Genomic DNA, 41,493 nt, shown 5'->3' with positions numbered 1-41,493 from the left:
CATCGCCGGCCGCGCCGCCGCCACATACTCCTGCAGCACCACGTGGGCGTTGGCGCCGCCGGCGCCGAACGAGGAAACGCCGGCGATGCGCGGATACTCGCGCAGCACGCCGTCGATGCTCACGCTCGGACGCGTCCAGTCGGCCAGCTCCTGCTGCACCACGAACGGCGTCGCCGAAAAATCGATATTCGGATTGAGCGCGCGCGCATGCAGCGACGGCGCCAGCTGGCCATGGCGCATTTGCAGCAGCACCTTGGTCAGGCCGGCGATGCCGGCCGCGCTTTCGCAATGGCCGATGTTCGACTTGGCCGAGCCGATCGCGCAAAACTGGCGCTCCTGCGTATCCCGTCCAAACGCCTGCGCCAGCCCGCGGATCTCGATCGGATCGCCCAGCGCGGTGCCGGTGCCGTGCGCCTCGATATAGCTGACGCTGCGCGCATGCACGCCGGCGCGCCGCAACGCGTCGCCGATAAGCTGGGTCTGCGCCAGCGGATTGGGCACCGTGTAGCCATTGGTCTTGCCGCCGGCGTTGAGCATGCTACCCTTGATGACGCCGTAGATCTGGTCGCCGGCGGCGATCGCCGCCTGCAAAGGCTTGAGCACCACCGCGCCCACGCCTTCGCCGTCGACGAAGCCGTCGGCGTCGGCGCCGAACGATTTGCAGGCGTCGCCGGACGACAGCATCGCCATCGCGGACAGGCCGACGTAATGGCCGGGATCGAGTATCAGGTTGACGCCGCCGGCGATCGCGCAGGCGCAACTACCGCTGCGCAGACTCTCCAGCGCCAGGTGCAGCGCCGTCAGCGACGACGAGCAAGCGGTGTCGACCGCGATGCTGGGGCCGTGGAAGTCGAGCAGGTAGGAGACCCGGTTGGCGACCGACCAATAGCGCGCGCCGCCCACGTAGTTTTCGTTCATCACGCCGACAAAGACGCCCACGGCGCCATCCTCGGCCAGGCTGGCCGGCGTATAGCCGGCGTCCTCGATGCTGCGGTAGGCTTCTTCCAGGAACAGCCGCTCCTGCGGACTCATTTTTTCCGCCTCGTACGGGGAAATATTGAAGAACAGCGGGTCGAAACAATCGGCGCTGTCGATGAAGCCGCCCCATTTGCTATAGGTTTTGCCGGACTTTCCCTTGTCGGCGTCAAAGTACAGGGCCGAGTCCCAGCGCGCGGCGGGCACCTCGGTGATGCAGTTGGTCCCCGCCTTCAGGTGCGCCCAGAATTGCTCGACGTTTTCCGCGCCGGCATAACGGCCGGCCAGGCCAACGATGGCGACCTCCTGCGTCCCGGCCGGGAGCGCAACCGGCGCGGGCGCCGGCGCGGCGGCGCCGGGCGGCGGCGGCGGCGCGCGCGGCGTCTCGGCGCGCGCCGGCACGGCCGCCTGGTCCAATCCCAGCCATGTCGCCAAGGCCACCGGCTGGTGTTCGATAAAATGGGCGACCAGCGCATCGATGGTCAGGCATTCGAAAAACAGCGTGCTGCCGACATCGGCGAAGACCTGGCGCAGGGCGTTGGTCAGTTGCACGATGAGAATCGAATCGATGCCGTACTGCGCCAGTTGCGCGCCGGCGTCGATCTTGTGCAGCGGCACGCGCAAGGTATCGCTGATCAGTTTCTTGAAGCGCGCCACGGCGCCTGCCGCGAGGCGCGCGTCGGCGCCGGCCGCCAACGGGGCGCCGGCGGCGGCCGGCGCGGCGCAGGCGGCCGGCGCCGGTGCCGGCGCGGCGCTGGCGCCCACCTGGGCCCGCACCTGCCGCACCACGCCGTCGCTGGCGGCGGCAATCACCTGCTGGCCCAGGCCGTGGCCGCGCCGCGCCGGGAAGGCGACATCGCGAAAGCCTTCCTGCTCCAGCACCGTTTGCCAACTTTGCGCCGACAGGGCCGGGCATCCCGGCACGCGCAAGGCGGCGTCCTCGTACAACCACCAGCCTTCGAGCAGGCCGAACGTCAAGTGGGTGAACAAATCGGCGCCGTTGATCTCGTTTAACAACAACACCCCGCCGCTGCGCAGCGCCGCCTTGGCGTTGCGCAGGCTGGTGCGGATATTGCTGGTGGCGTGCAGCACGTTGGTCGCCACCACCACGTCGTAGGCGCCCGCCGCGATGCCCTGTCCGGCGAGCGGCAAGCCGGCGTCGAAGATCTGGTAGGTCAGGTAAGGGTGGGCCGCGCCGTACTCCTTTTCGGCGTGGAACAGGAAGGCCTTCGACACATCCGTATAGCAGTACTCGGCCACCTGGTCCCGATACGGGCGCAGGCGCGCGAACAGCTGCGCGCTGGTACCGCCGGTACCGGCGCCGATTTCCAGGATGCGGATGCCGCCTTCGCCGCCCTGGCCCTGGCGCCGCTCGACGATGCCGACCAGGGTGTCGGCCAGCGCGGCGTTGAAATAGTCGGCCACCGCGTTGCCCTTGTAAATGCCCTCGACCAGGGCGAGCGACGAATTGGGGAACATGACCTCGGTGGCCGGCACGCCGCCGCGCAAAATCGCCGGCAGCGCGCGCAAGGTCGCCTCGCTCAGCGCCACCCTGGCCCGCAGGTCGGCGCAATCGAGCCAGGCGGCGCTGTCGCGCGACCACGCGCGCCAGGCCTCGGCCGGCGCGCGCGGCTTGGCGTCGCGCGCGCTATAGCCGTCGGCGCCGCTGTGCAGGTAGCCCAGCGCGGCCAGCATGCGCAGGCTTTGTTCCAGCCAGCGCTCGTAGAGCGGACTGATGCCCAGCAACTGGCGCGCCTGGGCGACGCTGGCCTGTTCCAGCCACGCCAGTCCCATCGCGCCCAGTTCGCTCCATAGCAGCTCCGCGAGCGCCGCCTCGTAATCGTCCATCAAGGGCGCACGCCGCGGCGCGCGCGTGGCCGCGCCCTCGAAAACGTCCTTGTGCTGCTCAACCAGATACCGCGCCATGCGCAGTAATTTATTATTTTCAGGCAACATTTTTCACTTATCCGCTAGGTGGGGTGGGAATGGCTGACGGCATCGTCCGGCGCCAGCAGGCGCGCCATCACGGCCGGATCGAGGTCCAGGGCGTAGTCTTGCAGCAGGCGCGCGCTGAGGGCGTCGAGCAAGGCGGGAGCAAGGCCGGCCTCGTCGTTCACGCCGGAGAATTCCGCCCGCTCGCGCAATTCGGCCGTGAGCCTGGCCAGCATCGCGTGCACCTGGTCGAGCAGGGCCGGTTCGGCGCCGGCGGCCAGCGCGCTCGCCGGCGGATACACGCTAACCATCTCGGCGGGCGCGGGCGCCGCCGCGGCGGTCTTGACGAAGGCCATCTGCGGCGGCGATCCCTGCAACAGGGCGTCGAGGGCCAGCATGCCGTCCTGCGCTTCGATCGACGCAAAGCCCATCTGCGCCATCCGCTCGCGGTAGGCCGGCGCCGCGACGACGCCGACGCTGCCCCAGTAGCCCCAGTTGATCACCCTGACCGGGTAGGCTTGGCTGCGTCCCAGCTGCAGCCCGAAGGCGTCCTTGAAGGTGCAGCCGGCCGCGTAGTTGCTCTGCCCGGCCGCCTTGGAGAAGCTTTGCAGGGACGAGAAAAACAGCATGAAATCGAGTTCCTCCCGTCCGAAGACCTGCGCCAGCCGCACGCTGACGTCGACCTTGGCGGCCAGCCCGGCGCGAAAGCGCGCCTCGTCCATATTGCCCAGGCTCTTGTCGGCCAGGACAATGGCCGCGTTGACCACGCCATGCACGCGCCCGTGGCGCTGGCGGATCCGCTGGTAGGCGCCTTCCAGCGCGTCGGCATCGGCGGCGTCGGCGGCGATATACTCGGGCGCCGGGCCGAACGCCGCCAGCGCCTCGATTTTCCCCTGTATCTGCGCGTCGAGCGGGCGCCGGCCGATCCAAACGATGGCCGCCGCATGGGTGCGTATCATGTGCTCGCTCCATGCCGCGCCGATGCCGCCGGCGCCGCCAATCACCACGTATACGCCACCCTGGCGATAACGGCTTGGCCCGGCCGCCGGCATGTCGCCCGGCAGCAGGCGCTGCCGGTAGCACAGGCCGCCGCGCCAGACCAGCGCGTCGCCGTCCGGGTCGCAGGGCCAATCCATCATCTGCGCCAGCGCGGGCGCGCCGTCGGCCGGCAGGTCGACCAGGCGCACCGCCCAGTTCGGATATTCCTTGGCCATCGAGCCCACCAGGCCATGCACGCTGGCGTGCGCCGGACGCAGTTCCTCGCCCGCGTGCAGCGCCTGCGTCTGGGTCGTCAGCACCGTCCATTCCAGCGCGCGCGCGCCATAACCCAGTTCCAGCAAGGCCTTGATCAGGTGGAAGCCGCCCACCACGCCCTCCTGCTGCGCGGCGATCAACTCCTCGTCGTGCGGTCCGCATGGCCGCTGCGCCGGGACGCGCCAGACGATATGCTCAAACTCGCCCAGCTGTGCCAGTTGCGCCAGTTGCGGCGAGAGCGCGCCGGCGCCGGCCGCCGCGGTCCAGGCCTGCGCGTGCCGGTGGCGCAGGCGCAGCGTCTCCAGCTCGCCCGGCTCGGCATTGACCAGCAGCACGCGCTGCGGCGCCGACGGCAGCGTGGCGCTGGCGCCAACCGCGTCCCACACCGGATACAGCGCCTGCCTGCCGTCGTGGACGGCGGCGGGCGCCGCCGCGCTGGCGGCGCGCATGGCCAGGCCGCGCAAGCGCACCGCCACCCGCCCCTGCGCATCGCAGAGATCGACGTCGAACTTGCCCGCCCCGGCGCCGCCGGCGTGGCGCAACGCCGACCACATCAGCGCATCGCAGGGCGCGACGATTTCCAGGCTGTCCAGCGCAAACGGCAGCGCGGGAGCGGAACCGGCCGGCACGCCCCGCATCAGGCCCAGCGAGGCGTGCAGCGCCGCGTCGAGCAGGCTTGGATGCAGGCGGTAGCGGCCCGATCCGCCGACGCACGCCGGCAGTTCGAGCCCGGCCAGCGCCTGTCCGTCGCCGCAGTCGATAGCGCGCACGGCGCGCAAGGCCGGACCGTACTCGATGCCCATGCCGGCGTACGCCGCGTAGCACTGTTCGGCCGACCACTGCGCCGCGCCGCATCGCCGGCGCCAGTCGTCCAGGTCGAGCGGCGCCGGCACGGCGCACTGGCCGAGCCGCGCCGCGCCCTGGCTGTGCAGCACTTCCCGCCCCTGCGGGTCGAGGCTGCAGATGCGGAAATCGATGGCGCCGTCGCCGCGCCGCGCCAGCAGGACCTGCACTTCCAGCGGCGTATCGCCCACCACCACCGGGCGCAGCCAGGCGACGTCGGCCAGGCGCACGCCGTCGGCGGCGTCGGCGCCCGACGCCAGCAAGGCCGCCGCGCAGGCCATTTCCAGCTGCGCCACGCCCGGCAGGACGCGCTTGCCGCCCACCACATGGTCGGCCAGGAAAAATTCGTCGCCGCTGAAAACGGAACTGAAGCGCTGCTGGCCCAGGTCCGAGGTATTGCGCTGTAACAGCGGATGCAGCCACGCCGCGCCATCGGCCGGCGCCGCCGCCGGCGGCCGCGCCGCTTCGATCCAGTAGCGGTCGGGCGCGAACGGGTAGGTCGGCAAGGCGACGCGGCGCGGCGCCGGCGTGCCATGCAGGCTGGCCCAGTCGACGTCGGCGCCGTCGAGCCAGGCGGCCATCAGGCGCTGCGCCGCGGCGTCGGGCGGCGGCGCCGCTCCCTGCGCATACACGCCCGCCACCGCGGCGCCGGCCAGCCAGCCGCGCAGCTGCGCGCGCAAGCCGTCGATGGAGACGGCCAGCACCGCTAGTCGCCGGGCCATCGCCGCGCGCCCCACCTGCAGGGTATAGGCGATGTCGGCCAGGCCGGCGCCGCCTTCCCGCCCGCCGTCCAGCGCCTCCAGCAATTGCCGCGCCTGGCGCCGCAGCGCGTCGTCGTCGCGCGCCGACAGCGGCACCGCGAACGGGCCCTGCGCGCCCTGCTGCGCCGCGGGCGCCGGCGGCAGATGCTCTTCCAGCACCACATGCGCATTGACGCCGCCAAAACCGAAGGAACTGACGCCGGCCAGGCGCGGCAGGGCGACACCGTCGAGCGTCACCGGGATCCACGGCTGCGTCTGCCCGCCCAGGCGGAAGGGACTGCCGTCCAGGTCGATGAATGGATTGCGTTCGGTGAAATGCAGCATGCCCGGCAGGACCCCGTGCTGCATCGCCAGCAGCACCTTGATCATGCCGGCCATGCCGGCCGCCGATTCGCAATGGCCGATATTCGTTTTGGCCGTGCCGATCACGCAGGAAGCGGCCGCGGCAGGGGCGCCGGGGTCCGCTTCGAGCTGCTGGAAAGCCTCCCGCAGCGCCTGCACCTCGATCGGGTCGCCCAACGGCGTGCCGGTGCCGTGCGCCTCGATGTAGCCAACGCTGCGCGGCGCCACGCCGGCCTGGCGCCAGGCGTCGCGGATCAGGCGCCTCTGCGCGTTCAGGTTGGGGGCGCGCAGCGAATTGGACTGGCCGTCGTGGTTGACGCAGGCCGCGCGGACGACGCCATAAATCCGGTCGCCGTCGCGCAGCGCATCCTGGTACGGCTTGAGCAGGACCGCGCCATAGCCTTCGGCGCGCACGAAGCCGTTGGCCCGCGCGTCGAAGGATTTGCAGCGGCCGTCGGGCGCCAGCATGCCGGCGCTGTGGCTGGCGCAGTAAATGCGCGGCGACAGGATCAGGTTGATGCCGGCCGCCACCGCCACGCTACAATCGCCCCGCTCCAGGCTCTCGACGGCATGGTGCAGCGCGACCAGCGAACTGGAACAGGCGGTATTGACCACCTGGCTGGGACCGTTGAAGTCGAACCAGCGCGAGACCCGGTTGGCGATCAGGCTCATATGCATGCCGGAATCGAGATAGGCGCCGTACAGGTCGCGCAAGGCGGCGCGGTTGCTGGCCAGGTCGAGGTAGTCGACGCTGTGGGCGCCGACGAACAGGCCGACGTCGCGGCCCTTGAAGTGGCGCGGATTGTAGCCGGCATGCTCGAACACGCTCCAGCTCAGTTCCAGCAGCTTGCGCTGCTGCGGGTCGAGGCATTCCGCCTCCAGCGGGGCGATGCCGAAGAAGTCGGCGTCGAAGGTGTCGACGCCGTCGATGAAGCCGCCCCATTGCGGGAAGGCGCCCGAGGCGTGCCAGTCGGCGGCGCCGTCGGCCTGGGCGAACCAGGCCGCGCGTTCGGCCGGCAGCGGCGCGATGCCGTCCCTGCCCTGCAGCAGATTGTCCCAAAAGCGCTGCGGGTCGCTGGCCCCGCCCGGGAAATGGCAACTCATGCCGATGACGGCCACCTCGGAAGGCCCGGCGGCGCGGCGCGTGCGCCCGGCCGGCGCGGCGTCGGCGTCGGCCGGCGCGGCGCCGCCCGCCAGGCGCGCCTGCAGGTAACGCGCCAATTCGTCGAAGCGACGGTACTTGAACAGCAACGTGGGTTCGAAACGTATGCCGAAGACGATTTCGATCTGCCGCGCGATCTGGATATACTCGATCGAATTGAGGCCCAGTTCGGCCAGCGCGCCGACCTGGTCGAGCTTGTCGCCATCGATGTCCAGGCAGGCCAGCAAAACTTGATCGCGCAACGCCGCCGGCACATCGGCCGGCGCGCTGCGCGGCGCCGCCGCCTCGGCGGCCGGGGCCGGCTGCGCGCGCCGGCGCGCGCAATGGCGGTGCCGCACACGCAGCGCCTGCTCCAAATAGGCCTGGCGGCACTGGCCGCGCTGCAGTTTGCCGCTGGCGGTGGCGGCGATCTCGCCGACCGCCACCAGGCATACCTCGTGGACCTCGACGCCGTGCGCTTCCGAGAGCGCCGCGACGATGCGCCGGCACAGCGCCTCGAATTCGGCGACGCCAAGCGCTTCGCCCACCTCCTGCACGATCACCAGTCTTTCCTGCTCGTCGACCTCGACCGAAAAGGCGGCCACCGGCAGCGCCAATTCCGGCACGGCTGCGCTGGCGCTGGCCTCGATGTCGGCCGGATAGTGGTTCTTGCCGCGCATGATCATCAGTTCCTTGATGCGGCCCACCACGTACAACTGGCGCCCCTCGACAAAGCCCAGGTCGCCCGAGCGCAAAAAGCCCTGCCCGCCGCCCGCCGGGACGACGCCGAAGGTCTGCGCGGTGTCGGCGTCGCGCCGCAGGTAGCCGGTGGCGACGCCGGCCGAACGAATCCAGACCTCGCCGATGCGTCCGCCCGCGCAGGGCGTCAGCGTGTCGGGATCGACGATGCAGACCTGGGCGCCGGTTGCGCCCGGCTCGCCGCAACTGGCGGCGAAGCGCACGGCGCCGCCGTCGGCGGCCGGGCGGACCTCGCGCCGCTGCACGGCGGCCAGGTCGAGCGCCAGGAAGCGCGCACCGGCGCGTCCGGCGCCGCGCGTGCTCACGGCGCCGGCCTCGGACATGCCGTAATGGGGGCACAGGACGGCGGCGTCGAAGCCCAGCGCGCCGAAGCGCTCGGCAAAGCGGTCGCAGGTGTCTTTCCTGACCGGCTCGCCGCCGCAAACGAGCGCTTGCAGCGAGTCGAGCAGGACGCCCTCCACTTCCTCGGCGCGTATCCTGGCGTGGCAGACGTCGAGGGCGAAATTGGGCGCGCCGGTATGGGTGGCGCGGTACTGGTCGATGGCCCTGAACCAGGCGGCCGGCGACTCGACGAACCGCGCCGGCGCCATCAGCACACTGCTGGCGCCTTGCGACAGCGGCGCCAGGATGCCCAGGTGCAGGCCGAAGTTATGCTGCAGCGGCATCCAGGACAGCACCCGGCTGTCGGCGCCCAGGCGCCATTGCGCGGCGCCGGCCGAGGCTTGCGCCCACAGGTTGCGGTGGCTCAGCACGATGCCTTTCGGCTCCCCGGTCGAGCCCGAGGTGTACAGGAGCACGGCGGCGTCGTCCTCGGCGCGCTGGCGCGGCGGCGCCGGCGCGCCGTCCTGCGCGGCCAGGTGCGCGAGGTCGAGCACGGGGAGCGCCAACGCGTCGCCGAGCAGTTCCTTGGTGGCGGCGTCGGTCAGCACGCAGATCGCTCCGGCATTGCCGCCGATGCGGACGATGGCGGCGGCGAGCCTGGCGGGATCGGCATGGTGCGGCAGCGGGACCGCCGCCAGATTGGCGTGCAGGCAGCCCAGCAGGGCTTCGATGTAGGCCTGTCCCTGCGGCAGTACCAGCAGCACGCGTTGCTGCGCCGCGCCGACGGCCTGCAGCGCGCTGCCGACCCGCCGCAGGCGCGCGGCCAGGTCCGCGCCGCGCAAGCCGCCGACGGCGTGCGGCTGACTGCCGTCCTCGAAGAAAAAAAGGTCTTTATCGGCGAACTGTTCGGGCAGATCCATGAAGTATCGGGTGGGAGCGACCAAAATACATCTCCAGGCTATCGCGCGGTGAAAGGGAAAGGTGGCGGCATCGCTGCCGGCTTATTGAAAACTGTCGAGTGGAAATTTTTCGGTGATGATGCCCATGGGGCGCGACTGCTGATGCAGCAGGTACGTGCGCGACAACAACGGCGCGCCGGGCGGCAGGCCGAAATGGGCGGCGGCGTCGGGACACTGTTCCAGCCGGGTGTCGATGATTTCGCGGTACATCTCGCACTTCTCTTCGCGCCACAACAGACCGATCGGCGCCTCCGTTTCCAGCAACCGGCGCTGGATGGAGGGCGACAGCCGCTCGAACACGAAGGCCGATTCGGCGTACACATAGCTGGCGCGTTCGTCGACCAGCATGACCTTACGGTGCAGCAAGGGCGTGTCCGGGTCGCAAGCGAGCTCGGCTGGCGCGGCGCCACGGCGCAGCGCCTGCTCGATTTTGCGCGCGCGGATCGGCCGGCCCGCGTACAGCACGAGTAATTCGGTGACCGAGCCGTCGGTGCTCAGCAGAATTTTTTGAAACAGGCTCAGCGAGGGATTGCCGCCCAGTATCGGCGAGCGTTCCTTGGGGCTCCATTGCGTCGTCATTTCCATGTCGTCATGTCCTGTCGGGGTGGGAAAAACACGCCGGGCCGCGCACGCCGCCCGGCACGGCCATTCAATGCGCCGCCTGTACGATTTCCTTGACCATCTTGCCGAGGAAGGTGGCGCCGATTTCCTGGTACTCGGTGACGCCCTGGCGCCGCAGGTAGCGGATGCTGTCGCTCCACAACACCGAGTTGGCGATCTGGTCGCACAACAGCTGGGCCACGTCGCCGCTCTGATAGGGCCGCGCGGTGGCGTTGGCGATGACCGGCAGACGCGGCGCCTGGAAGGTGAACTGCCCCAGGTGGCGCGCGTACTGGCGCTGCACGTCCTTCATGTAGCGCGAATGGAAGGGCGCGCTCACGTTCAGCGGCAGGCACTGCACCCCTTCGCGCCCGAACAATGCGCTGGCGCGCGCGATGTCGGCCGTGGGTCCGGCGATCACGAATTGCGTCGGCGTGTTGAAGTTGGCCAGGTCGATGCTGTCGATCTGGTGTTCGCGCAGCAGCTGCGTGACCTTGCAGGCCGGCATGCCCAGCACGGCGGCCATGCCGCCGCCGGCCGCGCCGCCCATCAGTTCGCCGCGCTTTTTGACCAGCTTGACGCCGGTGGCGAAGTCGAAGGCGCCGGCCGCCAGCAGCGCGTTGTACTCGCCCAGGCTGTGGCCCGCCACGTAGTCGACCCGCAGCGGCGCGGCGGCGTCGTCCCTGAGCGCGTAATACGCCAGCGCGTTGACGACGAACAGCGCCGGCTGCGTATAGGCGGTCTGGCGCAGGCGGTTGTCGCTGTCGTGCAGGCACAAGGCGTCGACCGGGTAGCCGAGGATCTCCGAGGCCAGCGCCGTTTCTTGCGGATAAGCCTCGAACAAGCCCTTGCCCATGCCCTTGAACTGGGCCCCCTGGCCGGGGAAAAGTATCGCTTTCATGCGGTTATCCAGGTGACGGGCGCGCCGACGCGGCGGCAGCCCGGGTTGCGTGACGGCGGGCCGGCGGCCCGCCGGCCTCATTTCTCGATCAACACGTCGTCGATGAACATCGCATCGAGGCCGCTGGTGTAGAACACGGCCAGCGCGTCTTCCACCGAATGCGCGATCGGCTTGCCCATCACATTGAAACTGGTATTGAGCACCAGCGGGATATCGGTCAAGCGGTGGAACTCGCTGATCAGCGCGTGATAGCGCGGATTCCATTCGCGCTTGACGCTCTGCAGGCGGCCGGTGCGGTCCTCGTGCACCACGCCGGGCACGCGCTCGACGACCCTGTCGCGAAACGTCAGGGTGCGCTCCATGTAGGGCGACTCCTGGTAGTCCTCGAAATAGGCCGGGCCGTGTTCATGCAGGATGGACGGCGCGAAGGGACGGAATTCCTCGCGGAACTTGACGCGCGCATTGATGGTTTCCTTGACCGCGGCGCGGCGCGGATCGGCCAGGATCGAGCGGTTGCCCAGCGCGCGCGGACCGAACTCGGCGCGCCCCTGCACCCAGCCGATGATTTTGCCCGCGGCCAGCAGCTGGGCCGCGCGGCGCGGCGCGTCGCCGTTGCACTGCACCAGCTTGCCGATGCCGCCGAAACGCACCACATTGGCGAGGATTTCCGGATCCATGCTGGAGCCGAGGTAGGGCGAGAGGAAGGCCGAGCCCGGCCGTACCTGCGGGTGGTCCTCGTAATACGCCAGCAGGGCCGCGCCGACCGCGTTGCCGTCGTCGCCAGGCGCCGAGAACACGTGCAGCCGCTTGAACGGCGTATTCGCCAGCACCTTGCCGTTGGCCGAGGAATTGAGGGCGCAACCGCCGCCCAGCACCAGTTGGTCCGACAAGCCGGTGCCGTGCAAATTGGTGAGGAACTCGAACAGCACTTCGCTGAACACCTTCTGCCCCGCGTGGGCCAGGTCGGCGTAGTCGATCACCGCCTGCTTCGGCTGGCGCCGCAGCGCATACAGTTGCTGCTGCAGCTGCGCCATGCGCGCGGCCGGCGCGAATTCAATCTGCAAGCCTTTGACGCTGATCATTTCCCGCAACAGCGCGTACAGTTCCGGGTTGTGCTTGCCGTAGGGCGCCAGGCCCATCACCTTCCACTCTTCGCCCGACATATTGCCGAAGCCGCAAGCCTCGCACACCATGCCGTAAAACAAGCCGAGACTGGCCCAACCGCCATGGCGCTCCTGCTTGATCTCGGTGATCCGCCCGCCGCTGTACTGGAAGCAGGCGAACGAACCGCGTTCGCCGAAGCCGTCGAGCACCGCGCACAGCGCGCCGTCGAAGCCGCTGCTGTAGCAGCCCGCCGCGGCGTGGGTCAAATGATGGTCGAAGTGGCGCCGCCGCACGGTGTGGCCGGCCCAGGCCTCGTTCTGGCTCAGCTCGTATTCGAGCAAATTGCCGGGCTGCGCCGTCATGGCCAGCTGGGAGCCGAAAAAGAAACTCTGGCCCGCCAGTTGGCGCCGCAACAGAGGGGGCAACTCGCCGAAGCCGCTCGCGTACTGCTCGGCGCTGCCGGCGGTAGCGGCCAGTCCCTGCTGCATCAATCCGGGCGTTTGATCGCTCCAGCTGAAGGCAAACACGATTTCCGCCTCGGGGTCGCAATACTGCTTGACCAGATCGGCGGCGCGCTTGAACAGGTCGGGCGCGACGCCGATCGAGCGTTTGCACTGCAAATAACGTTCGGTGGCCTCGGCGAACAGCACCTCGCCGTTCTGGTCGACGATGGCAATGGCCGAATCATGGAAGGAATTCGCAAAACCAATGTAGTTTCTTTTCATATGCAAGCTCTCATAAAAGACTTGGTGGCACCCGGCGCGGGCGCGCCCCAGGCGCGCCCGCGGCGGGACTCAAGACAAGGAACGGGTATCCGAAATCGAACGCATTGGCGAAAACACCAGCGCCAGCAAAGCCACGCCGATCAGCATCGCGCCGCTGGCGGCGAAGACCTGGGGCAGGCTGATGCCGCGCATGGCCCAGCCGGTAATGGCCGCCGAGATGGGTGCGATGCCCATGAAGATGAACATGAACAGGCTCATGGCGCGGCCCATCAGGGCTGGCGGGACGCGGCGCTGGGTCCAGGTGAACACGGCGATTTGCACGAAGCCGCCCAGCATCCCGATCAACAGCAGCAGGAGCGCGCCCTGCCAACTGGCGTGGATCAGGCCCATCGGCATGAACAGCGCGCCGACCAGGCAATCGGTGAGCACAATGGTCATGCCCAGGCTGCCGAGGCGCACGTTCGGATTGACGCCGGAGATAATCATGCCCGCCAGGGTACCGGCGCCATGCGCGCCCATCAGCCAGCCGAAGGCCGCCGCGCCGTGGTCCATCTGGTTGGCGATCACCGGCAGGGCCACCTGCATGGGGCCGCCAATGAAGAAGGCGATCGCCGCGAAATACAGGAAGCTGGTGCGCAGGCTGACGTCGTTCCAGCAGAAACGCAAGCCCTCGCCCACCAACTTGAAGACGTTCGGATGGCCGTTCGGGCCGGCCGGCTGCGGCTGCCAGCGCACCTGCACGCGCGCCAGGGTCCAGGCCGACAACAGGAAGCTCAGGGCGTCGCAGACAAACGCCAGCGCCATGCCGCGCGCGTCGCCGGTATGGCTGGCCTTGGCGTCGCCCATCTGCGCAATCAACACGCCCGCCAGGATGGGGCCGACCAGCATCGTCAGTTGACGCAGACTCATCAAAATGCTGTTGGCAATCTGCAATTGTTCGCGTTTGACAATGTGCGGAAAGATCGCCGTCGCGGCGGGAATGCTGAACGCGGTGGCGATGCCGATGGCGACGGCAAACACGTACACCATCGGCAAGGTCAGGCCGCCGTTGTACAGCAAGCCGGCCAGCGCCAGCAACAACAGCATATTGATGTACTTGGTCCACATCAGCACGCGCTTGGGCGAATAGCGGTCGGTCAGCGCGCCGCCGATCAGCATGAAAATCGCGCGCGGCAAGGCGGTCAGCGCCAGCACGGTGCCGACGGCGAACGGATCGCCCGTCATCTTCAGCACCAGCCACGGCAAGGCGATCAGCGAAAACTGGTCGCCCAGCATGGAGAGCGCCGCGCCGCTGAGAAACCAGCGGAACGGCTGATCCCGAAACAGTACGGCGCGCGGATTGTCATTTTTTTTGTCGGTCATGGAAAGCTTTCAGTAAAAACGTCGGGGTAGATTGGTCTTGCGGAGCGGCACAACTGGCTCCAACAGGCCCGGTACTCTGCTGTCTAGCGAGTGTCCCGCGAACCATTCAGTTGCATAACTACCTATCTTTGTAGGGTCGGCATGGCGATGGCGCCCCTCCCTGTAGCGTTGGCAAAAATATATTTTACGCATGACACTGTCGCCAATCCGAGCCACGGCAGCGCAACTTGCGCGGGCCCCGAAATACCGCCGCGCGCGGCGCAAGGCCGGCGAGCGCCGCCGTGCCGGCATGGTGCCGCGCAACAGGTTTTTCGAGGTCCCCTTAACGGCGCGCGGCTGCGCGCCGTCGATGCGAAACGTGGAAAGGCGCGCGCGCGGGTATGATGGCCGCACTCTCCCCTTCCTAGGCATGCGCATGAAAAAATCGACAAGGGCGGCGCTATTGTCCGCATTGGTGTTTCCCGGAACCGGACAGTTTCTGCTGGGCCGCGCCGCGCGCGGCTGCCTGTTCTTGCTGCCGGCGGCCGCGGCCGCGGCCTATATCGGCGCCCAGGTGCTGGAGCGCGCCAACGCCATCGTCGCGCAACTCGACAGCGGCGCCCTGCCGCTGGACCCGCTGCTCATCGCCGAACGGTTGTCCGCCGCGCCCGGCACCGAAGGACCATTGATGACGCTCGCGGTGGTGGTGGCGCTGCTGTGCTGGGCCGGCAGCATCATCGACGCGCTGCTGACCGGCGACCGGTGTGACGCGCCGGTTGCCTGATCAAGCGGTGTCAGGGCATCGGCCGCCAGGCAGCGCCGCGCACCCGCTTGAACGTGGGGCGCGGCGCGCGCCGAGCCGGCGGCTCGGCTGGCCGCCGCTGGCGGGGGTTGCCGTTGACACGATATGACGAGAACACTGCGCGTTCAAACCGCCTTGCCGGCGCTCGCGCTAAGGCTGCTCGCCGGCGCCGCGCGCCGGCAGCCAACGCACGGTGATCGAGAAGGCCGGCCGCTGGGCGGCCCGGCCAAGTGAGCGCGCGGCGAAAAAACCACAAACCCTGTACTTTCCCGCTCTGTAATGACAAGATGTTGCCGTGACTAACTATTACGTTGCGAGTTCCGGCTCACATCGGATTTCCCAGACTGGAACGAATGGCATGGCTGCGCAGGGTGGTTCAAAAAATGGCGCCGGAAACCGGCGCGCAAGGCCGCCAGGCGGCGCGCCGCGTTGGGGCTGCGCCGCCATGCTGTTGCTGCTGCAATTGCCGCGCGCCGCGCTGGCGCAGGCGCCGGCCGGCCCGCTGGACCTGACCGCCCTGCCCTTCGAACAACTGCTGTCGCTGGAAGTATACAGCGCCTCCAAATTCCTGCAGCCGGCCAGCGAGGCGCCGTCGAGCGTCTCGGTGATCAGCGCGGCCGAGATCCGCGACTTCGGCTGGCGCACGCTGGCCGACGTGCTGCGCAGCGTGCGCGGCCTGTACCTCAGCTACGACCGCAACTATAGCTACCTCGGCGCGCGCGGCTTTTTGCGCCCGGGCGACTACAATTCGCGCTTCCTGCTACAAATCGACGGCAACCGCATCAACGACGCGGTCTACGACCAGGCTCCGGTGGGCGGCGAGTTCCCGCTCGAGCTGGACTTGATCGAGCGCATCGAGTACGCGCCCGGCCCGGGCTCGTCGATCTACGGCGCCAACGCCTTTTTCGGCGTGATCAACGTCATCACCAAACGCCCGCGCGAGCTGGGCGGCGCCCGCGCCAGCGTCGAGGCAGGGCAATTCGGCGCGCGCAAGGGCGCCGCCAGCTACGGCTGGAGCGACCAGCCCGGCGGCGAACTGCTGCTGGCGGCCAGCAGCTACAAGAGCGACGGGCGCGACCTGTACTTCGCCGAGTTCGACCAGCCGCAACACCGCCACGGCGTGGCCCGCGGACTCGACTACGAAAGCGGCCAGCGCTTCTTCGCCAAGGGCGCCGCCGGCCCGTTCAGCCTGTCCATGCAGCACGCCGAGCGCCGCAAGGGCGTGCCCACCGCGTCGTTCGAGCAAGCCTTCGGCGACCCGCGCTCGCGCACCGTCGACGCCCAGTCCTACCTGGACCTGGGCTACCGGCGCGCGCTGGGCGCCGACGCCGAACTGAGCGCCCGGCTGTTCTTCGGCCGCTTCGACTCCGCCGGCGACTATGTCTACAACGCGTCGGCGGACAGCGTCAACCACGACGGCAGCGCCAGCCGCTGGTGGGGCGTCGACCTGAAATCGGTCAGCGCGCCGCTGGCCGGCCACAAGCTGGTGGCCGGCGCCGAATATCAGCGCAACTACCGGCTGGCGCAGTACAGTTACGACGTCGCGCCGCGCCGCGACTATCTGAACGACCGGCGCGACAACCAGCGCCTCGGCCTGTACCTGCAGGACGAGCTGGCCCTGGGCCAGACGCTGCTGCTGAACGCCGGCCTGCGCTACGACCGCCATTCGCGCAGCGGCGCCGCGTTCAGCCCGCGCCTGGCGCTGATCTGGCAAGCCGGCCCCGGCACCACGCTGAAGGCGCTGTACGGCACCGCGTATCGCGAGCCGAACAACTTCGAGCTGTACTACGCCTATCCCGGACCCGGCGGCCAGACCGCCAACACGCTGCAGCAGCGCGAACGCATCCGCAGCGCCGAACTGGCGCTGGAGCGGCAACTGCGGCCGAACGAGCGCGTCACCGTCAGCGTCTTCGAAAACAAGGTCAGCGGCCTGATTTCGCAAAGCACCGACGCGGCCAGCGCGCTGACGTCGTACGACAACGGTCCCGGCGCCAAGGCGCGCGGCGTCGAAGTCGAGTACCAGCGCCAGTGGGCCGCGGCCACCCTGCGCAGCAGCTACAGCTGGCAGCGGCTGCGCCAGGACGGCGCCGGCGCCGGCAACGTCAACGCGCCGGCCCACCTGGCCAAATTCAACCTGGCCGCGCCGCTGGGGCGCTCGCCCTGGCGCGCCGGCGCCGAAGCCCACTACGTCGGCCCGCGCGACACCCTGCTGGCGCGCACCGGCGGCTACTGGCTGGCCAACCTGAACCTGCTCTCGAGCGGCCTGACGCGCCACGCCGACGTCGCCGTCGGCGTCTACAACCTGTTCAACCGCCGCTATGCCGACCCGGCCCCGGGCGCGCACCGGCAGGACAGCATCGCCCAGGACGGGCGCAGCGCGCGCGTGACGGTCAGGTATGCGTTTTAAGGGCGCCCCGGGGCGCGCCGCCTGCGCGCTGCTGGGCGCGCTGTGCCTGCAATGGCAGGCGCCGGCGCGCGCCCAGGCGGTGCCGGAATACGACTTGAAGGCGGCCTTCGTGTTCAACTTCGCCGTGTTTACCGACTGGCCCGGCGAAGCCCTGCCCGGCGGTGCCGCGATGACCATCTGCGCCTACGCCGGCAACAAGCTGCTGCCGGCGCTGGGGGCGCTGAACGACAAGCTGGTCAAGGGCCACCAGGTCAGCGTGCGCACGCTGGGCGGGCGCGACGGCGCGCGCGGCTGCCAGATCCTGATACTCGACGGCCAGGACCGCGAGCGCTGGACCCAGTTGCGCAAGGACCTGGCCGGCGCCAGCGTGCTGACCGTCGCCGACGAGCGCGGCGCCGGCGACGACGGCGTGGCGATCGCGCTCAGCGTCGAGAACCGGCGCATCGGCTTCGACGTCGACCTGACGGCGCTGCGCCTGGCGCGCCTGACGCTGAGTTCAAAGCTGCTGCGCCTGGCCAGGAGCGTGCAATGATCGAGCCACCCAAGCTGGCCCGCCCGGCGCGTCTGCTCGGCAGCAAAATGGCGCGCCTGAACCTGATCATCTCGGGCGCCATCATGCTGCTGGCCAGCGTGGTGCTGGTCCTGTTCCAGTTCGCCGCGCTGCGCAGCGCCATGGTGGAGGACTTGCGGATCCAGGCGCGCATGGTCGGCAACAACAGCGGCGCCGCCCTGCTGTTCGCCGACCAGCGCGCCGGCGAGGAGCTGCTGGCCGGCCTGGCGGCCTCGCCGAGCGTGCGCAACGCCGGCATCTTCGGCGCCGACGGCCTGCTGTTCGCGCACTACCGGCGCGCCGACGCCGACGCGCTGGGGCCGCCGTCGGCGCAGTTGCTGGGCGCCCGCTTCCGCTACCGCGCCAGCTTCGTCGAGGTGCTCGAACCGATCGAGGCCAACGGCGGGGCGATCGGCTCGGTGATGATACGCGCCAGCATGGCGCAGTTGTACCAGCGCCTGCTGGCCTACGCCGGCTTCACGCTGGCCGTCGCGCTGTGCTCGTTCGTGCTGGCCTACCTGATGGTCGCGCGCACGCGCCAGGCGACGCGCGACGCCGAGGCCCACCTGCACTACCTGGCCCACGTCGACCCGGTCACGGAGCTGCCGAACCGGCACGAGTTCAACGAACGCCTGGCGTTCGCGCTGACCCGCGCCGACCGCCAGGACACCAGCGTCGGCCTGCTGCTGCTGGACCTGGACAATTTCAAGGTGGTCAACGACACGCTCGGCCACAACTGCGGCGACGTCCTGCTGAAGATGGTGGCGCAGCGCCTGATCGCCATCCTGCGCGGCGGCGACATCATCTGCCGCATCGGCGGCGACGAATTCGTCGTGCTGGTCGAGCCGGCGGACGCCGTCACGGAGCTGGAAAGCGTCGCGCGCAAGATCCTGGCGGCGCTGGCGGCGCCGTTCGCGCTCGACAGCCACGAGCTGTACGTCAGCGCCAGCATCGGCATGAGCCTGTACCCGGTCGACGCGCGCGACGCCCAAACGCTCACGCGCAGCGCCGACACGGCGATGTACCACGCCAAGAACCAGGGCAAGAACTGCTACGCCGTGTTCCAGGCGGAGATGGAGCTGCGCGCGCAAAAGCGCCTGGCGATGGAGGCGAACCTGCGCAAGGCGCTCGACAACGGCGAGCTGTACCTGCACTACCAGCCGCAGATCGACCTGCGCAGCGGCCGCATCATCGGCGTCGAGGCGCTGACGCGCTGGACCTGCCAGGAACTGGGCCAGGTCAGCCCGGCCGAGTTCATCCCGGTGGCCGAGGAAAGCGGCATCATCGTCGGACTCGGGCGCTGGGTGCTGCAGACGGCCTGCCGCCAGGCGGCGGCGTGGCGCGCCGCCGGCCTGCTTGAAACGATCGAGCACGTGGCGGTGAACCTGTCGTCCTGCCAAACCCGCGACGGCGCCCTGATGGACGACATCCTGGCGATCCTGGCCGAAACGGCGCTGCCGGCCGGCCTGCTGGAGCTGGAAATCACCGAGGGCGTGCTGATGGAGAACGTGCACGCCAACGTCGAGCTGATGCAGCGTTTCCAAGACGCCGGCATCCACCTGTCGATCGACGACTTCGGCACCGGCTACTCGTCGATGTCCTATTTGAAGCGCTTCCCCATCGACCAGTTGAAGATCGACCGCAGCTTCGTGCACGACCTGCCCGGCGACGGCGAGCCGATCGCCACCGCCATCATCGCCATGGCGCACAGCCTGAACCTGACGGTGGTGGCCGAGGGCGTCGAGACGGCGCAGCAGGCGGCCTTCCTGCGCCGCGCCGGCTGCGACATCGTGCAGGGCTACTACTACGCCCGGCCGATGGCGGCCGAGCAGTTGACGGCGCTGCTGCGCGAGCGCCAGGACTGGCGCCCGGCGCAGTCGCTGGCGCTGTAGCGCGGCGCGCCGGGCCCGTTCCAAGCACAGGCAACAAGCCGGGATCGCGCCCGCGGTTTACAAGCCGGCCGCCGAGGCCATCCAAAACGCAAAAAAGCCGTCCGCCCCACCACGGGCCGGACGGCTTTTCAGCGCCGCGAACGCCGGCCTAGGCCAGCTTGACCGCGTGCTCGCGGGTGGCGTGGAAGGTCAGCTTCGGCCAGCGCTCCTCGGTCAGGCGCAAATTCACGCCCGAGGTGGCCAGGTAGGCCATGTTGCCGGCCGCGTCGTAGGCGACGTTGTGGCCCAGCGCCGCCTCGAAGTCCTGCAGCACGCGCTTGTCGTCGCAGCTGACCCAACGCGCGCTGCTGATGCTGGTGCCCTCGAACACGGCGTCGACGCCGTACTCGTTGAGCAGGCGGCTGGCGACCACTTCGAACTGCAACACGCCGACCGCGCCCAGCACCAGCTCGCCGCCCTGGACCGGCTTGAAGACCTGCACCGCGCCCTCCTCGCCGAGCTGCTGCAAACCCTTGTGCAACTGCTTGATCTTCAAGGGGTTGCGGATGCGCACCGAGCGGAAGAAATCCGGCGCGAAGTAGGGGATGCCGGTGAACTGCAGCATCTCGCCCTCGGAGAAGCTGTCGCCGATCTGCATGTTGCCATGGTTCGGCAGGCCGATGATATCGCCGGCGTAGGCCTCCTCGACCTGCTCGCGCGACGAAGCCATGAAGGTGACGACGTTGGACACCTTGATCTCGCGGCCCAGGCGTAGATGCTTGACCTTCATGCCGCGTTCGAAGCGACCCGAGCACACGCGCAGGAAGGCGATGCGGTCGCGGTGGGCCGGGTCCATATTCGCCTGGATCTTGAAGACGAAGCCGGAGAACGGCACCTCGGCCGGCGCCACCACGCGCACGGTGGCGTCGCGCTGGCGCGGCGCCGGGGCCCAGTCGACCAGCGCCGATAGGATCTCGCGCACGCCGAAGTTGTTGATGGCCGATCCGAAGAACACCGGCGTCTGCACGCCGGCGAGGAACTGCTCGAGGTCGAACGGATGCGAGGCGCCGTGGACCAGCTCGACCTCCATCTTCAGCTGCTCGATCTCCAGCGGGAACATCTCCGACAGGCGCGGATTGTCGATACCCTTGATGACCTCGAAAGTCTGGTCGGCCTTCTCGTCGCCGGCCTTGAACAGCATGATCTCGTCGCGCAGCAGGTGGTACACGCCGCGGAAGTTCTTGCCCATGCCGATGGGCCAGGTAACGGGGGCGCACTGGATTTTCAGCACCGACTCGAGTTCGTCGAGCAGGTCGAGCGGATCGCGCGTTTCGCGGTCCATCTTGTTCATGAACGTGACGATCGGCGTATTGCGCATGCGGCACACCGCCAGCAGCTTGATGGTCTGCGCCTCGACGCCCTTGGCCGCGTCGATCACCATCAGGGCCGAGTCGACCGCCGTCAGCACGCGGTAGGTGTCTTCCGAGAAGTCCTGGTGGCCGGGGGTGTCGAGCAGGTTGATGACGTGGCCGCGGTGCTCGAACTGCATCACCGAGCTGGCCACCGAAATGCCGCGCTGCTTCTCGATCTCCATCCAGTCGGAGGTGGCGTGGCGGCCGCTTTTGCGCGCCTTGACGGTGCCGGCCAGCTGGATCGCGCCCGAGAACAGCAGCAGTTTCTCGGTCAGCGTGGTCTTGCCGGCGTCGGGATGGGAAATGATGCCGAAGGTGCGGCGCCGCTGCACCTCGCGGGCGATCGCGGCGGGCGCCTTCGACGTCGGCGCCGGGGCGGCGGAGTCGGAATTGTCGGGGGTGTTCAAAACGGTATCGTTGGCCATAGTCGTGGCCATATTATGGCCCTTGCGCAAAACCCTCAATTTTACAGACACTTGCCTGTTTCGTGTGAACTGATATGCCGCCGGCGCCGGCCGCGGCGCGCGCGGGCGGTCGGGTATACTGCGGCGATGCCCACCACCACCCTCGCCGCCCTGCTTGCCTTGCTGGCCCTCGCCCTTACCGCGCCGACGCTGCTCGTGCTGCTGCGCCGCAAGCGCCGGCTGCAACGCCTGCGCTTCCGCGCCCGCTTCGAGCCGGCCAGCGCCTTCGTCGGCAAAGACCCGCGCTTCGCCATCGCCCGGGCGGGCAACTGGACCTTCTACGGCGCAATGGACCACGGCAACGACATCGCCCAGTGGCGCGGCTGCGGCCTGGTCGCCGAAATGCACTTCAAGGACGGCGTCTGCACCGGCGTCCGCGTATCCGAGCCCGCTGAGCGCGGCGCAATCCCGACGCCGGGCCACTGACTACGCCGGTCGGCTGGCGCCCTGACGGGCTCGGCCGACCTACGGCGCCAGACTCAGGCCGGGAAGCGCACCGACAACAGCATGCCGCCGGCGCCGGGCGCGGCGTCGATGGCGATGGCGGCGCCGTGGGCCAGCGCGATGTCGCGCACGATCGCCAGGCCCAGGCCGCTGCCGGTGCTCTTGTCGTCGAGCCGGACGAAGCGGCTGAACACCAGTTCGCGCTTGTCGGGCGCGATGCCGGGGCCGGAGTCCTCGACCGTCAACAGGCCGCCGGCGCCGTCCGGGCGGCAGCCGACGGTGACGACGCCGCCCGCCGGCGTGTAGCGGATGGCGTTGTCGACCAGGTTGTCGATCAGGTCGCGCAGCAGGAAGCGGTCGCCGCGCACCGTGGTGGCGCGCAGGTCGAAGCCGAGGTCGATGGCCTTCTTGGCCGCCTCCTCGACGAAATACTGGATCGACTCCTCCACCAGGCGCTCCAGCGCGAGCGGCTCCAGGCGGGTCTTTTCAAAATGGCTCGGCTCGGCCCGCGCCAGCGCCAGCAACTGGTTGGTCTGGCGGATCATGCGCTCGGTCGACAGCAGCATCAGGCGGATCGAGTTGGCCGTGTCCGGCTCGGCGCCGGGGCGCTTTTCCAGCCATTCAAGCTGGCTGCGCAGGCCGGCCAGCGGGGTGCGCAACTGGTGCGCCACGTTGGCCAGGAAATCGTGCTGGGCCCTGGCGCCGTCGCGCATCCGTTCGAGCAGGCCGTTGAAGGCGCGCAGCACCGGCGCCAGCTCGCCCGGCAACTGCCCGGCCTCGAGCGGTGCCAGGTCGTCGCCGCCGCGGCCGTTCAAGTCGGCGCGCATGCGGTTCAGCGGCCGCAGGCCGTTGGTCACCGAAAACCAGATCAGGCCGACCGAGGCCAGCGTGAACAGCGCCTCCAGCAGCACCAGCGCGCGCACGGTGGCGGCGCGCGCTTGCAGGCGCTTGCGCAAGGTCTTGGCGACGCCGATGCCGACCTCGTGGCCGCCGACGCGGGCGAGCGCGGCGACGATGCGCACCGGCTCGCCGCGCACCGCGCCGTCGTAGACCGGCGCGGCGGCGCCGGCCGCGCCGCCGCGGCGCAGCGGCGGAAAGTCGGCGTCGCCGGCGATGGCGCGCCCGTCGCCGCCGCGCACGACGAAATACACGGCGTCGACGGCGTCGCCGCGCAGCACCTGCTCGGCCTGGCGCGGCAGGTCGATGCGCACGCCGGCCGCGTCCGCGCCCAGGCGCGCGCCGAGGGCGCCGGCGGCGTCCTGCAAGCCCTGGTCGAAGGCGCTCTGGGCCGGCATCCAGGCCAGCGCGTAGATCAGCGCGCCGCCGGCCAGGTTGAGCAGCAGGATCGGGCCGATCAACCACTTCAGCAGACGCATGCGGATGCTGGTCGTTGCCATCAGCGGGGAGGGCGCGGCGGCTTGCTCGGGCGTGCCATCAGGCGGGCGCCGTTTCCAGCATGTAGCCAAAGCCGCGGATGGTGCGGATGTTGACGCCGGCGTCGCCCAGCTTCAGGCGCAGGCGCGAGACGTAGACCTCGACCGCGTTCAGCGTCACGTCCTCGCCCCAGGGCAGGATGGCGTCGATGATCTGCTGCTTCGACACCACCCGGGTGCCGTGTTGCAGCAGGTATTCCAGCACCGCCCATTCGCGCACCGACAGGTCGACGACGCGCTCGCCGACGCGGGCGCGCTTGCTGTTGCTGTCGAGCGTGAGCCGGCCCAACGCCAGCACCGCCGGCTGCGGCGCGGTGCGCCGCGCCAGCGCCTTCAGGCGCGCCACCAGTTCCGCGGTGGCGAAGGGTTTGACCAGGTAGTCGTCGGCGCCCAGTTCGAGGCCGCGGACGCGGTCCTCGATGGCGTCGCGCGCCGTCAGCAACAGCACCGGCACGCTACTGCCGCGCGCGCGCAGGCGCCGCACCACTTCGAAGCCGTCGATGCCTGGCAAGCCGATGTCGAGCACCAGCACCGCCACTTCGACGCGCTGCAGCATCGCGTCGGCCTGGCTGCCGTTGTTGACAACGTCGACCGCCATGCCGTGCGCGCTCAGCACCCGCGCCAAACCGTCGGCCAGCACCGCGTCGTCTTCCACCAATAGTACGTGCATGCGCGAACCATTTCTTCAAGGGGGGGGGTGGCGCCATTATGCGGCATTTCGCGCCGCCCGGACACGCCGCGCCGCAGCCGGTTCATCAAGCCGTCACAATTCCCGCGCATTATTGCGTAAAAGAAATATTGAATACCCCCACAACAAGCAAACCACATTGGACACCGCATGCACATCCTCCTCAAGCCGGCAATCGCCCTGATGCAGCGCCTGCGCCTGCTGCCGAAATTCATCCTGGTCTGCCTGGCGTTCCTGCTGCCGCTGCTGCTGGTGACAGCGCTACTGATGGCGGAACTGGACAAATCGATCGCCTTCGCGCAGGCCGAGCGGCGCGGCCTGGCCTACCTCGGGCAATTGCACGAGCTGAGCCGCCTGGCCCAGCAGCGCCGCGGCCTCGAGCACCTGCGACTGAACGGCCAGGCGCAACCCGGCGGCGCCGCGCTGGCCAGACAGATCGACGCCGGCGTCGCCCGCATCGAGCTGGTCCAGCGCGGCGCCGGCAACCTGGCGGCGCTGCCGCAATGGGCCGAGGTCGGCGCGCGCTGGCAGGCGCTGGGCGCGCGCGGCGCCACACTGGGCGCCAGGGAAAGCTTCGCCCTGCACAGCGCGCTGATCGCGCAGCTCGGCAAGCTGGCAGTGCTGGTGGCGGACCGCTCGAACCTGAGTCTGGACCCGGACGTCGCCGCCAACCACCTCGGCGCCACCCTGCTCTCCACCCTGCCCCAGCTGGCCGAAAACCTGTCGGAAATCGCCGGCCGCGGCGCCGCCTTCATCGACACCGGCCTGTTCGAAGCCAATGAAGACCAGTTGGTGAACGCCACCACGCTGATCGCCCGCCACGACCTCGACCGCGCGCCGGCGCAGTTCGAGGCGCTGTTCGCCGGCCGCCCGGCCATCCGCGCCGCGCTGCAGCCGCACCTGGCGGCGCTGCCGGCCGCGCAAGCCTTCCTCGAACGCAGCAAGAACGAGGTCGGCAACTCCTACCTGCAAACCTCGGGCCGGCAATTTTACGCCGCCGGCGCCGCCAGCGTCGACGCCCTCTACGCGCTGTCCGGCGCCGCCGCTAGCACGCTGGACCGGTTGCTGGCCGCGCGCATCGAGCGCGACACCGGCCGGCGCGACCTGATGCTGGCCGCCGTGCTGCTGGCGGTGCTGGCGGCGGCCTACCTGTTCGCCGGCTTCTACGCCTCGTTTTCACGCGACATCGGGCGCCTGCGCGAAGCCGTGCGCGAAGCCGCCGCCGGCAACCTGGCGGTGCGCGTGGAGGCCGGCGCGCGCGATGAAATCGGCGCGCTGGTCGACGACTTCGGCGCCATGACGCGCGCGCTGGCCTCGCTGGTGGCCGACATCCGCGGCGGCGCCGCCGTCATCGCCGCCGCCACCGACGACATGGCGGCGGGCAACGCCGCGCTGTCCGGCCACACCGCCAGCCAGTCCGAGGCGCTGGGCGCGACGGTCGGCTCGATGCGCGAACTGAGCGCGACGGTGCGACGCAACGAGGCCCACGTCGACAGCGGCCGGCAACTGGTGGCCTCGGCCTGCGCGGTGGCCCAGCGCGGCGGCCACAGCGTCGTCGCGGTGGTCGAGACCATGGCCGCGATCAAGGCCGGCTCGCGCAAAATCGCCGAAATCATCGGCGTCATCGACGGCATCGCCTTCCAGACCAACATCCTGGCGCTGAACGCGGCCGTCGAGGCGGCCCGCGCCGGCGCCCAGGGCCGCGGCTTCGCGGTGGTCGCCGGCGAGGTGCGCAACCTGGCGCAACGCTCGGCGGCGGCGGCGCTGGAAATCAAGGCGCTGATCGGCACCTCGGTGGGCCAGGTCGACGCCGGCAGCGAACTGGTGCAAACGGCCGGCGCGACCATCGAGCAAGTGGTGCTGGCGGTGCGCCAGGTGGCCGAGGTGATCGGCGAGATCAGCGCCGGCGGCGCCGGGCAGAGCGCGCAGATCGGCCAGATCGCCCGCGCCATGGCGCGGATCGACGACATGACGCGGCAGAACGCCGCGCTGGTCGGGCAAGCCAGTGTAGGATCAGGCCGACTACGCGACGAGACCGCCACCTTGTCGAACGCGGTCAGCCGTTTCAAGCTGGAGTGCGCGGCGACGCCGTCGCGCACCGGACCCGACGCGGGCGCCGGCGCCGCCAAAGCCGCGCCCGCGCCCGTGCGGCCGGCCGGATTATGGAGCGCGAACCAGCCGCGCGTGTTGTCCGCGCACGACAAGAATCCAGCGGTGTGGCCAAGAAAAGCGTAGCCGTGGTATTGGAAGTAGGACTAGGCTGACAAAAATTTATGCTATGAGCCTACACGGAAGCGACTGCTAATCTTATGTTCGCGGCCTACATAAGGCTTTACAGTAGTTACATCGAGATCTGCACTCTGCGCAGGGTCGGCCGGCAGGCCGCCCGCGCCCGGCCCAGCGGCCATGTGGGCGGATCGCATTCTGATGTATCGAATTAAGCCTGTGAGGACATACCAATGAACGACACTCAACTTAGCGCTTCCGCTCCCAAGGCCCGTTCGCTGAACCACGCGATTCCAACCGGCTCACGCGCTTTCAAAGTTGCTTCCCGTCCGGTCGTCAGTTACAGCGGCACCCAGCAAAATGAATTGCTGGCCGCCTTGCCGCGCGACGCGCTGGAATCGCTGTTCGAACACTTGGAACTGGTCGAGATGCCATTCGGCAAAGAACTGTTCGACTACGGCAGCACGCTCGACTACGCCTATTTCCCCACCACCGCCATCGTCTCGCTGCTGTACGTCATGGAAGACGGCGCCACCACGGAAATCGCCGTGGTTGGCCATGAAGGCGTCGCCGGCGCGTCGCTGCTGCCGGGCGAGCGTGCCATGTGCGGCGCCGTGGTGCAAAGCGCCGGTTACGGCTACCGTCTGAAGACGCGCTACCTGCGCGACGCCTTCAACCAGGGCGGCGCGCTGCCCCAGTTGCTGATGCGCTATACCAACGCGCTGTTCGCCCAGATGGCGCAGAACGCAGTGGGCGGGCGCCACAGCTCGATCGAGCAAAAGCTGTGCCGCTGGCTGCTGGACCGCCTGGACCGCTCGCCGTCGAACGAATTGAAAGTGACGCAGGAATTGATTTCAATCATGCTGGGCGTGCGCCGCGAAAGCATCACCGCCGCCGCCGGTAAGCTGCAGGACGAAGGCTTGATCCACTACCGCCGCGGCAACATTACCGTGCTCGACCGCCACGGCCTGGAACGCTACGCGGGCGAATGCTACAAGGTCGCCAAGACCGAATACGACCGCCTGCTGGTCGACGTCACGCGCTGCTGATGGTATGAAGGTTCGGAAGGTCGGAGCAGCAGAGCGTAATCCGACGCCGCGCCGCCGCCGACGCCAGTTAGTTTTACCACCGACGCCAGCAGACGAGAAACCCGCGCTTACGCCAGCCGGCTGGATTCTTCGGCAATTTCCGTGAGTTCGACATGGCCGAGCGGCCCGCCCTGCGCGGCGGCGCCCGCCACCGGCAGCGGAATCGCCGCCTCGATGCAGGTGCCGCGCTCGCCGCGGCCGCGGCGTATCGTCAAGGTCCCGCCCAGCAACAATGCGCGCTCGCGCATGCCCAGCAAACCATGCGACATCGGCTTCACCAACGCCTCGTCGGCGATGCCGATGCCGTCGTCGATAATGCGCAGCGTCAAACCCTGCTCGACCCGTTTCAGCGTCACGCTGACATTGCCCGCCTTGGCGTACTTGGTGATATTGGTGAGCGACTCTTGCACGATGCGGAACAAGGCGATGCGCAGGGTCGCTTCGCTCTGGTCGATGTCAACCTCGATCTCGGTATCGCACTTGACCTTGCTCATGCGCGTAAACTCTTCGCAATAGCTTTCAATCGCCGCGCACAGGCCCAGGTTATCCAGCAAGCTCGGGCGCAAGTCCTCGACGATGCGCCGCTTCAGCTCCACCGTCTCCAGCAAGGTTGCCTTGGCGCGGCGCAATTGCGCGGCCAGTTCCGGCTCGGTCTTGAGCAATTGCTGCGTCACCGCGCCCAAATCCATGCTGATCGCCGTCAAGTTGGCGCCCAACTCGTCATGCAACTCGCGCGCCAGCCGGGCTTTTTCCTCCTCGCTGACGCTAATCAAGTGACGCGACAACACCGACAACTGCTCGGTACGCTTGACCACGGTCGACTCCAACGTGTCGTTGGCGTTCTTCAGCGCGAACTCGACCGCGGCGCGGGTCTTGAAACTGCGCCGCACCAGTTGGTAGAACATCACCAGCACCAGGATGGCCAGCACATTGATGCCGATCCCCAGCATCACAGCCTTCTGGTAATCCTGGTAAAAGCTGGCGCTGCGCGCGGCCAGGATCTCGTTTTGCTCTTGCACCATGATCACCACCAGCAAACGGATTTCGTCCATCGCGGCGCGGCCGTCGCTGACCTTGGCGATCTTGACGATATCCTCCAACCCGCCCTGTTTGTAGACGCCGACCGACTCGTTCAGGATCGACAGTTTGCGTCTTACAAGCGAGCGCAACTGGGCCAGGTTCTTCAATTGCGAGGGACTGTCGGCGAGCAGCGTTTCGAGTTCGGCGAATTCGCTCTCGACCTCGGCGGCGGCGGTCTTGGACGGTCCCAGGAAAGTTTCGGATTCGGAAATGAAATAACCGCGCAAACTACTTTCCGCATCCAACACCAGCACGTTCAGGTATTGCAAGCGGTCGGCAACGCGGGCGCTGCGGCTGAGCAGGAAGTTGGAACCCTTGAGGGCCTGTAAATTATGGTAGAGACTAAAGCCGTTAACGATCAACAGCAGCGCGCAGGTCACGCACAGCACAGTCTTATAGAGAGGCAGGCGATGGTGCGGCGCCTGATCGACAGTGAAATACATCCTGATGGGCATCCTTAGCAAAGTTCAGCGTCGGCAGCGCCGGGCCCGCCAATTATAGACCGCGAATTAAATTGCTGCATTGCAAGGATTCAAGCGTGCGCGGGCGCCAACGCCGCGCCCGGCGTCGCCTGGCACACCCCCCGCGCCGAAAAGCCGCCCGGCGCCGGCGCGCCGCATCAGTCGAGCAGGTTGTTCTTCATTGCATAGTAAGTCAGGTCGCTGTTCGACTGCAAGCCCATCTTTTCCATAATGCGGGTGCGGTAGGTACTGACGGTCTTAATGCTCAGCGACAGCGCCACGCCGATATCGGACACGGTCGCGCCGCGCGCCAGGCGCAGGAAAACCTGGAATTCGCGGTCCGACAGTTCGGTGTGCAGCGCCGTGTTCGGGTCGCGGTCGAAGGACTGCGCCAGCAACTCGCCCACGGTCGAACTGACATAGCGCCGGCCCTGGTGCACCGTGCGCACCGCCGTCATCAGCTCGTCGGCCTCGCATTCCTTGTTCAGATAGCCGTTGGCGCCCATTTTGAACAGGTTCAGCGCGTACTGCTGCGCCGGATAGCCGCTGAGGATCAGCACGGGCAAGTCGGGCTGGCCCTGGCGGATCGTACGCAGCGTGTCGATGCCGCTTTGGTCCGGCATGGCTATGTCCAGCAGTAACACGTCGCAAATCTCGCGGCGGGCGATATCGAGGGCCTCGCGTCCCGTACCGGCTTCCGCCACCACGCTAAAATCGTCCGAGGACGAAAAAATCTGTTTGAATCCTGCTCTTACTATTTGGTGGTCATCACAAATGGCAACGCGTATCATTGTTTCCCCTTAAATTTTCCTGGCATGGGAAAAAAGACCGGTCCTTGAACGCCGTCCCGGCTCAGCGTAGGCATTGTTTGTTAAAAAATACAATATTGGCATTATAACCTTATGTTTGTCGCGGCAATCGCGGTTCGCCCGGTGGCGCGCGCCGCCCCGACAAAAAAAAGAGGCGGGGTAGCGCCTCTCCATATATGGGAGCGGATCTCACTTTAGCAAGTTGAGAATTTCAATTAGCTCACTGCGTATCATATTGCGGTCGAGCTGTTGCCGCTGCACCGCGGCGACGGCGGCGACGGCCCCGTGGCCGTGCGCTTCGGCGCCGTCGAGCATGCGGGTGTCAAGCTTGTTGCGCGCGCCGCTGATGGTAAAACCCTGCTCATACAGCAATTCGCGTATGCGCCGTATCAACAGTACTTCGTGGTGCTGGTAGTAACGCCGGTTGCCGCGCCGCTTGACCGGCTTCAACTGGGTGAATTCCTGCTCCCAGTAGCGCAGCACGTGGGGTTTGACGCCACACAGTTCACTCACTTCGCCTATCGTGAAATAGCGCTTCGCCGGGATCGGCGGCAACACGATAAGCTCGGATTTACTGATGCGCTCGTTCATCAAGGCTCACTCAGGCGGCGCGCGCCAGCGGATTGGTTTCTTCGACCATGCCCTTCAACTTCTGGCTGGCGTGGAAAGTCACCACACGGCGCGCCGTGATTGGAATTTCCTCGCCGGTTTTCGGGTTGCGGCCCGGTCGCTGCGGCTTGTCGCGCAACTGGAAGTTGCCGAAGCCGGACAGCTTGACGGCCTCGCCGCGTTCCAGCGCGTTGCGGATTTCGTCGAAAAAGGTTTCGACCATGTCCTTCGCTTCGCGCTTGTTCAAGCCGACCTGCTCGAACAACAGTTCGGCCAGTTCGGCCTTGGTCAAGGTCGGTAAATCTTTTTCCGCTTCCTGGCGCACCTTCGCCACCAGCATTGCCCGGTGCAAATCGGCAGCCAATGCGGATTGGAGTACGGCGGAATCAACGTCGTTGTTATTAATTTTCCAGCCCTGCCTTCTATATGCGTACGGCGCCGGCGCTGGCCGGCTCCCGCTGATGATTACGAACGCAATTTCGCGTTGTGCTGTTGCACCGCCGCCGCCGTCAACGCCGTCATGACGGCGTCGACGACATCGTCTTGCAAGGTGTTTTGAGTATCTTGCAAGCTAAAGCGGAAAGCAAGGCTTTTTTCGTCCGACTCCAGCCCCTTGCCACGATATTCATCAAATAAAACAATGGCTTGCACAATCTTCGCCGGCGCGTTGACGGCAATTTCCGCGCCAAAAGCGTCGAGCAAATCCTGCGCCGGCACGTCCTGCTTGACCACCAGCGCCAGGTCGCGGCTGGCGCCCGGGAACTTGGAAATCTCCGCGTATTTTGGCACGGAACATTGCTGCAACGCAACTGCATCGACCTCGAACAGCACCGGAGCTTGCGGCAGGTCATATTTTTGCATCCAGCGCGGGTGCAATTCGCCGATGAAGCCGACCAGCTTGCCGTCGATTTCAATGTTGGCCGAACGGCCCGGGTGCAGCGCCGGGTGTTCGGCCTTGACGAAGCGCAAGGCCTGCGGCGCGAACAGCGCTTCCAGGTCGGACTTGACGTCGAAGAAGTCGACGCCGCGGGCGGCCTGGCCCCACTGCTCGTCGGCCACCGGGCCGTAGGCCATCGCCGCCACCCGTTTCGGCTGCTCGTAGCCGGCCACGCTGAGCGCGCCGTCGGCGACCGCCGCGTTGCGCTGGAAGACGGCGCCGACCTCGAACACGCGCACGCGCCCGAGCTTGCGGTTCAGGTTGTAACGCACGTTGGCGACCAGGCTGCCGATCAGCGAGGAGCGCATCACGCTCATCTGGCTGGCGATCGGGTTTTGCAGCTTGATCGGCGCGCTGTTGTTGGAGAAATCGCGCTCCCAGGCGGCGTCGACAAAGCTCATGTTGACCACTTCCTGGAAACCCAGGTCGGCCAGCTGGTGGCGCACGGCGAACAGCGAGCGGCTGTTTTCCGGCGCGATCTGCATCTTGTTGGCGGCCACCGGCGGCAGCGCCGGTATGTTCTCGAAGCCGTACACGCGCGCCACTTCCTCGATCAAGTCTTCCTCGATCTCGATGTCGAAACGGTAGGACGGCGCCGTCACGTGGAACACGCCCTCGGCCAGCGTGAACGGCAGCGCCAGGCGGGTGAAGATGTCGGCGATCACGGCGTCGCTCAAGGGTACGCCGATGACCTTCTGGGCGCGCGCGGTGCGCAGCGCCACCGGCGCGCGCCGCGGCAGGTTGACGACGTGGTCGTCGACCGGGCCGACCTGGGTGTGCTGGGTGCCGCAGATTTCGACGATCAGCGAGGTGATGCGCTCGATGTGCTCGACCGTGGTGGCGAAGTCGACGCCGCGCTCGAAGCGGTGCGCCGCGTCGGTCGAAAAGTTGAAGCGGCGCGCCCGGCCCTGGATGGCGTTGGGCCACCAGAACGCCGCTTCCAGGTAGATGCTGTCGGTGTCGTCGGAAACGGCGGTGGCGTCGCCGCCCATGATGCCGGCCAGCGATTCGATGTCGCGCTCGTCCGAAATGACGCCGATCCACTCGTCGATGGCGACGGTGTTGCCGTTCAACAGCTTCAACGATTCGCCCGGCTTGCCCCAGCGCACGTTCAAGCCGCCGTGGATTTTCGCCAGGTCGAACACGTGGCTGGGACGGCCCAGCTCCAGCATCACATAGTTGGAAATGTCGACCAGGGCCGAGACCGGGCGCTGGCCGCTGCGCTCGAGGCGCTGCTTGATCCAGTCCGGGGTGGCGGCCTTGGCGTTGAGGTTGCGGATGACGCGGCCGGAGAAGCGGCCGCACAGGTCCGGCGCGCTGACCGTCACCGGCAGCACTTCGGCGCTGTTGACGGCGACGCCGCGGTATTGCGGCTGGTGCAGCGGGGTGCCGGTCAGCGCCGACACTTCGCGCGCCACGCCCAGCACCGACAGGCAGTCGGCCTTGTTCGGCGTCAGCTTGATGGTGAATTTCAGGTCGTTCAGGGCGTAGTAGTCGCGGAAGTTCTGGCCGACCGGGGCGTCGTCGGGCAGTTCCATCAGACCGGCGTTTTCTTCCGACAGCTTGAGTTCGCGCGCCGAGCACAACATGCCCTGCGACTCGACGCCGCGCAGCTCGCCGACCTTGATTTCAAACGGCTTGCCGTCGGCGCCCGGCGGCAGGATCGCGCCGGCCATCGCGCACACCACCTTCAGGCCCGGGCGCACGTTGGGCGCGCCGCAGACGATGTTGAGCAAGGTGCCGGTGCCGACGTCGACTTGGCAGACGTTCAGACGGTCCGCGTTCGGATGCTTGTTCATCTCGCGCACCAGGCCGACGACGACGTTGGAGAACGGCGGCGCGACCGCCTCGACGGCCTCGACTTCGAGACCGGACATGGTCAGCAAATGGGCCAGTTCATCCGAAGTCATCTTCGGATCGACCATGGTACGGAGCCAGTTTTCGGAAAATTGCATAATCAAGCCTTCAGCCGCAAAGAATAGTCAAAGCGCGAGCGCGCAGCGAGGCGCTCGAACGCACAGAATGTGAAGCGGTGTTTAATTAAACTGCTTCAGGAAACGCAAATCGCCCTCGTAGAACAGGCGCAGGTCGTTGATGCCGTAGCGCAGCATGGTCAGGCGTTCGATGCCGGAGCCGAAGGCGAAGCCGATGAAGCGCTCGGGATCGAGGCCGAAGTTCTTCACCACGCTGGGATGCACCTGGCCGGCGCCCGACACTTCCAGCCAGCGGCCCTTCAAGGGACCGCTGCCGAAGGCGATGTCGATCTCGGCCGACGGTTCCGTGAACGGGAAGTAAGACGGGCGGAAACGCACCTGCAGGTCGTCGGTCTCGAAGAAGGCCTTGACGAAGTTCAGATACACGCCCTTCAGGTCGGCGAAGCTGATGTCCTCGGCGATCCACAGGCCTTCGACCTGGTGGAACATCGGCGAATGGGTGGCGTCGCTGTCGACGCGGTAGGTGCGGCCGGGCGCGATCACCTTGATCGGCGGCGTGTGCGTGCGCGCGTAGCGCACTTGCATCGGGCTGGTATGGGTGCGCAGCAACAGGTTCTTGCCTTCGCTGTCCTGGCCGTCGATGTAGAAGGTGTCCTGCATCGAGCGGGCCGGATGGTTTTCCGGGCTGTTCAGCGCCGTGAAATTGGTCCAGTCGTTTTCAATCTCGGGGCCGTCGGCGACGTCGAAGCCGATCGAGCGGAAGATTTCCTCGATCCGCTCCCAGCTGCGCATCACCGGGTGGATGCCGCCCATGGCGCGGCCGCGGCCGGGCAGCGACACGTCGATCGCTTCGCCGTTCAGGCGTTGCTGCATCTGGGCGTCGGCCAGCGCGTCGCGCCGGGCCGTCAGCGCGTCTTCGATCCGCACCTTGGCGGCGTTGATCGTCGCGCCCTGCGCTTTGCGCGCTTCCGGGTCGAGCTTGCCCAGGCCCTTCATTAATTCGGTAATTTGGCCGGTCTTGCCAAGGTACTTGGCTTTGGCGTTTTCAAGTGCGGCAGCGTCCGCGGCGGCGATAAAGTCAGCCTGGGCCGAGACGACGAGTTGTTCTAGGGGGTTCATGCGGCTTTTCCTGTCTTGGAAAACAATTCCTGGGCACCGGAGCAAATAGCTGGCCCAACAATCAAAAACGGGGCATAAGGTTATGCACCCCTGCCCCGCTCTTTTTACGCCACCCTGGGGTGGCGCTGGCAACATCGACGCTGATTAAGCAGCGGCGATTTTTGCTTTGACTGCATTGACAATCGCGGCGAACGCCGGCTTGTCCATCACAGCCATATCGGCCAGGACTTTACGGTCCAGTTCGATAGATGCTTTTTTCAAGCCGTTCATGAAGACGCTGTACGTTACGCCATGCTCACGGGAAGCGGCGTTGATACGAGCAATCCACAGGCGGCGGAAAACGCGCTTCTTGTTACGACGGTCGCGGTAAGCGTATTGGCCAGCGCGCATGACTGCTTGCTTGGCAACACGGTAAACCTTGCTGCGACGACCGCGGTAACCCTTGGCCATGTTAAGGATTTTTTTATGACGGGCACGAGCTGTAACCCCACGTTTTACTCTAGGCATAGTAACTCCTTAAATTGAGTGTGAGATTAAGCTGATGGCATCATGCGCATGACGGACTTGACGTCAGCCGCTGCGACATTGGTAATACCGCGCAACTGGCGTTTTACTTTGGTGGTCTTTTTGGTCAAGATGTGGCGTTTGAACGCATGGCCACATTTAACGGTTCCACCCGGACGCACGCGAAAACGTTTTTTCGCGGAGCTTTTGGTTTTCATCTTAGGCATAGCTATCTGTCCTTTTATGGACAGCTCCATATATGACAGGATTGCAGGTGGCAACGATACGTCGCGCTTAGATGCCTGCTTTCACATGTCGTGCAGCGGATGCGAGTCCACTACAGTTCGCTACAACCGCCCATTGCTGGACGGCCGCGGCAAATGATACCTGAAACCCCGGCGCCGCGCCAATGCTGGTGCGAGACCGCCTCGGTTTACAGTGGTTTATTTCTTTTTCTTCGGCGAAAGGACCATGATCATCTGGCGCCCTTCCATCTTCGGAAACTGCTCGACCTGGCCGTACGGCTCCAGATCGGCCTTCAAACGCTCGAGCATACGGAAACCGATATCCTGGTGCGCCATCTCACGACCGCGGAAACGCAGCGTGATTTTGGTTTTGTCGCCTTCATCGAGGAACTTGATGAGGTTACGCAGCTTGATATTGTAGTCGCCATCATCGGTGCCCGGACGGAATTTGACTTCCTTCACGAGGATGATTTTCTGCTTCAATTTCGCTTCGTGAGCCTTCTTCTGCTCCGAATACTTGAATTTGCCGTAGTCCATCAAACGACACACCGGCGGCTGCGCGGTAGGCGCAATTTCCACCAGGTCGACGTTTGCCTCTTCCGCCAGGCGGAAGGCTTCGGCCAAAGTCACGATACCGAGTGCCTCGTTATCGACCCCACTTAAACGCATTTCAGGGGCAGTGATTTCGCCATTGATGCGATGCGACTTGTCAGTAGCTATTGTAATTTCCTTTAAAAATCTTGTAAAACGGCAGTGCTGCGAGTCTCCTCGTCAGGCTTTGTTGGCGACGTCCAGTTGGAGTCGTTCAACCAGGGCGTCGATGGACATGACGCCCAGATCGACATTGCCCCGCGCCCGCACGGCCACGGTGTTGGCATCCCGTTCTTTGTCGCCGATTACAAGGATGTAAGGCAGTTTTTGTACGGAATGTTCGCGTATTTTATAGGTAATCTTCTCGTTACGCAAATCAGCGTGCACGCGGAAGCCCTTTTTGCGCAATTCTGTCGCTAAATTCTGCGCATACTCGGCCTGCGCGTCCGAGATGTTCAGTACCGCCACCTGCACCGGCGCCAGCCACATCGGCAAGGCGCCGGCGTAGTTTTCGATCAAAATGCCGATGAAACGTTCCATCGAGCCGACGATGGCCCGGTGCAGCATGACCGGCACCTTGCGGGTGTTGTCGACGGCGACGTATTCGGCGCCCAGGCGGCCCGGCATCGACGGGTCGATCTGCATCGTGCCGACCTGCCAGGCGCGCCCCAGGCTGTCCTTCAGATGGTATTCGATTTTCGGACCGTAGAACGCGCCCTCGCCGGGCAACTCGGTCCAGGTGACGCCGCAGCTGCGCAGCGCCGAACGCAGCGCCTCCTCGGCCGCGTCCCAGCTCTCCTCGGTGCCGATACGGCTGTCCGGGCGCAGCGCCAGCTTGACTTCGATGTTATGGAAACCAAACGCCGTGTAGACCTCCATCGCCTGCTGGTGGAAGGCCGCGACCTCGCCGGCGATCTGCTCGTCGGTACAGAAGATGTGGCCGTCGTCCTGGGTGAAACCGCGCACCCGCATGATGCCGTGCAGCGCGCCGGACGGCTCGTTGCGGTGGCACTGGCCGAACTCGCCGTAACGCAAAGGCAGGTCGCGGTAGCTGCGCATATTGCTGTTGAAAATCTGTACATGGCCCGGGCAATTCATCGGCTTCAGCGCGTACGAGCGGTTTTCCGACTCGGTGACGAACATGTTTTCGCGGTAATTGTCCCAGTGGCCGGTTTTTTCCCACAGGCTGCGGTCGAGGATCTGCGGCGCCTTCACTTCCTGGTAGCCGTTGATCTGGTAAATGTTGCGCATGTATTGCTCGACCTGCTGCCAGATCGACCAACCCTTCGGATGCCAGAACACCAGGCCCGGCGCCTCGTCCTGGAAGTGGAAGAAATCGAGTTGCTTGCCCAGCTTGCGGTGGTCGCGCTTCTCGGCCTCCTCCAGCATGAACAGGTATTGTTCCTGGTCTTCCTTCTTTACCCAGGCGGTGCCATACACGCGCTGCAGCATTTCATTCTTGGAGTCGCCGCGCCAGTAGGCGCCGGCCAGCTTCATCAGCTTGAACACCTTCAGCTTGCCGGTCGACGGCACGTGCGGGCCGCGGCACAAGTCGGTGAACTTGCCTTCGGCGTACAGCGACACTTCCTGGTCGGCCGGAATCGAGCCGATGATCTCGGCCTTGTAGTTCTCGCCGATACCCTTGAAGTAGGCCACGGCCTCGTCGCGCCCCAGCACCGTGCGGACCACCGGCTCGTCTTTCTTGGCCAGCTCGGCCATTTTCTTTTCGATGACGACCAGATCTTCCGGCGTAAACGGACGCTTGTAGGCGAAGTCGTAATAGAAGCCGTTTTCAATCACCGGGCCGATCGTCACTTGCGCGTCCGGGAACAATTCCTTGACGGCGTAGGCCAGCAAGTGGGCGGTCGAGTGGCGAATCACTTCCAGCGCGTCGGCGTCCTTGTCCGTGACGATGGCCACGTCGGCGTCCTTGTCAATCAAGAAGGAGGTGTCGACCAGCTTGCCGTCGACCTTGCCGGCCAGCGCGGCCTTCGCCAGGCCAGTACCGATATTGGCGGCCACCTGGGCCACGGTCACCGGACCGTCGAACTGACGCGCGGAACCATCGGGAAGTCGGACTGTAAGCATATTGATCTCCGGGTAAAAACAGCTGAAATATTGAAATGGAATTCGAATGGGATGCGCAACGAAAACGCGGACGAAAAAAAACGCGGACTAGCCGCGTTTTTCTCCTTTTAGCAAGCAAAGAAAATCCAGTCGACTAGCGTCACTCCCAAATCCTGGTAGTAGTTCGCGGTGTCATAACCGATTCGCCTTTCTAGCTCTTACATATATTCTGGTGGGCGGTGAGGAATTCGAATCCCCGACCCCTTGGATGTCGACCAAGTATTCTAACCAGCTGAACTAACCGCCCGAAAAACTTTTTTTAAAACCACAACTGCTGCCAGTCGTTCGCGGCGTAAAACTACGATCGCTATCTTACTACACTGTTCTGGTGGGCGGTGAGGAATTCGAATCCCCGACCCCTTGGATGTCGACCAAGTATTCTAACCAGCTGAACTAACCGCCCGAAAAACTTTTTTTAAAACCACAACTGCTGCCAGTCGTTCGCGGCGTAAAACTACGATCGCTATCTTACTACACTGTTCTGGTGGGCGGTGAGGAATTCGAATCCCCGACCCCTTGGATGTCGACCAAGTATTCTAACCAGCTGAACTAACCGCCCGAAGACCAGCATTATAGGAAGGGTAGGCGGCAAATACAAGGGCTGATTGCAGGAAACTTTGACATGAATGAAAAGTGTTCGCAAAGCAGGCATTACTCGGCCGCCACGACGTACACGCTGCTGTAGCCATCGCTGTTGATCGCCGTCACGCTGCGCTTGGCTAAACGTCGGCCATCCACCACCAGGTCCTTGTCGCCAAAGTTGGCGATCAGTCGGGTGCCGTCGCTGTAACGGGTTTCCTGCAGCAGGCGGTCCGGCGACATCGCGCTGAACGCCGTCATCTGTTCGCCCGCCAGGCGCTGGTGCAAGGGACGGAAGAAGGCGTCCTGGCGCTTGATCAGCGGCAAGCGCTGGTCCAGCGTGTCGCCGCTCAAATGGTACAGCGGCGGCACGTTGTACAACAACTGCGTCAGCTCGTTGTCGCCGCGCACGTTGCCGAACTTCAAACTGTCGAACAGCCAGTGGTGGCTGCTGACCACGGAGCCGTGGAACACCGCCTGGTAGAGCGGCAGGCGCGTGGCCGGATTGAAGTGGATCGCCCTTAGCGACTCCTTCAAGGGCACCTGTTTGAAAAACACCGTCGGCTGCGAGGCGGGGAACCAGCTGCCGAGGAAGTGCGGCGAATTCTTATCCTTTTGCATATCCTTGTCGCCCCAGCCGATCACCGGGGTCTGCACGCCGTGGGCGAACAGGATGCCCTGCGCGGCCGGGCCGTGGCCGTCCTCCGAACCGGCCGGCATCTTCAGCGTATCCGAGATCCAGCGCGACGCCTCCATATTGCCGGCGGCATTCTGCGCCTGCGTCATTGGCGCCTCGGCGCGGTAACTGTCGAACACCATGCCGCTCGCATAGGCGTCCAGGAACCAGCTGTTGAAGCCGGCCTTCGCCGCGACCGCCTTGACGCGCGCCTGCAACACCGGGCGCACGCAGTTCGAATCGGTGTAGCGGCCCGATTTCTGGAAGCCGGCGCGGAACAAACCGCTCTTGAGCACGATCGCGCAATCGCGGTACACCTTCTCGCCCAGGTGCGCGGTGGCCCAGTCGGGATTGCTGCCCGGCTTTAGCGCCGTCTCGTAGGAATCGTAGGGCGCGACCAGATAGCCGGCCTCGACGCCGGCGGCGACCGCCTCCGGATGCCACAAACCACCCTCCCAGCCTTCGCCCAGGCCGATCCACAGGCGCGGCAGGCCGGCCTTGCGGAGTTTTTTCATGGTTGCCACCGACACCCCGCCGCCCCACGCGCCGGGGTCGGCTGTCAGCGTGCGCGCGAAGGTGCGCGCCACCTCGGCGCGCAACTCGCCGTAGCGCCCGGCCAGCACCTCGGCGTCGGGGGCGGCGGTTTGCCAGCTGTCGCGCGCCAGCGCGTTCAGGGCGCCGTTGACGGCGTCGAGCAGCGCGCGCTGTTGCGCCCGCTCCGGCAAGCCGCGCGCCTCGGCCAGCGCCTCGGCGCCGTCGCGCCCGACATTGGCGCGCAGGCGCACGGCCAGCGCGGCGTCGCCGCGCAGCACGGCGAGGAAAGCCGGCCAGTCGCGCACATCGGCCGGCGCCAGCAAGCCGCCGCCCCACAAATACACGTGCGCGGCGCCGAACAGCCTGGCGCCCTCGGGCGAACGGCCGACCTTCTCCTTGAGCGTCTCGAACTTGCCTTCCGCCACCAGCCAGTCGCGGTAGCGCCTGGCCCCGGCCAGCGCGTCGGGACCGTTCAAGTGCAGGATCAGCGTCATCGGCGCGGCCGGCGCCAGACTGACGAATTCGTGGCTGAGCGCGAAACTGACGCCGTCGCCGTCGCGCGCCACCTTGACCTTGTTATTAAACGGATTCGTCATCAACCACGACAGCGAGAAGGCGCCATGGTCCACGCCCCACAGCGGCAAACTCAGATCCTGCGCGGTATTGAACTCGCCCAAGTCGAGCAAGAACTTCTGCCAAACCTTGTCGCCGGCCGGCACATAATGGCCCTCCGCCAGCGGCATGATCAAGCCGCGGCCGGCGGCGGCGGCGGACTGGCGCAGAAACACCAGCTCGCCGGCGCTCTTGGCGTGGATCGCCACCAGCAGATCGCGGTCCTTCAACTCCAGCTCGAAGCGATAGGCGCCGGCGTCCCACTGCCACTGCAAGCGCGTGGCGCTTTGCTGCAACACACTGACCGCATGCTTGCCGGCGCCGTCCGACAGCGCGACCGGCGCAGCGCCCGCCGGCTGCACCCGCAGCGCCAGCGTGGCCGGCTCCACCTCTACGCGCCAGGCGGAATTTTCCAGTACGGCGGCGCGGCCCAACACAGGCACAAGCAACAAAAGGAGGGACCAGACACGTGGCATAGACAACATGAAATCCTTGGAATCGAAGCAGAAGAGACGAGCGAACACGAGCGAAAACGGCAACATTATACGGGTGGCCTGGCGGACAACGCGGCAAAACGCCCAACGACATCATTGCCCTCGCCAACACCGGCGTCAACCTCACTTACATTGTGAAACCAAAGCCCGCCGCCGCACGCAACACTCTGGGGTCGGGACAGGGAAAAAGCGCCAGATGGCAAAATGGCCGGGCAACAAGCGCCCGGCCATCGTAACTCACCCCCAACCATTCACCGCGCGGCGATCGCTAACGCGGCGCCCGACTTACCTATTTGCCGGCTTTAACGCCGGCAAATACCTCGTTGATGGCGTCCACCAGTGGCGAGCTCGTCTGCGGGCAATGTTTGAGCATGAGGCCGACGTTTTCGACCTCATTTGTCATGCCCAGCAGATCCCCGTAGGTAGTCCAGATAATGACGCCGGCCAGCCCTTTCTCCTTAATATAGTCGGCCTTCAACCTGATCGAGCGCTCGTTGTCGAAACTGAGAAAATATTTTCCCTTGGTCAGATACGGCACCATCGCATTCTCGTCCCAATGGTATTGCCAGCCGTCGGCACCGCCGCCGCCGGTTTTTTGCAAAATGGCGCTATACAGCGGGGTGCCGTCCCATATACCCAGGGGCCAATTATCGAAGTCGCCGCAACTGAGAATTGGCCCGTCCGGGTTGACCGAGACATCTTTCTTGACGGTTGGGGCATTCAGCGCGCCCACATTTTCCGTGATCACGCCGCGGCCGTAAAATGCCGCGCCCAGGTTGATTCTCTCCGCGGCCACGCCCTTGCCGATCAGGAAAGTGGTCGTGCTATCGAGGGACACT

At 66.4% G+C, this 41,493-nt stretch carries 28 protein-coding genes, 3 tRNA genes and 1 pseudogene (1 of these 32 only partly in view); 7 read left to right on the top strand and 25 right to left on the bottom strand.

Annotated elements, in window-relative coordinates:
- The 7 genes and pseudogenes from JANGC3_RS34285 to JANGC3_RS0103540 all read right to left on the bottom strand — a co-directional run.
- A partial coding sequence (locus JANGC3_RS34285; RefSeq protein WP_442905265.1) for a beta-ketoacyl synthase N-terminal-like domain-containing protein occupies nt 1–1,632 on the bottom strand: 1,632 nt, incomplete at its 3' end.
- Nucleotides 1,633–1,839: 207 nt separating this feature from the next.
- Nucleotides 1,840–2,454, bottom strand: a pseudogene (locus tag JANGC3_RS34280) (class I SAM-dependent methyltransferase); the annotation flags it as partial.
- A gap of 491 nt (nt 2,455–2,945) precedes the next feature.
- Nucleotides 2,946–9,248, bottom strand: coding sequence for an SDR family NAD(P)-dependent oxidoreductase (locus JANGC3_RS30575; protein WP_017875116.1), 6,303 nt, complete (start codon nt 9,246–9,248; stop codon nt 2,946–2,948).
- A gap of 81 nt (nt 9,249–9,329) precedes the next feature.
- Nucleotides 9,330–9,872 (bottom strand): chorismate--pyruvate lyase family protein, encoded by a 543-nt coding sequence (locus JANGC3_RS0103555; protein WP_017875115.1) that lies wholly within the window; start codon nt 9,870–9,872, stop codon nt 9,330–9,332.
- A 64-nt stretch (nt 9,873–9,936) separates the two neighbouring features.
- Complete coding sequence (gene fabD, locus JANGC3_RS28265) at nt 9,937–10,788, bottom strand: ACP S-malonyltransferase (protein WP_035787530.1); 852 nt, start codon at nt 10,786–10,788, stop codon at nt 9,937–9,939.
- Nucleotides 10,789–10,865: 77 nt separating this feature from the next.
- On the bottom strand, nt 10,866–12,617 hold the full coding sequence (locus JANGC3_RS0103545; protein WP_017875113.1) for a carbamoyltransferase family protein: 1,752 nt from the start codon (nt 12,615–12,617) through the stop codon (nt 10,866–10,868).
- 69 nt (nt 12,618–12,686) lie between these two features.
- On the bottom strand, nt 12,687–13,979 hold the full coding sequence (locus JANGC3_RS0103540; RefSeq protein ID WP_017875112.1) for an MFS transporter: 1,293 nt from the start codon (nt 13,977–13,979) through the stop codon (nt 12,687–12,689).
- Between the two features lie 190 nt (nt 13,980–14,169).
- Between JANGC3_RS0103540 and JANGC3_RS33480 the strand changes: the two genes are divergently transcribed.
- The 4 genes from JANGC3_RS33480 to JANGC3_RS0103520 all read left to right on the top strand — a co-directional run bounded on the left by JANGC3_RS33480 (nt 14,170) and on the right by JANGC3_RS0103520 (nt 19,609).
- Nucleotides 14,170–14,742 carry a hypothetical protein gene (locus JANGC3_RS33480; RefSeq protein WP_232429648.1) on the top strand — a complete coding sequence of 191 codons (573 nt, stop codon included), beginning with the start codon at nt 14,170–14,172 and terminating at the stop codon, nt 14,740–14,742.
- A gap of 463 nt (nt 14,743–15,205) precedes the next feature.
- Complete coding sequence (locus tag JANGC3_RS0103530) at nt 15,206–17,167, top strand: TonB-dependent receptor plug domain-containing protein (protein WP_017875110.1); 1,962 nt, start codon at nt 15,206–15,208, stop codon at nt 17,165–17,167.
- Nucleotides 17,157–17,699, top strand: a complete 543-nt coding sequence (locus JANGC3_RS0103525; RefSeq protein WP_017875109.1) for a YfiR family protein — start codon at nt 17,157–17,159, stop codon at nt 17,697–17,699. Before JANGC3_RS0103530 ends, JANGC3_RS0103525 begins: the two co-directional genes overlap by 11 nt.
- Nucleotides 17,696–19,609, top strand: a complete 1,914-nt coding sequence (locus tag JANGC3_RS0103520) for a putative bifunctional diguanylate cyclase/phosphodiesterase (RefSeq protein ID WP_017875108.1) — start codon at nt 17,696–17,698, stop codon at nt 19,607–19,609. The genes JANGC3_RS0103525 and JANGC3_RS0103520 overlap by 4 nt, the downstream gene beginning before the upstream one ends.
- Before the next feature lie 148 nt (nt 19,610–19,757).
- On the opposite strand, the gene JANGC3_RS0103515 is transcribed toward JANGC3_RS0103520, so the two are convergent.
- Nucleotides 19,758–21,425, bottom strand: coding sequence for a peptide chain release factor 3 (locus JANGC3_RS0103515; protein ID WP_017875107.1), 1,668 nt, complete (start codon nt 21,423–21,425; stop codon nt 19,758–19,760).
- 126 nt (nt 21,426–21,551) lie between these two features.
- Between JANGC3_RS0103515 and JANGC3_RS0103510 the strand changes: the two genes are divergently transcribed.
- Nucleotides 21,552–21,890: a hypothetical protein gene (locus tag JANGC3_RS0103510; RefSeq protein WP_017875106.1), complete on the top strand. Its 339-nt coding sequence runs from the start codon at nt 21,552–21,554 to the stop codon at nt 21,888–21,890.
- Nucleotides 21,891–21,943: 53 nt separating this feature from the next.
- On the opposite strand, the gene JANGC3_RS0103505 is transcribed toward JANGC3_RS0103510, so the two are convergent.
- Nucleotides 21,944–23,305 (bottom strand): sensor histidine kinase, encoded by a 1,362-nt coding sequence (locus JANGC3_RS0103505; protein WP_017875105.1) that lies wholly within the window; start codon nt 23,303–23,305, stop codon nt 21,944–21,946.
- 37 nt (nt 23,306–23,342) lie between these two features.
- The gene (locus JANGC3_RS0103500; protein WP_026132489.1) at nt 23,343–24,011 is read right to left on the bottom strand and encodes a response regulator transcription factor; all 669 of its coding nucleotides are present in this window, start codon (nt 24,009–24,011) and stop codon (nt 23,343–23,345) included.
- Nucleotides 24,012–24,179: 168 nt separating this feature from the next.
- On the opposite strand from JANGC3_RS0103500, the gene JANGC3_RS0103495 reads away from it, so the two are divergent.
- Together JANGC3_RS0103495 and JANGC3_RS0103490 are read left to right on the top strand one after the other, a co-directional pair.
- Complete coding sequence (locus tag JANGC3_RS0103495; protein ID WP_017875103.1) at nt 24,180–26,264, top strand: methyl-accepting chemotaxis protein; 2,085 nt, start codon at nt 24,180–24,182, stop codon at nt 26,262–26,264.
- Between the two features lie 224 nt (nt 26,265–26,488).
- The gene (locus JANGC3_RS0103490) at nt 26,489–27,304 is read left to right on the top strand and encodes a Crp/Fnr family transcriptional regulator (protein WP_026132488.1); all 816 of its coding nucleotides are present in this window, start codon (nt 26,489–26,491) and stop codon (nt 27,302–27,304) included.
- A 107-nt stretch (nt 27,305–27,411) separates the two neighbouring features.
- Here the strand turns inward: JANGC3_RS0103490 and JANGC3_RS0103485 are convergent, their stop codons facing one another.
- The 15 genes from JANGC3_RS0103485 to JANGC3_RS28260 form a co-directional block, all read right to left on the bottom strand.
- Entirely contained in the window at nt 27,412–28,866 is a 1,455-nt protein-coding gene (locus JANGC3_RS0103485; RefSeq protein WP_017875101.1) for a sensor histidine kinase, read from the bottom strand.
- Between the two features lie 176 nt (nt 28,867–29,042).
- Complete coding sequence (locus JANGC3_RS0103480) at nt 29,043–29,675, bottom strand: response regulator (protein ID WP_026132487.1); 633 nt, start codon at nt 29,673–29,675, stop codon at nt 29,043–29,045.
- Between the two features lie 207 nt (nt 29,676–29,882).
- Nucleotides 29,883–30,284, bottom strand: coding sequence for a MerR family transcriptional regulator (locus JANGC3_RS0103475; protein ID WP_017875099.1), 402 nt, complete (start codon nt 30,282–30,284; stop codon nt 29,883–29,885).
- Nucleotides 30,285–30,294: 10 nt separating this feature from the next.
- Nucleotides 30,295–30,642, bottom strand: a complete 348-nt coding sequence (locus tag JANGC3_RS0103470; RefSeq protein ID WP_017875098.1) for an integration host factor subunit alpha — start codon at nt 30,640–30,642, stop codon at nt 30,295–30,297.
- 125 nt (nt 30,643–30,767) lie between these two features.
- Nucleotides 30,768–33,194 carry a phenylalanine--tRNA ligase subunit beta gene (gene pheT / locus JANGC3_RS0103465; protein WP_026132486.1) on the bottom strand — a complete coding sequence of 809 codons (2,427 nt, stop codon included), beginning with the start codon at nt 33,192–33,194 and terminating at the stop codon, nt 30,768–30,770.
- A gap of 81 nt (nt 33,195–33,275) precedes the next feature.
- Nucleotides 33,276–34,292: a phenylalanine--tRNA ligase subunit alpha gene (gene pheS, locus JANGC3_RS0103460; protein WP_017875096.1), complete on the bottom strand. Its 1,017-nt coding sequence runs from the start codon at nt 34,290–34,292 to the stop codon at nt 33,276–33,278.
- A gap of 144 nt (nt 34,293–34,436) precedes the next feature.
- Nucleotides 34,437–34,799, bottom strand: coding sequence for a 50S ribosomal protein L20 (gene rplT, locus JANGC3_RS0103455; RefSeq protein ID WP_026132485.1), 363 nt, complete (start codon nt 34,797–34,799; stop codon nt 34,437–34,439).
- A 26-nt stretch (nt 34,800–34,825) separates the two neighbouring features.
- Nucleotides 34,826–35,023, bottom strand: coding sequence for a 50S ribosomal protein L35 (gene rpmI / locus JANGC3_RS31150; protein WP_081611980.1), 198 nt, complete (start codon nt 35,021–35,023; stop codon nt 34,826–34,828).
- Between the two features lie 216 nt (nt 35,024–35,239).
- On the bottom strand, nt 35,240–35,767 hold the full coding sequence (gene infC, locus JANGC3_RS0103450) for a translation initiation factor IF-3 (RefSeq protein WP_409031070.1): 528 nt from the start codon (nt 35,765–35,767) through the stop codon (nt 35,240–35,242).
- Nucleotides 35,768–35,812: 45 nt separating this feature from the next.
- Nucleotides 35,813–37,720, bottom strand: a complete 1,908-nt coding sequence (thrS, locus tag JANGC3_RS0103445) for a threonine--tRNA ligase (protein WP_026132483.1) — start codon at nt 37,718–37,720, stop codon at nt 35,813–35,815.
- A gap of 209 nt (nt 37,721–37,929) precedes the next feature.
- A tRNA-Val gene (locus JANGC3_RS0103440) sits at nt 37,930–38,006 on the bottom strand.
- Nucleotides 38,007–38,085: 79 nt separating this feature from the next.
- Nucleotides 38,086–38,162 (bottom strand) — tRNA-Val (locus JANGC3_RS0103435).
- A gap of 79 nt (nt 38,163–38,241) precedes the next feature.
- Nucleotides 38,242–38,318 (bottom strand) — tRNA-Val (locus JANGC3_RS0103430).
- Between the two features lie 92 nt (nt 38,319–38,410).
- The gene (locus JANGC3_RS0103425; RefSeq protein WP_232429768.1) at nt 38,411–40,603 is read right to left on the bottom strand and encodes a glycoside hydrolase; all 2,193 of its coding nucleotides are present in this window, start codon (nt 40,601–40,603) and stop codon (nt 38,411–38,413) included.
- Nucleotides 40,604–40,943: 340 nt separating this feature from the next.
- Nucleotides 40,944–41,493, bottom strand: partial view of a glycoside hydrolase family 18 protein gene (locus tag JANGC3_RS28260; RefSeq protein ID WP_081611745.1) — the 3' end only. The gene runs 908 nt beyond the window's last position; 550 of the gene's 1,458 nt are visible here — the last part of the coding sequence; its start codon lies beyond the right edge, outside the window; it ends in the stop codon at nt 40,944–40,946.

It is taken from the genome of Janthinobacterium sp. CG3 (assembly GCF_000344615.1).
Taxonomy (GTDB): domain Bacteria; phylum Pseudomonadota; class Gammaproteobacteria; order Burkholderiales; family Burkholderiaceae_D; genus Janthinobacterium.
The sequence above is the reverse complement of the archived record's forward strand: the minus strand, read 5'-3'. Positions and strand labels throughout refer to the sequence as shown.

Coding starts and splice junctions, on each gene's coding strand:
- fabD (WP_035787530.1), bottom strand. CDS start 10,788: ATGAAAGCGATACTTTTCCCCGGCCAGGGGGCCCAGTTCAAGGGCATG.
- JANGC3_RS0103540 (WP_017875112.1), bottom strand. CDS start 13,979: ATGACCGACAAAAAAAATGACAATCCGCGCGCCGTACTGTTTCGGGAT.
- JANGC3_RS0103545 (WP_017875113.1), bottom strand. CDS start 12,617: ATGAAAAGAAACTACATTGGTTTTGCGAATTCCTTCCATGATTCGGCC.
- pheT (WP_026132486.1), bottom strand. CDS start 33,194: ATGCAATTTTCCGAAAACTGGCTCCGTACCATGGTCGATCCGAAGATG.
- JANGC3_RS0103500 (WP_026132489.1), bottom strand. CDS start 24,011: ATGCACGTACTATTGGTGGAAGACGACGCGGTGCTGGCCGACGGTTTG.
- rpmI (WP_081611980.1), bottom strand. CDS start 35,023: ATGCCTAAGATGAAAACCAAAAGCTCCGCGAAAAAACGTTTTCGCGTG.
- JANGC3_RS0103525 (WP_017875109.1), top strand. CDS start 17,157: ATGCGTTTTAAGGGCGCCCCGGGGCGCGCCGCCTGCGCGCTGCTGGGC.
- rplT (WP_026132485.1), bottom strand. CDS start 34,799: ATGCCTAGAGTAAAACGTGGGGTTACAGCTCGTGCCCGTCATAAAAAA.
- JANGC3_RS0103510 (WP_017875106.1), top strand. CDS start 21,552: ATGCCCACCACCACCCTCGCCGCCCTGCTTGCCTTGCTGGCCCTCGCC.
- JANGC3_RS0103475 (WP_017875099.1), bottom strand. CDS start 30,284: ATGAACGAGCGCATCAGTAAATCCGAGCTTATCGTGTTGCCGCCGATC.
- JANGC3_RS33480 (WP_232429648.1), top strand. CDS start 14,170: ATGACACTGTCGCCAATCCGAGCCACGGCAGCGCAACTTGCGCGGGCC.
- JANGC3_RS0103505 (WP_017875105.1), bottom strand. CDS start 23,305: ATGGCAACGACCAGCATCCGCATGCGTCTGCTGAAGTGGTTGATCGGC.
- JANGC3_RS0103520 (WP_017875108.1), top strand. CDS start 17,696: ATGATCGAGCCACCCAAGCTGGCCCGCCCGGCGCGTCTGCTCGGCAGC.
- JANGC3_RS0103490 (WP_026132488.1), top strand. CDS start 26,489: ATGAACGACACTCAACTTAGCGCTTCCGCTCCCAAGGCCCGTTCGCTG.
- JANGC3_RS0103480 (WP_026132487.1), bottom strand. CDS start 29,675: ATGATACGCGTTGCCATTTGTGATGACCACCAAATAGTAAGAGCAGGA.
- JANGC3_RS0103495 (WP_017875103.1), top strand. CDS start 24,180: ATGCACATCCTCCTCAAGCCGGCAATCGCCCTGATGCAGCGCCTGCGC.
- thrS (WP_026132483.1), bottom strand. CDS start 37,720: ATGCTTACAGTCCGACTTCCCGATGGTTCCGCGCGTCAGTTCGACGGT.
- JANGC3_RS0103470 (WP_017875098.1), bottom strand. CDS start 30,642: ATGCTGGTGGCGAAGGTGCGCCAGGAAGCGGAAAAAGATTTACCGACC.
- JANGC3_RS0103530 (WP_017875110.1), top strand. CDS start 15,206: ATGCTGTTGCTGCTGCAATTGCCGCGCGCCGCGCTGGCGCAGGCGCCG.
- JANGC3_RS30575 (WP_017875116.1), bottom strand. CDS start 9,248: ATGGATCTGCCCGAACAGTTCGCCGATAAAGACCTTTTTTTCTTCGAG.
- pheS (WP_017875096.1), bottom strand. CDS start 34,292: ATGAACCCCCTAGAACAACTCGTCGTCTCGGCCCAGGCTGACTTTATC.
- JANGC3_RS0103515 (WP_017875107.1), bottom strand. CDS start 21,425: ATGGCCAACGATACCGTTTTGAACACCCCCGACAATTCCGACTCCGCC.
- JANGC3_RS0103555 (WP_017875115.1), bottom strand. CDS start 9,872: ATGGAAATGACGACGCAATGGAGCCCCAAGGAACGCTCGCCGATACTG.
- JANGC3_RS0103485 (WP_017875101.1), bottom strand. CDS start 28,866: ATGTATTTCACTGTCGATCAGGCGCCGCACCATCGCCTGCCTCTCTAT.